60 protein-coding genes and 1 riboswitch (2 of these 61 only partly in view) are annotated in these 55,640 nt (G+C 53.0%); of the genes, 44 read left to right on the top strand and 16 right to left on the bottom strand.

What is annotated here, in order from left to right; all coding sequences use genetic code 11:
- Together FRIGORI9N_RS06250 and pdeM are read left to right on the top strand one after the other, a co-directional pair.
- On the top strand, positions 1-171 hold the 3' portion of the coding sequence (locus tag FRIGORI9N_RS06250; protein ID WP_159568970.1) for a ligase-associated DNA damage response DEXH box helicase. Its footprint begins 2,469 nt before the window's first position; only the last 171 of its 2,640 coding nucleotides appear in the window; its start codon lies off the left edge, out of view; its stop codon occupies positions 169-171.
- Between the two features lie 31 nt (positions 172-202).
- Positions 203-853 carry a ligase-associated DNA damage response endonuclease PdeM gene (gene pdeM / locus FRIGORI9N_RS06245; RefSeq protein ID WP_159568969.1) on the top strand — a complete coding sequence of 217 codons (651 nt, stop codon included), beginning with the start codon at positions 203-205 and terminating at the stop codon, positions 851-853.
- A gap of 18 nt (positions 854-871) precedes the next feature.
- Here the strand turns inward: pdeM and FRIGORI9N_RS06240 are convergent, their stop codons facing one another.
- Positions 872-1,324: a DoxX family protein gene (locus FRIGORI9N_RS06240; protein WP_159568968.1), complete on the bottom strand. Its 453-nt coding sequence runs from the start codon at positions 1,322-1,324 to the stop codon at positions 872-874.
- 226 nt (positions 1,325-1,550) lie between these two features.
- On the opposite strand from FRIGORI9N_RS06240, the gene FRIGORI9N_RS06235 reads away from it, so the two are divergent.
- The 14 genes from FRIGORI9N_RS06235 (at position 1,551) to FRIGORI9N_RS06170 (ending at position 16,275) form a co-directional block, all read left to right on the top strand.
- Entirely contained in the window at positions 1,551-2,165 is a 615-nt protein-coding gene (locus FRIGORI9N_RS06235; RefSeq protein ID WP_159568967.1) for a TetR/AcrR family transcriptional regulator, read from the top strand.
- A 17-nt stretch (positions 2,166-2,182) separates the two neighbouring features.
- Positions 2,183-3,973 carry an acyl-CoA dehydrogenase C-terminal domain-containing protein gene (locus FRIGORI9N_RS06230; RefSeq protein WP_159568966.1) on the top strand — a complete coding sequence of 597 codons (1,791 nt, stop codon included), beginning with the start codon at positions 2,183-2,185 and terminating at the stop codon, positions 3,971-3,973.
- 77 nt (positions 3,974-4,050) lie between these two features.
- Positions 4,051-6,456, top strand: coding sequence for a 3-hydroxyacyl-CoA dehydrogenase/enoyl-CoA hydratase family protein (locus FRIGORI9N_RS06225; RefSeq protein ID WP_159568965.1), 2,406 nt, complete (start codon positions 4,051-4,053; stop codon positions 6,454-6,456).
- 11 nt (positions 6,457-6,467) lie between these two features.
- Positions 6,468-7,667, top strand: a complete 1,200-nt coding sequence (locus tag FRIGORI9N_RS06220) for an acetyl-CoA C-acyltransferase (protein WP_159568964.1) — start codon at positions 6,468-6,470, stop codon at positions 7,665-7,667.
- A gap of 71 nt (positions 7,668-7,738) precedes the next feature.
- Positions 7,739-8,506, top strand: coding sequence for an enoyl-CoA hydratase (locus tag FRIGORI9N_RS06215; protein WP_159568963.1), 768 nt, complete (start codon positions 7,739-7,741; stop codon positions 8,504-8,506).
- Positions 8,507-8,530: 24 nt separating this feature from the next.
- On the top strand, positions 8,531-9,331 hold the full coding sequence (locus tag FRIGORI9N_RS06210; protein ID WP_159568962.1) for an acyl-CoA thioesterase II: 801 nt from the start codon (positions 8,531-8,533) through the stop codon (positions 9,329-9,331).
- A gap of 17 nt (positions 9,332-9,348) precedes the next feature.
- Complete coding sequence (locus tag FRIGORI9N_RS06205; protein WP_236550811.1) at positions 9,349-10,914, top strand: PQQ-dependent sugar dehydrogenase; 1,566 nt, start codon at positions 9,349-9,351, stop codon at positions 10,912-10,914.
- Positions 10,915-10,998: 84 nt separating this feature from the next.
- Positions 10,999-11,259, top strand: coding sequence for a DUF2007 domain-containing protein (locus FRIGORI9N_RS06200; protein WP_159568961.1), 261 nt, complete (start codon positions 10,999-11,001; stop codon positions 11,257-11,259).
- A gap of 49 nt (positions 11,260-11,308) precedes the next feature.
- Entirely contained in the window at positions 11,309-11,554 is a 246-nt protein-coding gene (locus FRIGORI9N_RS06195; protein ID WP_159568960.1) for a GlsB/YeaQ/YmgE family stress response membrane protein, read from the top strand.
- A gap of 83 nt (positions 11,555-11,637) precedes the next feature.
- Positions 11,638-11,925 (top strand): hypothetical protein, encoded by a 288-nt coding sequence (locus FRIGORI9N_RS06190; RefSeq protein ID WP_159568959.1) that lies wholly within the window; start codon positions 11,638-11,640, stop codon positions 11,923-11,925.
- 423 nt (positions 11,926-12,348) lie between these two features.
- Positions 12,349-13,278, top strand: a complete 930-nt coding sequence (locus FRIGORI9N_RS06185) for a tripartite tricarboxylate transporter substrate binding protein BugD (protein WP_159569686.1) — start codon at positions 12,349-12,351, stop codon at positions 13,276-13,278.
- Between the two features lie 19 nt (positions 13,279-13,297).
- Positions 13,298-13,750: a tripartite tricarboxylate transporter TctB family protein gene (locus FRIGORI9N_RS06180; RefSeq protein ID WP_159568958.1), complete on the top strand. Its 453-nt coding sequence runs from the start codon at positions 13,298-13,300 to the stop codon at positions 13,748-13,750.
- A gap of 2 nt (positions 13,751-13,752) precedes the next feature.
- A complete protein-coding gene (locus tag FRIGORI9N_RS06175; RefSeq protein ID WP_159568957.1) occupies positions 13,753-15,255 on the top strand; it encodes a tripartite tricarboxylate transporter permease in 1,503 nt (500 codons plus the stop codon).
- 144 nt (positions 15,256-15,399) lie between these two features.
- The gene (locus FRIGORI9N_RS06170) at positions 15,400-16,275 is read left to right on the top strand and encodes a GntR family transcriptional regulator (protein ID WP_159568956.1); all 876 of its coding nucleotides are present in this window, start codon (positions 15,400-15,402) and stop codon (positions 16,273-16,275) included.
- A 10-nt stretch (positions 16,276-16,285) separates the two neighbouring features.
- Here the strand turns inward: FRIGORI9N_RS06170 and FRIGORI9N_RS06165 are convergent, their stop codons facing one another.
- Positions 16,286-16,690 carry an acyl-CoA thioesterase gene (locus FRIGORI9N_RS06165; protein ID WP_159568955.1) on the bottom strand — a complete coding sequence of 135 codons (405 nt, stop codon included), beginning with the start codon at positions 16,688-16,690 and terminating at the stop codon, positions 16,286-16,288.
- Positions 16,691-16,835: 145 nt separating this feature from the next.
- On the opposite strand from FRIGORI9N_RS06165, the gene FRIGORI9N_RS06160 reads away from it, so the two are divergent.
- Positions 16,836-17,237 (top strand): hypothetical protein, encoded by a 402-nt coding sequence (locus FRIGORI9N_RS06160; protein WP_159568954.1) that lies wholly within the window; start codon positions 16,836-16,838, stop codon positions 17,235-17,237.
- A 16-nt stretch (positions 17,238-17,253) separates the two neighbouring features.
- On the opposite strand, the gene FRIGORI9N_RS06155 is transcribed toward FRIGORI9N_RS06160, so the two are convergent.
- Entirely contained in the window at positions 17,254-18,072 is an 819-nt protein-coding gene (locus tag FRIGORI9N_RS06155) for an SDR family oxidoreductase (protein ID WP_159568953.1), read from the bottom strand.
- A 95-nt stretch (positions 18,073-18,167) separates the two neighbouring features.
- Between FRIGORI9N_RS06155 and FRIGORI9N_RS06150 the strand changes: the two genes are divergently transcribed.
- From FRIGORI9N_RS06150 to FRIGORI9N_RS06120, 7 genes are all read left to right on the top strand, one after another.
- Positions 18,168-20,006 carry an ABC transporter ATP-binding protein/permease gene (locus FRIGORI9N_RS06150; protein ID WP_236550810.1) on the top strand — a complete coding sequence of 613 codons (1,839 nt, stop codon included), beginning with the start codon at positions 18,168-18,170 and terminating at the stop codon, positions 20,004-20,006.
- Positions 19,987-20,898, top strand: a complete 912-nt coding sequence (locus tag FRIGORI9N_RS06145) for a LysR family transcriptional regulator (RefSeq protein WP_159568951.1) — start codon at positions 19,987-19,989, stop codon at positions 20,896-20,898. The genes FRIGORI9N_RS06150 and FRIGORI9N_RS06145 overlap by 20 nt, the downstream gene beginning before the upstream one ends.
- Before the next feature lie 138 nt (positions 20,899-21,036).
- A complete protein-coding gene (gene aspA, locus FRIGORI9N_RS06140; RefSeq protein WP_159568950.1) occupies positions 21,037-22,455 on the top strand; it encodes an aspartate ammonia-lyase in 1,419 nt (472 codons plus the stop codon).
- A gap of 78 nt (positions 22,456-22,533) precedes the next feature.
- Positions 22,534-23,433, top strand: coding sequence for a transporter substrate-binding domain-containing protein (locus FRIGORI9N_RS06135; RefSeq protein WP_159568949.1), 900 nt, complete (start codon positions 22,534-22,536; stop codon positions 23,431-23,433).
- Between the two features lie 95 nt (positions 23,434-23,528).
- The gene (locus tag FRIGORI9N_RS06130) at positions 23,529-24,269 is read left to right on the top strand and encodes an amino acid ABC transporter permease (protein ID WP_159568948.1); all 741 of its coding nucleotides are present in this window, start codon (positions 23,529-23,531) and stop codon (positions 24,267-24,269) included.
- A complete protein-coding gene (locus tag FRIGORI9N_RS06125; protein ID WP_159568947.1) occupies positions 24,269-24,955 on the top strand; it encodes an amino acid ABC transporter permease in 687 nt (228 codons plus the stop codon). Before FRIGORI9N_RS06130 ends, FRIGORI9N_RS06125 begins: the two co-directional genes overlap by 1 nt.
- A 12-nt stretch (positions 24,956-24,967) precedes the next feature.
- Entirely contained in the window at positions 24,968-25,696 is a 729-nt protein-coding gene (locus FRIGORI9N_RS06120) for an amino acid ABC transporter ATP-binding protein (protein ID WP_159568946.1), read from the top strand.
- Between the two features lie 57 nt (positions 25,697-25,753).
- Here FRIGORI9N_RS06120 and FRIGORI9N_RS06115 read toward each other — a convergent pair whose 3' ends face one another.
- A complete protein-coding gene (locus FRIGORI9N_RS06115) occupies positions 25,754-26,560 on the bottom strand; it encodes a glycosyltransferase family 2 protein (RefSeq protein ID WP_159568945.1) in 807 nt (268 codons plus the stop codon).
- A gap of 86 nt (positions 26,561-26,646) precedes the next feature.
- Between FRIGORI9N_RS06115 and waaC the strand changes: the two genes are divergently transcribed.
- Complete coding sequence (gene waaC / locus FRIGORI9N_RS06110; RefSeq protein WP_159568944.1) at positions 26,647-27,612, top strand: lipopolysaccharide heptosyltransferase I; 966 nt, start codon at positions 26,647-26,649, stop codon at positions 27,610-27,612.
- A gap of 2 nt (positions 27,613-27,614) precedes the next feature.
- A complete protein-coding gene (locus FRIGORI9N_RS06105) occupies positions 27,615-28,940 on the top strand; it encodes a 3-deoxy-D-manno-octulosonic acid transferase (protein ID WP_159568943.1) in 1,326 nt (441 codons plus the stop codon).
- Here FRIGORI9N_RS06105 and FRIGORI9N_RS06100 read toward each other — a convergent pair.
- From FRIGORI9N_RS06100 to FRIGORI9N_RS06090, 3 genes are read right to left on the bottom strand one after another with little or no spacing between them, the layout of a single operon-like run.
- Positions 28,934-30,322 (bottom strand): TolC family outer membrane protein, encoded by a 1,389-nt coding sequence (locus tag FRIGORI9N_RS06100; protein ID WP_159568942.1) that lies wholly within the window; start codon positions 30,320-30,322, stop codon positions 28,934-28,936. The genes FRIGORI9N_RS06105 and FRIGORI9N_RS06100 overlap by 7 nt on opposite strands.
- A gap of 13 nt (positions 30,323-30,335) precedes the next feature.
- Positions 30,336-31,004, bottom strand: a complete 669-nt coding sequence (locus FRIGORI9N_RS06095; RefSeq protein WP_159568941.1) for a protein-L-isoaspartate O-methyltransferase — start codon at positions 31,002-31,004, stop codon at positions 30,336-30,338.
- Positions 31,005-31,052: 48 nt separating this feature from the next.
- Complete coding sequence (locus FRIGORI9N_RS06090; RefSeq protein ID WP_159568940.1) at positions 31,053-31,706, bottom strand: TetR/AcrR family transcriptional regulator; 654 nt, start codon at positions 31,704-31,706, stop codon at positions 31,053-31,055.
- 142 nt (positions 31,707-31,848) lie between these two features.
- Here FRIGORI9N_RS06090 and FRIGORI9N_RS06085 point away from each other — a divergent pair, with 142 nt between their 5' ends.
- The 9 genes from FRIGORI9N_RS06085 to FRIGORI9N_RS06045 are packed head-to-tail and all read left to right on the top strand — an operon-like array spanning position 31,849 to position 38,953.
- Positions 31,849-32,769, top strand: a complete 921-nt coding sequence (locus FRIGORI9N_RS06085) for a branched-chain amino acid transaminase (RefSeq protein ID WP_159568939.1) — start codon at positions 31,849-31,851, stop codon at positions 32,767-32,769.
- 6 nt (positions 32,770-32,775) lie between these two features.
- Positions 32,776-32,979 (top strand): zinc-finger domain-containing protein, encoded by a 204-nt coding sequence (locus tag FRIGORI9N_RS06080; RefSeq protein ID WP_008249601.1) that lies wholly within the window; start codon positions 32,776-32,778, stop codon positions 32,977-32,979.
- The gene (gene waaF, locus FRIGORI9N_RS06075; RefSeq protein WP_236550809.1) at positions 32,976-34,013 is read left to right on the top strand and encodes a lipopolysaccharide heptosyltransferase II; all 1,038 of its coding nucleotides are present in this window, start codon (positions 32,976-32,978) and stop codon (positions 34,011-34,013) included. The genes FRIGORI9N_RS06080 and waaF overlap by 4 nt, the downstream gene beginning before the upstream one ends.
- Before the next feature lie 37 nt (positions 34,014-34,050).
- Positions 34,051-34,905: a formyltetrahydrofolate deformylase gene (gene purU / locus FRIGORI9N_RS06070; RefSeq protein ID WP_159568937.1), complete on the top strand. Its 855-nt coding sequence runs from the start codon at positions 34,051-34,053 to the stop codon at positions 34,903-34,905.
- Positions 34,906-34,946: 41 nt separating this feature from the next.
- Positions 34,947-35,402 (top strand): nuclear transport factor 2 family protein, encoded by a 456-nt coding sequence (locus tag FRIGORI9N_RS06065; protein ID WP_105028166.1) that lies wholly within the window; start codon positions 34,947-34,949, stop codon positions 35,400-35,402.
- Between the two features lie 15 nt (positions 35,403-35,417).
- Complete coding sequence (locus FRIGORI9N_RS06060) at positions 35,418-36,416, top strand: hydrolase (RefSeq protein WP_159568936.1); 999 nt, start codon at positions 35,418-35,420, stop codon at positions 36,414-36,416.
- Positions 36,409-37,050 carry a DUF2946 family protein gene (locus FRIGORI9N_RS06055; protein ID WP_159568935.1) on the top strand — a complete coding sequence of 214 codons (642 nt, stop codon included), beginning with the start codon at positions 36,409-36,411 and terminating at the stop codon, positions 37,048-37,050. Before FRIGORI9N_RS06060 ends, FRIGORI9N_RS06055 begins: the two co-directional genes overlap by 8 nt.
- Positions 37,047-38,168, top strand: a complete 1,122-nt coding sequence (locus tag FRIGORI9N_RS06050; protein WP_159568934.1) for a S1C family serine protease — start codon at positions 37,047-37,049, stop codon at positions 38,166-38,168. Before FRIGORI9N_RS06055 ends, FRIGORI9N_RS06050 begins: the two co-directional genes overlap by 4 nt.
- Complete coding sequence (locus FRIGORI9N_RS06045; protein ID WP_159568933.1) at positions 38,168-38,953, top strand: ThiF family adenylyltransferase; 786 nt, start codon at positions 38,168-38,170, stop codon at positions 38,951-38,953. The genes FRIGORI9N_RS06050 and FRIGORI9N_RS06045 overlap by 1 nt, the downstream gene beginning before the upstream one ends.
- Here the strand turns inward: FRIGORI9N_RS06045 and msrA are convergent.
- The gene (gene msrA / locus FRIGORI9N_RS06040; RefSeq protein ID WP_159568932.1) at positions 38,950-39,492 is read right to left on the bottom strand and encodes a peptide-methionine (S)-S-oxide reductase MsrA; all 543 of its coding nucleotides are present in this window, start codon (positions 39,490-39,492) and stop codon (positions 38,950-38,952) included. The genes FRIGORI9N_RS06045 and msrA overlap by 4 nt on opposite strands.
- A 135-nt stretch (positions 39,493-39,627) precedes the next feature.
- Here msrA and yajC point away from each other — a divergent pair, with 135 nt between their 5' ends.
- The 4 genes from yajC to FRIGORI9N_RS06020 are packed head-to-tail and all read left to right on the top strand — an operon-like array spanning position 39,628 to position 43,807.
- Positions 39,628-39,969, top strand: coding sequence for a preprotein translocase subunit YajC (gene yajC, locus FRIGORI9N_RS06035; RefSeq protein WP_159568931.1), 342 nt, complete (start codon positions 39,628-39,630; stop codon positions 39,967-39,969).
- Between the two features lie 9 nt (positions 39,970-39,978).
- Positions 39,979-41,871, top strand: coding sequence for a protein translocase subunit SecD (secD, locus tag FRIGORI9N_RS06030; RefSeq protein WP_159568930.1), 1,893 nt, complete (start codon positions 39,979-39,981; stop codon positions 41,869-41,871).
- Between the two features lie 25 nt (positions 41,872-41,896).
- On the top strand, positions 41,897-42,850 hold the full coding sequence (secF, locus tag FRIGORI9N_RS06025; protein WP_159568929.1) for a protein translocase subunit SecF: 954 nt from the start codon (positions 41,897-41,899) through the stop codon (positions 42,848-42,850).
- A 24-nt stretch (positions 42,851-42,874) separates the two neighbouring features.
- Positions 42,875-43,807: a flagellar brake protein gene (locus FRIGORI9N_RS06020; RefSeq protein ID WP_159568928.1), complete on the top strand. Its 933-nt coding sequence runs from the start codon at positions 42,875-42,877 to the stop codon at positions 43,805-43,807.
- A 2-nt stretch (positions 43,808-43,809) separates the two neighbouring features.
- Here FRIGORI9N_RS06020 and FRIGORI9N_RS06015 read toward each other — a convergent pair whose 3' ends face one another.
- The 6 genes from FRIGORI9N_RS06015 to purB form a co-directional block, all read right to left on the bottom strand.
- The gene (locus tag FRIGORI9N_RS06015) at positions 43,810-44,355 is read right to left on the bottom strand and encodes a hypothetical protein (protein ID WP_236550808.1); all 546 of its coding nucleotides are present in this window, start codon (positions 44,353-44,355) and stop codon (positions 43,810-43,812) included.
- On the bottom strand, positions 44,339-45,001 hold the full coding sequence (locus FRIGORI9N_RS06010) for a hypothetical protein (RefSeq protein ID WP_159568926.1): 663 nt from the start codon (positions 44,999-45,001) through the stop codon (positions 44,339-44,341). The genes FRIGORI9N_RS06015 and FRIGORI9N_RS06010 overlap by 17 nt, the downstream gene beginning before the upstream one ends.
- On the bottom strand, positions 44,998-45,717 hold the full coding sequence (locus FRIGORI9N_RS06005) for a hypothetical protein (protein ID WP_159568925.1): 720 nt from the start codon (positions 45,715-45,717) through the stop codon (positions 44,998-45,000). Before FRIGORI9N_RS06005 ends, FRIGORI9N_RS06010 begins: the two co-directional genes overlap by 4 nt.
- Positions 45,710-46,198, bottom strand: a complete 489-nt coding sequence (locus FRIGORI9N_RS06000) for a Tfp pilus assembly protein FimT/FimU (protein WP_159568924.1) — start codon at positions 46,196-46,198, stop codon at positions 45,710-45,712. Before FRIGORI9N_RS06000 ends, FRIGORI9N_RS06005 begins: the two co-directional genes overlap by 8 nt.
- The gene (locus FRIGORI9N_RS05995) at positions 46,191-46,637 is read right to left on the bottom strand and encodes a type IV pilin protein (protein WP_159568923.1); all 447 of its coding nucleotides are present in this window, start codon (positions 46,635-46,637) and stop codon (positions 46,191-46,193) included. Before FRIGORI9N_RS05995 ends, FRIGORI9N_RS06000 begins: the two co-directional genes overlap by 8 nt.
- A 112-nt stretch (positions 46,638-46,749) precedes the next feature.
- Positions 46,750-48,126 carry an adenylosuccinate lyase gene (purB, locus tag FRIGORI9N_RS05990; RefSeq protein ID WP_159568922.1) on the bottom strand — a complete coding sequence of 459 codons (1,377 nt, stop codon included), beginning with the start codon at positions 48,124-48,126 and terminating at the stop codon, positions 46,750-46,752.
- Positions 48,127-48,317: 191 nt separating this feature from the next.
- Here purB and FRIGORI9N_RS05985 point away from each other — a divergent pair, with 191 nt between their 5' ends.
- A complete protein-coding gene (locus FRIGORI9N_RS05985; protein ID WP_159568921.1) occupies positions 48,318-48,929 on the top strand; it encodes a glutathione S-transferase C-terminal domain-containing protein in 612 nt (203 codons plus the stop codon).
- A gap of 62 nt (positions 48,930-48,991) precedes the next feature.
- On the opposite strand, the gene mnmA is transcribed toward FRIGORI9N_RS05985, so the two are convergent.
- Positions 48,992-50,059, bottom strand: a complete 1,068-nt coding sequence (gene mnmA / locus FRIGORI9N_RS05980) for a tRNA 2-thiouridine(34) synthase MnmA (protein WP_371717150.1) — start codon at positions 50,057-50,059, stop codon at positions 48,992-48,994.
- 5 nt (positions 50,060-50,064) lie between these two features.
- The gene (locus FRIGORI9N_RS05975; protein ID WP_159568920.1) at positions 50,065-50,580 is read right to left on the bottom strand and encodes an NUDIX hydrolase; all 516 of its coding nucleotides are present in this window, start codon (positions 50,578-50,580) and stop codon (positions 50,065-50,067) included.
- A gap of 61 nt (positions 50,581-50,641) precedes the next feature.
- Positions 50,642-50,851, top strand: a riboswitch (cobalamin riboswitch).
- 191 nt (positions 50,852-51,042) lie between these two features.
- Between FRIGORI9N_RS05975 and FRIGORI9N_RS05970 the strand changes: the two genes are divergently transcribed.
- From FRIGORI9N_RS05970 to FRIGORI9N_RS05955, 4 genes are all read left to right on the top strand, one after another.
- The gene (locus FRIGORI9N_RS05970; RefSeq protein ID WP_159568919.1) at positions 51,043-52,971 is read left to right on the top strand and encodes a TonB-dependent receptor; all 1,929 of its coding nucleotides are present in this window, start codon (positions 51,043-51,045) and stop codon (positions 52,969-52,971) included.
- Positions 52,972-53,196: 225 nt separating this feature from the next.
- A complete protein-coding gene (locus tag FRIGORI9N_RS05965; RefSeq protein WP_159568918.1) occupies positions 53,197-54,324 on the top strand; it encodes a Re/Si-specific NAD(P)(+) transhydrogenase subunit alpha in 1,128 nt (375 codons plus the stop codon).
- Between the two features lie 13 nt (positions 54,325-54,337).
- The gene (locus tag FRIGORI9N_RS05960; protein ID WP_008249635.1) at positions 54,338-54,631 is read left to right on the top strand and encodes an NAD(P) transhydrogenase subunit alpha; all 294 of its coding nucleotides are present in this window, start codon (positions 54,338-54,340) and stop codon (positions 54,629-54,631) included.
- Positions 54,632-54,655: 24 nt separating this feature from the next.
- A protein-coding gene (locus tag FRIGORI9N_RS05955) for an NAD(P)(+) transhydrogenase (Re/Si-specific) subunit beta (RefSeq protein ID WP_159568917.1) crosses the window boundary here: on the top strand, positions 54,656-55,640 show its 5' portion. Its footprint extends 461 nt past the window's final position; 985 of the gene's 1,446 nt are visible here — the first part of the coding sequence; its start codon is at positions 54,656-54,658; the stop codon falls past the right edge of the window.

Below are 55,640 nucleotides of genomic sequence, written 5' to 3'. Positions count from 1 at the left end.
GCACTGAACTCCATTCAATCCAAAACACTGGTTTATCAATCAATCGATAAACCCTCGCCATTCGCGTTTCCCTTGTTGATTGAACGGTTGCGCGAGACAGTGAGCACAGAAAAACTCAGTGATCGCGTGGCTCGCATGGTGGCTGAACTTGAAAAAGCTGCTCAGGTTTGACGAATTCAAATTTTTTTAGGTGATTTTTCACGTGAGATTGTTGTCGGCTACCCATCCGGTAAGTACTGTCGAAACGCCATTCGGCGTATTAATCCTGTCGCACCAGAAAGTGGTGTTCTCGCCCACACAGAAAGCCTTGTTCGTGGCCGACATACACTTGGGCAAAGCCGCCACCTTTCGAAGCCTTGGCGTACCCGTGCCGGCCGGGACCACGCAGGAAAATCTCGATCGCTTGTCCTTGGCCATTGCCGACCACCAGCCACATGCCATTTATTTCCTCGGTGACCTGTTGCATGCCAAGGCAGCGCACAACAAAGACCTGCTTGAAAAACTACACACCTGGCGTTTGCAGCACACCGATATCGACATGACATTGATTCGCGGCAATCACGACAGCAAGGCGGGCGACCCTCCAGCAACCCTGAATATCACGGTGGTGGAAGAGCCTTTTGTGTTGGGTGGTTTTGCTTTGTGTCATCACCCGCATACCGTGCCGGGTGCCTTGGTGCTGGCCGGGCACGAACACCCAGTGGTGGTGCTCAACGGAAAAGGCAGAAGCAGGGCGCGTTTGCCTTGCTTCTACCTTAAGTCAGATCAATTGATACTGCCTTCATTTGGTGCGTTCACCGGTGGTTATCAAGTCAATCCCCAGGCCGGTGAGGCCGTATTTCCAGTGGTTTAATCACTGACCAGGCGCGCCTTACTTGCCTTTGCTCAGGCCCAGCTTTCCACCACCCAAGGCCACAATCATCAACAAACCGCCAGCCACGCTGATGTTTTTCATGAACATCAGCTGCTGCACATAGGCTTGATCGGCTGGCATGGTCCAGTAGTTGTGAAACAGCACCGATGCCGCCAAAGTGAAACCTGCCAGCAGCAAGGCTGCAATACGCACCTGGAAGCCAACAATCAAAGCCAGGCCTGCGCCAATTTCAACCGCAATTGTGAGCACGGTCAGCAGCTCTGGAAAGGGCAAGCCCACGGAACCGATGTAGCCCGCTGTGCCTTCGAATCCACCAATTTTGCTGAAACCAGCCAGTACGAACATGGTCGCAAGCAAAACCCGGCCAAGCAGGGCGATTGTGGACGCTGAGTTGTTCAAGGCACTGTCTACTGCATTGGTACCAGTGTGTGTTGCGTTTGCTGTAGTCATTTCAATTCTCCGTATTGGGTTTGCGATTCACTGAATCGATGGTTGAATCATGCGCGTTCGATTGTTAAAAATCGAGTGGCGTTTTTTGCAGTGTTTATTCAAATATTTTGAATAAATGAATTGCACCCATGGGGTTGTAGAGGAATTTCTCTAACCTGGGCCATTCCCTTTTTCCCAAAGAAATAGCGTACACTCATAAAAAAACGAACGTTCGGTCTATTTTTATATGCGCAAAGGTGAACAAACCCGAGCCGCCATTGTAGAGGCGGCGCTAGAAATCGCGTCCACGCAAGGACTCGAGGGGTTAACCATTGGCTCCATCGCAGAAAAAATGGCCATGAGTAAAAGTGGAGTGTTCGCCCATTTCGGCTCACGTGAAGAACTTCAAATCGCAGTACTGCAAGAGTACGAAACACAATTCATCGATGCCGTATTGTTTCCCTGCCTGAAAGAGCCCCGTGGACTGCCGCGTTTGCGTGCAATCTTCATGCGCTGGCTTGATCGAATTGGCAAAGAAATCGACAGTGGTTGCATCTATATTTCAGGCGCGACAGAATACGATGACAGGCCAGGGGCGGTTCGCGATGTCCTGGTGAAAATGCATCGCGACTGGCAAAAAGAAATGCACCGTGCCACGGCACAGGCCATCGAAGAAAATCATTTACCAGCCAATCAGGCGCATGCGGACCAGCTCGTTTTCGAGATGGTTGGCCTGATTCTGGCAGCCCACCAGCAAGGTCGCCTCATGGGCGACACCTTGTCTGTGAAACGGGCCAGCCAAGGCTTTGAACGCATGATTCAGCATTACCAGCAAACCCAGTCAGAAATTCTGAGCCAGTAGTACCAGGAGACACTTCAATGAGCCAATACACGCCCCCAGTCCGCGACATGCAATTTGTACTGCACGAAATGTTCAATGCGGAAGCCACTTTCAAAAGCATTCCCGCTTTTGCGGAAATTGACGCTGACACCATGAATCAGATCATGGAAGAAGGCGGCAAGTTCTGCGCGGAAGTATTGCAACCGCTGAACGCCGTGGGCGATTCCGAAGGTTGTACCTTGAACAAGGCCGATCATTCCCTGAAAACGCCAACAGGCTTCAAAGAAGCCTATCAACAGTTCGTTGAGGCTGGTTGGGCTTCGCTCAGCTGCGACCCCAACTACGGTGGTCAAGGCCTGCCGGTTACTGTGAACCAGACTTTCTATGAAATGATGAACAGCGCCAATCAGGCCTGGACCATGTACCCCGGCCTGACCCACGGTGCCTACGATTGCCTGCACGAGCACGGTAGTCAGGAACAGAAAGACTTGTACCTGCCCAAGCTGACCAGCGGTGAATGGACTGGCACCATGTGCCTGACCGAGCCCCATTGCGGTACCGACCTGGGTATGTTGCGCAGCAAGGCCGAGCCACAAGCCGATGGCAGCTACAAAATTACCGGTGCGAAAATTTTCATCAGCAGTGGTGAACACGACATGGCCGAGAACATCATTCACCTGGTGTTGGCACGCCTGCCCGACGCACCTGTGGGCACCAAGGGCATTTCGCTGTTCCTTGTTCCCAAGTTTGTTCCCAATGCAGATGGAACCCTGGGCGAACGCAATCCGATTTTCTGCGGCGCCATTGAACACAAAATGGGCATTCACGGCAATGCAACATGCCAAATGAACCTGGACGGCGCAAGCGGTTGGTTGATCGGCCAGCCTCACCGCGGTTTGGCTGCCATGTTCGTGATGATGAACGCAGCCCGCCTGGGCGTGGGCATGCAGTCACTGGGCCTGACCGAAGTGGCTTATCAAAACGCCGTGGTGTACGCCAAAGACCGTATTCAAGGCCGTTCATTGACCGGCCCCAAATCAGCAGACAAACCTGCAGATGCCATTATTGTTCACCCTGATGTTCGCAAAATGCTGTTGACCACCCGCGCCTATGCTGAAGGTGGCCGGGCATTGTGCCTGTGGACTGCGCTTGAGCTGGACAAAGAGCTGAACCACCCAGACGAAGCCGTTCGCAAGGAGGCTTCCGACATGGTTGCCCTGGCCACCCCCATTGTGAAAGCCTTTATTACCGACAATGCATGGGAAGCCACTTCACACTGCATGCAGGTGTATGGCGGCCATGGTTACATCGCCGAATGGGGCATGGAACAGTATGTGCGCGACAGCCGCATCAACATGATTTACGAAGGCACCAACACCATTCAATCACTCGACCTGCTGGGTCGCAAAGTGTTGGGCGATGGCGGCGCCAAGTTGATGAAGTTTGGCAAAATGGTTCGTGCTTTGTGCGAAGCTGAGGCCAACAACCCAGCCATGAAAGAGTTTGTAGAACCCTTGGCCGACTTGGGCGACAAGGTCAGCAAGCTGACCATGGAAATTGGTGGCAAGGCCATGCAAAACCCTGATGAAGTGGGTGCCGCTGCTGTGGATTACCTGCGCGTAGTAGGCCACTTGTTCTATGGCTACTTCTTCGCACAAGCTGCAAAAATCGCGCTTGAAAAACAAGCCAGTGGTGACAAGTTCTACACCGCCAAGCTGCACACAGCCCGTTTCTACTTCCAGAAAATGCTGCCCGAAACCGCCATGCTGATACGCAAGGCGCGCGCAGGCTCCAGCAGCCTGATGGAAATGGAAGCAGACCTGTTCTAAGAAATCCTGTCCCGTAGTACCCCGCAGCCCACATGTGGCTGCGGGCGTTGAATCCAATTAACTCGAAGGAGACACGCGTGTCCAATTTCATCGTTCGCAAAGTCGCCGTGCTCGGCGCTGGCGTGATGGGTGCTCAAATTGCTGCCCACTGTGCCAATGCCAAAGTGCCAGTGGTGCTGTTTGATTTGCCCGCCAAGGAAGGCCCCAAGAATGGCATCGTTGACAAAGCCATCTTGAACCTGACCAAGCTGAAGCCTGCCCCGTTTGGCGCGAAAGACGTTGCGCAATATGTGCAAGCTGCCAACTACGAAGAGCATCTGGAGCTGTTGCAAGGTTGCGACCTGGTGATCGAAGCGATTGCTGAACGCATGGATTGGAAACACGATCTGTACAAAAAAGTTGCGCCGCACATCAATGCCACCGCAATTTTTGCAACCAACACCTCGGGCTTGAGCATTTCCAAGCTTAGCGAAGGTTTTGATGCTGAACTGAAAAGCCGCTTTTGTGGCGTTCACTTCTTCAATCCGCCCCGCTACATGCACCTGTGCGAACTCATTCCATTGAGCACCACGCGCCAGGACATTCTCGACAATCTCGAAACCTTCCTGACCACCACTTTGGGCAAGGGCATTATTACAGCCAAAGACACGCCCAACTTCGTGGCCAACCGCGTGGGCGTGGCCGGCATGCTGGCCACCATGGCCGAAGCACAGAAGTACGGTATTCCATTCGACATCGTTGATCAGCTGACCGGCTCTAAATTGGGTCGTGCAAAGTCCGCCACATTCCGCACTGCCGACGTGGTGGGTCTGGACACCATGGGCCACGTGATTGCAACCATGCAAAACACACTGCCCAACGATCCGTTTGCACCCAGCTACGCCACACCCGCCGTATTGAAGGCCTTGGTTGAAAAAGGTGCCTTGGGCCAGAAAACCAAAGGTGGCTTCTTCAAGAAAGAAGGCAAGCAGATCATGGTGTTTGATGCAAGCACCAGCGGCTACGTACCTTCTGAAGGCAAGGCCGACGAAGCCGTGTTGAAGATCTTGAAAAACCGCAACGTGGCCGAGCGCATGGCTGCACTGCGTGCTTCCGAGCACCCGCAAGCCAAATTCCTGTGGGCCATTTTCCGCGATGCATTCCACTACATCGCCTTCCACTTGAACGAAATTGCCGACACTGCACGCGAAGTGGACTTCTCGCTGCGCTGGGGTTATGGCTGGACAGAAGGTCCATTCGAAACCTGGCAAGCTGCAGGCTGGAAACAGGTTGCTGAATGGGTAAAAGCGGACATTGATGCCGGCGAAGCACTGTGCAATGCACCGTTGCCAGCTTGGGTTTTCGAAGGCCCCGTGGCTGAAAACGGCGGCGTGTACAGCACGGCCGGCGCATTCAGCCCAGCCTCGAATTCCTTCGTGCCCCGCAAAGATTTGCCTGTGTACCAGCGCCAAGTTTTCCGCGCCAAAGTATTGGGCGAAACAACAGTCACTGGTCACAACGGCGGCACCACAATCAAAGAAAACGATGCGGTTCGCATTTGGACAGCACCGGGTCATGACGACGTATTGATTTTGTCGATCAAAACAAAAATGCACGCCATTGGCCCCGACGTCATCACCGGCACCCACGAAGCCATTGCCTTGGCTGAGAAAAGCTACAAAGGTTTGGTGTTGTGGAGCCCGGATGAACCCTTCTCCGCAGGTGCCGATTTGCAGGCCATGTTGCCTGCATTCATGCAAGGCGGTGGCAAGGCCATCGAACCCATGGTTGCAGAATTCCAGAAGGGCACAGCCGCACTGAAATACGCACAAGTTCCAACCGTGGCCGCCGTAACTGGCTTGGCTTTGGGTGGTGGGTGTGAATTCGCAATTCACTGTGCTGCACGTGTTGCAAACCTGGAAAGCTACATGGGTCTGGTGGAAGTGGGCGTTGGCCTGATTCCAGGCGGTGGTGGTTTGAAAGAGATCGCTGTAAACGCTGGCCTGGCTGCTCAAAAAGCGGGTTCTGCCGACGTATTGGCTTTCCTGAAAGACGGCTTCATGACCGCTGCCACTGCCAAGGTGGGCACATCGGCCATGGAATGTCGCGACCTGGGCTTCATCAAGGAATCCGACACCATCGTATTCAACAGCCATGAACTGCTGTACGTCGCAATTTCACGTGCACGCGCCATGTTCGATGGCGGCTATCGCCCACCCCACAAAATCAAGGGTGTGCCCGCCGCAGGCAAATCAGGCTACGCCACAATCAAGGCGCAACTGGTCAACATGCGCGACGGTGGTTTCATCTCCGCCTACGACTTCCACTTGGGCTGTGTCATCGCCGAAGTGGTGTGTGGTGGCGAAATTGAAACTGGCTCCTTGGTGGATGAAGAGTGGTTCCTGAATCTGGAACGCAAGCACTTCGTGAAGTTGCTCGACAACCCCAAGACACAAGAACGAATCATGGGCATGCTGCAAACCGGCAAACCCGTACGTAACTAAGGAGAGCAAACATGGCTCAAACTTGTAAAGATGTTTACATTGTCGCCGCAACGCGCACCCCGATCGGCAAAGCCCCACGTGGCATGTTCAAAGACACCCGCCCCGATGACCTGCTGGTGCACGCCATTGCCAGCGCCATGGCCCAGGTGCCCACGCTCGACCCCGCTTCAATCAACGATGCAATCGTAGGTTGTGCATTCCCCGAAGGCGAGCAGGGCATGAACATGGCCCGCATCGCTGTGTTGCTGGCAGGCCTGCCCAACACCGTGGGTGGCGTTACCATCAACCGCTTCTGCGCATCTGGTATCACGGCTGTTTCCATGGCCGCCAATGCAATCGCCATGGGCGAAGCTGAAGTCATGATCGCTGCGGGTGCAGAAAGCATGAGCATGGTGCCCATGAGCGGCAACAAGCCCAGCTTCAACAATGCGATTTTCCAGAAAGACGAAAACTTAGGGATCGCCTATGGCATGGGCATGACCGCTGAAAAGGTTGCCCAGCAGTGGGGCATCAGCCGCGACGCGCAAGACGAGTTCGCACTGAATAGCCACAAAAAGGCAATCGCAGCCCAACAGGCTGGCGAGTTCAACGACGAAATTACACCCTTCACCGTGGTCAAAGCCACGCCCGATTTGGCCACTGGTGAAATCAAAACTTCCAGCAAAGAAGTGAAGCTGGACGAAGGCCCCCGTGCCGACTCGTCCATCGAAGGCCTCACCAAACTGCGCCCCGTGTTTGCTGCCAAAGGCTCTGTAACAGCCGGTAACAGCTCGCAGATGAGCGACGGCGCAGGCGCACTGATTCTGGCTTCTGAAGAAGCTGTGAAGCGCTACAACCTGACTCCGCTGGCCAAGTGGCGTGGTTTTGCGGTGCGCGGTGTACCCCCGGAAATCATGGGCATTGGCCCCAAGGAAGCAATTCCTGCCGTGTTGAAAACTGCTGGCCTGAAAACCAGCGACATCGACTGGTTTGAATTGAACGAAGCGTTTGCCGCACAATCGCTGGCCGTGATGAAAGACCTGGAACTGGACCCAAGCAAGGTGAACCCCATGGGCGGTGCGATCGCCTTGGGCCACCCGCTGGGCGCAACAGGTGCAATTCGTGCAGCCACTGTGGTGCATGCACTGCGCAGACACAACCTGAAATACGGTATGGTCACCATGTGTATCGGCACCGGCATGGGTGCAGCAGGCATCTTCGAACGCGTGTAATTTCAGCGCGAACAAAAGCGGGTGTGGGTGCAAACCTTCACCCGCTTTTTTAACTGACAGGGAATACGGCAGTGGACATTCAAACAGAAATCAGCAACGGGCTGATGACCATCACCATCAATCGGCCCGAGCGTAAAAACTCATTCACCAACGCCATGTACACCGCGCTGGCCGATGCGTTTCGTGATGCCACCCACAGCAGTGGCGTAAAAGTGGTGTTGCTCAAAGGGCATGAAGGCTGCTTTTCCGCAGGCAACGATCTTGGCGATTTCTTGAACAACCCACCGACCGATCTTGATGCACCCGTGTTCCGTTTCCTGCGCATGATCTCCATGTTCCCTAAGCCCGTGGTGGCGCAGGTTCAAGGTTTGGCCATTGGCATTGGCACCACCGTATTGTTGCACTGCGACTTGGTCTACGCTGCAAGCACAGCAAAATTTTCCATGCCTTTCGTAAAATTGGGCTTGTGCCCTGAAGCGGCATCGAGCCTGTTGCTGCCAATTTCCGCGGGGTATCAGAAAGCCGCTGAATTGCTGCTGCTCGGCGATCTATTCACTGCATTGAAAGCCTACGACACCGGCATTGTTTCCGACGTACTTGAACCGGAAACACTGGATGCACACGTGCAGGCGCAAGTGAAAAAACTGCTCGACTTGCCACTGACCAGTTTGTTGACCACCAAGCGCCTGATGAAGTCGGTGACCAAGGCTGCCATTTCAGAAAAAATGGCCGAAGAAGGGCACTTGTTCATGAGCATGATTCCGCAAGCGCCAGCGCAAGAGGCATTCAAAGCGTTTGGCGAAAAACGCGCTCCCAATTTCAAGCAATTCGAACATTAATTCAATAAGCACCAAGGGCCCAGCATGACCGTCGCACTCTCCGAAATTTTATCCAGCCGCCGCTTGAGTGGTGACACCGTCACCTTCCAGGCCACGGAAGACTGGATGCAGGGCCGTACCATGTTTGGTGGCTTTTTGTCCGCATTGGCTGTGGTGGCCATGCGTGACACCCTGGGCATTGACATGCCATTGCGTGCCTTGCAAACCAACTTTGTGGGCCCCGTGCCCGCCGGTGATGTGGTGTACCGCACGCGACTGCTTCGGCAAGGCAAAAGTGTCAGTCAGGTGCAATGTGAAATTTACAGCGACGAAACACTGGCTGGCCTCGTGGTCGGCGTGTTCGGTGCACCGCGTGAAACAGCACTGCCAGTGTTGACACCCGAGCACAAGCCGCTTCCCAAGGCGGTTGAAAACATCCCGGCCTTGCCCTTCATCCCCAAAATTACGCCCAACTTTTTGCAGCATGTTGAAATGCGCTGGGCAGTGGGCAGCATTCCTTACATGGGCACACCCTTTTGGGAAAGTGGCATTTACATTCGCGCCACCGACAAAAATCTCAGCCCTGAAGTACTGATTGTGATGCTCAGTGATGGCCCACCCACGCCATGCTTAAGTCACTTCAAAGGGCCTGTCATGGCCAGCTCTGTGAGCTGGTCGCTTGAATTGCCGCCCATGCCCGCCAACATCGACAGCGAAGGCTGGTTCCAAATCGACATGGAAACCAAAGCAGGTGCAGACGGTTACGTGAATCAAAGTGCCAAGCTGTGGACTCCGAATGGTGAATTGGCCTCTCTGGGCTATCAGGTGGTGGCGGTTTACGGTTGATTGCAGGAAGCGCATTCGTGAGTCACACAAACAAACGGTTCTCCATTGTCCTGGTTTGGCTTTTGGTCTGGTTGGTGGGTTCTGTACTGGGCACACTGGTTCAGTCTCAAATCAATTTGAATGCCTTGCAAAACTTGGGTGTTGGCATTCCGTTGGATACCCGCCTTCACACCACAATTCACGATCTCGGGAACTTCTCGCCGGTTTATGCGGTCATTTTCGGGTGTAGTTTTGCGGTGTCTCAGGTCGTCGCATTGCTGTTTACGCGCTTCACCGGCACCGCATGGCGTACTTTTTGGTGTGTGTTCGGTGCTGCCTTGGGCCTGTGGGTAACTTTTAAAGTGGTCGACATGATTGCACCAATGCCAATACTGATTTCATCCACCCGCACCGCTGGCGGCATGTTCTCCATGCTTGCCGCCGCTGCAGTGTCGGGTGCCTTGTTCTCGAAATTATCGACTCGCAAGTTGTCGGCAGGCCCGGCTTTGGCTGTCTTGTTGGTTGCAGGTTTTGCATTGCCGCCCGGCGAGGTGCTTGCTCAAGCAGGTAAGTCTTACAAGATCGAAACCTTTGTTGATGGCTTGGATAGTCCCTGGTCCATGGCGTTTTTGCCGGATGGTCGTGCATTGATCACGGAAAAGCCAGGCCAGTTGCGCTTGGTCGGGGCAGACGGCAAAGCAATGAGCAAACCATTGGGTGGCGTACCACAGGTGTTTTACAGCGGGCAGGCAGGTTTGTTCGACGTGTTGCCTGCCAGTGATTTCGTGCAAAACCAGCAAATTTTCTTGAGCTATGCCTGTGGCACCCGCAGTGCAAACCATCTTTGTGTCTCCAGTGCAAAGCTCGGCACCAATAGTCTCGAGAACGTGAAAGAAATTTTCCGCTCCCAAATGGCCAAGTCCGGCAGTGCGCATTACGGTGGTCGCATGGCCTGGCTACCCGATAACACATTGATTGTGACGCTGGGTGACGGCTACAGCTACCGCGAAGAAGCGCAGAACCTGTCGAACCACCTTGGAAAAATTGTTCGTATCAATGCCGATGGTTCGGTGCCCAAGGACAATCCTTTCGTGGGCAAGCAAGGCGCACGGCCCGAAATTTACAGCTATGGTCACCGCAATGTGCAGGGGCTGGCCTACGACACAGCCAACAAGCGCTTGATTGCGCATGAGCATGGCCCACGTGGTGGCGACGAGGTGAATGTGATCACCCCCGGCACCAATTACGGTTGGCCCAAAGCAACCTATGGCATTGATTACACCGGCGCACAAATTTCACCCTTCAAAGAATACGAAGGAACCCAACAACCTGCAATTTATTGGGTGCCGTCCATTGCACCTTCTGGCATGACTGTCTACAACGGCGACATGTTTCCCCAGTGGAAAGGCAACTTGCTGGTGGGCGCATTGAAGGCACAACAGGTCAGCCGTGTGGTCTTGAAAGGCAACAAGGCTTCGGAGGAAGAAGTGTTGTTCAAAGAGGTCGGTGCCCGTTTTCGTGACATTCGCACCGGTCCGGACGGCGCCATCTATCTGCTGACCGACAGCTCGGACGGCAAGGTGCTTCGCGTGAGTGCCCGGTAAGCCCAATTCCCACAACGATGCGGTCAACGTCTTATCACCCAGTAACGCTTTTTTAGGCTAGTCTGGGAGGTAAGGGGAAACGCCATGAAGATTGTATTCAAAGCCGGCAACATCATTGAGGCGCACATCGTCGCAGGCATGTTAAACGCATGCGATATCCAGACTTACGTCGGGGGACATTTTTTGCAAGGCGCTGTGGGTGATCTTTGCCCCAGCGGGTTCGCCAATGTGTTTGTCGCGCCTGAGGATTTCGATTTGGCCTGCACATTGATTGCCGAATATGACGCGTCAGCCCAGATTCTAACCAATTCCGATTTCGTTTCAACTCAGGCCAAGTTGGCCTGACTCAGTTCACTCGAACGGGGATGGCCCTGTTCATCCAAGGAGAAATCGTATGAGTTTATTGGTATTTCTAATCGTGGGTCTGATCGCCGGCTGGCTTGCTGGACAACTCGTCCGAGGCGGTGGATTCGGACTGGTCGGTGACCTGGTGGTGGGTGTAGTTGGCGCTTTCCTCGGCGGCTTCCTGTTCAATTTTTTCGGAGTGTCTGGCGGAAGTGGCCTGATCGGCAGCATTGTTGTGGCCACAATTGGTGCAATTGTCCTTCTCATGTTGATTCGCCTCGTAAAAAGGGCGTAAGCGAGTCCGAAGTTGATCAACTGGGCAGTCTGGTTTGGCGCTATACTGCGAGCCCGACCTGCCCAGCCTAAAGAAGGATCCTCATGGCGCTCAAATCCACCGACATGGCCAAAAACATGGCCAAAAAACTTGATGGCTCACTTAAATCAGAGAGTCTGCCAGATCGCTTTGGTCAAGCCGCCAAGGCCTCATCCAACAAGCGCGAACGCGCAGCGGACATTCCTGCAAGCAAGCTGGTGCCGGTCAATTACAGGCTGCCTGCGGAACTGGTGAGTCGCCTGCGCGAATACGCAGTCAGCCAAGAAGAAGGGGTTAATCAGGTGGTGGCCACAGCCTTGAATGAATGGTTGGCGGGTCAGGCCAAAAAATAAATTCTGCTGAGCTTCATGCTTCCCCGCTCGTTCGGTCTCATTCTGGCCGAACCGTCAATTTATTTTTTCCAATCGAAGTCGTATCGATTGGCTAAAGACCTTCCCGCAAAAAACTCAAAAATATTCGTTTAAGTTTCTTTATTGATTCACTTAGTAAATCTTAATCGATTGGTGATGTTTGTCGCCTTACATTATTTGATTGAAACTTCCCCCAGATTGGCTAATGCTGCGGTTTCTGCGTATATGGAAAACCACAATTGCTGCGCATCACGGGCATGCTGATACTCCATCCACCTGCGCAAATATGTGTGGAAATTCAATAAGAAAAACAGCTTTCGCAGTTGACATTCTGATACCAATCACAAGGAGAGTTCCGTGAAGAAATCGATTAAATCCGTATTGGCAGTGGCCCTGTTGGGCTTGATGGGTTCTGTTCAGGCACAAGATGCTTACCCATCCAAAGTCATCACCATGCTGATTCCGTTTGCAGCGGGTGGCCCAACTGACACGGTTGGTCGTCTGATCGCACAGTCCATGTCCAAAGACCTTGGTCAGCAAGTGATTGTTGAAAACCTGGGTGGTGCTGGCGGTACGCTGGCAGCTGGCAAAGCAGCACGCTCTGCACCCGATGGTTACAATGTTTTCCTGCATCACATTGGTCAATCCACAGCACCTTCGCTGTACCGCAAATTGTCTTACAACGCTTCTTCTGATTTCGAAACCATTGGCTTGGTCACCGATGTGCCCATGACCATTGTGGCTCGCGGCAACATGCCTGCCAAAAACATGCAAGAGCTCTTGGCTTACATCAAAGCAAACAAAGACAAAGTGACTTACGCCAACGCAGGTATCGGTTCAGCTTCGCACCTGTGCGGCATGTTGTTCCAGACTGCTGTGGGTGTAGACCTTACAACAGTACCTTACAAGGGCACAGGCCCAGCCATGAATGATTTGTTGGGCGGTCAGGTTGACTTTATGTGTGACCAAACCACCAACACGACCAGCCAAATCAAGGGCGGAAAAATCAAGGGTTATGCAGTCACCACCAAAACTCCAGTGGCTTCATTGTCCGACTTGCCAACGCTGGACAAAGCCGGTTTGCCAGGCTTTGAAGTGGCCGTTTGGCACGGTTTGTATGCGCCCAAAGGCACACCCAAGCCCATCATTGACCGTTTGAACAAAGCACTGAATGTTGCGCTGAAAGACCCCAACGTGATTTCCCGTTTTGCCGAATTGGGAACTGAGCCAGTGAGCGCCGAGCGAGCCACGCCTGCAGCACACCGCAAGCATCTGGATGCAGAAATTGCCCGCTGGAAGCCAATTATCGACAAAGCTGGTCAGTACGCTGACTGATCAATAACTGAGACTCAAAATGCCAAAAGATTTACGTGACTTTTGGGCCGGGCTGCTGTACCTGATTATCGGTGCAGCAGCTTTGTACATGGCTGCTGACTATGAAATGGGCGCAGCCATCAGCATGGGCCCCGGTTATTTCCCCAAAGTGCTCAGTGGTTTGCTCATATTGATCGGAACCGCTTCACTCGTTCGTTCTTTCTTTGTTCAAGGTGAACCTCTTGAAGGTTTTCCTTTTGCAAAAATTATTTATGTGACTGTCTCCATCATTGCATTTGCCTTGCTGGTGGAAGGCGCAGGTTTGGCAATTGCGGTGATGACGCTATTTGGTATTTCTGCAATGGCCAGCAAATTCTTCAATTGGAAGTTCACCCTGGGTATCGCTTTTGGCGCAGCTATTTTTTGTAGCCTTGTGTTTGTCAAAGGCTTGGGTATTCCGCTGCCCATTTTTGGGTCTTGGTTTGGAATGTAATCATGGAACTTCTCGCTAATCTTTCACTGGGTCTTGAAACAGCCTTCACGATCCATAACCTGTTGTTCTGCCTGATCGGTGTTTTTCTGGGCACTGCAATTGGCGTGCTACCCGGCTTGGGCCCCACGGCAACCATTGCCATGTTGTTGCCAATCACCTTTGGCCTGCCGCCAGTGTCATCACTCATCATGCTGTCTGGTATTTACTATGGCGCGCAGTATGGTGGCTCCACAACAGCCATTCTTGTTAACCTGCCAGGCGAATCCTCGTCGGTGGTTACCGCGCTTGATGGTTATCAAATGGCTCGTCAGGGCAAGGCGGGCAAAGCCCTGGCTACGGCTGCAATCGGCTCTTTCGTTGCCGGTACTTTCGCAACCGTTTTGCTGGCATTGTTTGCGCCACCTTTGGCTGACATTGCCTTGCAATTTGGTGCGGCTGAATATTTTTCACTGATGGTGGTTGGTCTGGTGGCCTCAGTGGTGCTGGCCAGCGGTTCCCTGTTGCAAGCATTCGGCATGATCGTGCTGGGTTTATTGCTGGGCATGGCGGGTACTGACGTGAACTCCGGCATGGAGCGTTACACCTTCGACACACCCTACATGGCTGAAGGCATCAACTTCGTGATTTTGGCCATGGGCATGTTCGGTCTTGGTGAAATCATCAAGAACCTCGAAGAAGAGCACCTGCGCTCTGCAATGGTCAGCAAGGTCGAGGGTTTGATGCCCAACAAAGACGATCTCAAGCGCATGGCGTGGCCAATCGTCCGTGGCACCGGGCTCGGTTCATTGCTGGGAATTTTGCCTGGTGGTGGTGCCATGTTGGCTTCGTTTGCTTCTTACTCCATTGAAAAGAAAATCTCGAAAACGCCAGAGCGTTTCGGCAAAGGGGCGATCGAAGGTGTTGCGGGTCCAGAGTCTGCCAACAATGCGGGTGCGCAAACTTCGTTTATCCCATTGCTCACGCTGGGCATTCCGTCCAATCCAGTCATGGCCTTGATGATCGGCGCCATGATCATTCAGGGCATTACTCCGGGGCCGGCGGTCATGACCGAGCAACCCGGCTTGTTCTGGGGCATTATTGTGTCCATGTGGATCGGCAACCTGTTCCTCGTGATTTTGAACCTGCCTTTAATCGGCATCTGGGTCAAAATGATTTCCGTGCCTTACCACTTCTTGTACCCGATGATTCTCGTGTTCTGCTGCATCGGCGTGTTCAGTTTGGGCAACAAGTTGTTTGATGTGTATCTACTGGCCGGTTTCGGGGTGTTGGGTTATATCTTCTCCAAGCTAAAGTGTGAGCCCGCGCCCTTGTTGCTCGGCTTCATTCTTGGCCCAATGATGGAAGAGTACCTGCGCAGGGCCTTGTTGCTCTCGCGTGGTGATTTCTCGGTGCTTGTGACACGACCAATCAGTGCAACCATGCTGGCCATTGCAGCAATTGCCCTGATCGTGGTGTTCCTGCCTTCCATTCGCAAGAAGCGCGAAGAGGCATTCCACGAGGAATAAGTTCTTGCAAATATGTTGTTGCCCAAGGGCCATTGAAGCGTTGTTTCAGTGGCCCTTGTGTCTTTCAGGCGTGCATACAGTATGAATTGTGTTGCATTGTGTTGTATTATCCAATCGTAGCTCTGAAGCATTTGGACAGTACGAATGGATAGTCAGTTTCCCTCCGCCTCTCAAGAAGAATCCAATTTCGGTGACAGCAAACTAGACCCGAATCAAGTTGTTCCTCTATACCACCAAATTTACCTGATCTTGCGCGAGCGGATTATCGAAGGCCACTACGACACCAAGCCTTTGCCTGGTGAGTTGGTTTTGGCTGAGCAATTCAACGTGTCCAGGGTTACCATGCGTCGCGCACTGCAAGACCTGGTCAAAGAGGGCTTGGTCGCGCGGGGGCGTGGCAAGGGCACCTTTGTAAAGCCGCGCACCGAGTCTCGCAATTCTTCGGTGGGGCAAAGCCAGTTGCTGAGTGCTTCGGCCATGCGTTTGCAAGCCAGTGGTGACTCTTCCGATTTGCAGCTCATCACATCAAAACGAATTCTGCCTCCCCCCGACATTGCAACACTGCTGCACCTGCCAAGCGACGCGATTGTTGAAAAGCTTATCCGCATTCGTCAGCTTGATGGCCAGCCCGTGGCGCACCTCACCAGTTTCATCCCTCAGGATCTGTCAGGTCGAATTTGTCGCCGACGGCTGCGCGAGTTTCCCATTCTGGTCCTGCTGGAAGAAGCGGGCGTTAAGGTCGCCAAAGCCCGGCAAACCATTTCTGCGCGTCTGGCCGATGCGTCTGTGGCCTATGCTTTGGGTGTGCCAGTGGGCGCTCCGTTGCTGGCCATTTCAAGGGTGGCCTACGATGAAAACGGCAGGCCCGTGCAAGTACTCAAAGGCCTGTATCGCCCGGATCGCTACGATTACCGCATTGAGTTGTCGCGCAAACAGGCCAAGGGCCAAAGCTCATGGCAGCACGTGAACGAGGTCGAGTTCGCATTCGAGATGCATCAACAGGACCTCACTCACTTCTAAAGCGAACGCCTTATTTCAGCGGATCCACAGGCCGAGAATTTCGATTCTCGTCCACTGCAACATAAGTCACATAGGCCTCTGTCACCTTGGCCACATCATCGGGTTTCAAGCGGCGTTGGGCAAAAACTTCCACGTAAATCTGCATGGAAGTTCTGCCAACCTTGACCACCTCGGCGTAAAAGCTGCACAAATCGCCCACAAACACGGGTTCTTTGAAAATGAATTCGTTCACCGCCACGGTGACTATCCTGCCTTTGGCATGTGCTGTAGCGGGCACTGAACCCGCCAAGTCCACCTGCGCCATAATCCAGCCGCCAAATACGTCACCCGACGCATTGGAGTCTTTGGGCATTGGAATCACCCGAATCACGGGTTCACGGTCAACTGGCAGCAAAATTGGCTTGGGTGTGGTCATGTGCAGGTGCTTTGTTGTTGGTTCGGGTCACAATTGTAACGCCGAGCGCCTAGAGTCCGCATTTCATTCTAGGTGCACGCTACCAACCCGAATTCGTGAAACCGACGATAATGGTGCTTTAGTGAGTCCATGAATTGAGGGAACAATGCCGGCAGGTTGGGTAACAGTGTTGCAAATGGTGCCTTGGGGCGAAGTGATCAAAAATGCGCCGAAAGTGGCAGACGGTGCAGTCAAGCTGTGGAACAGCGTGTCCAAGAAAAAGGTCTACGATGAAACAGGCAGCGAAGTAAGCGATGTTATTTTGGCCAGCGACCCCGAGGCGGTCGAGAAACTGGAGCACCGCTTGCATGCCGCTGAGCAAACAATTTCAGATTTGCAGACCCAAGTGGTTCAGTCCGCTGAAGTGATCAAGGAATTGGCGAGCCAGAACACCCAACTGGTCGCACAAATTGAAGCCAACAGAAAAGCTGTGACTGTGTTGGGTGTTGCCTTGGCGCTGGCTTTGGTGGCGGGCGTGGTTCAGGCTGTTATTTTATTTGGTGCCTGACGCCACGCGAATTCAATCAAGCAGATTGTTTTCCGCCGTGTTCATCGTCCAGCGCGTCTTTGGCCATTTTGTCGATCACAGCCGGTACGAAAGGCTTTAGCTTCAAGCCCAAGCGGCCCTTGGCTGTCATCACCCATTCGCGTTTGCGCTCGGCCATGGCGTCCACTATTTCATTGACGCACTGTTCAACGGTCATGGCGCCTTTCTCGCGCAGGCCAGACACCCCGGCACGTTGGCCATTGGGGTTCAGTCCGTTGCGACGAATTTCAGTGTCAACCACGCCGGGGAAAATGGCACACACGTCCACACCCGTGCCCATCAGTTCAATGCGCAGTGCTTCCATAAAACCGCTCATGGCGAACTTGCTGGTGCAATAGGTGGTGCGGGCTGGCACACCTGTTTTGCCTGCCAGGCTTGAAACGCCGACAATCAACCCTTTGGATTTCTTGATGTGGGGCAAGGCCTTGTGGGTAATCCACACCATGCTCATGACATTCACGCGGAACAAGCGCTCGAAAGTGCCCAAATCGGTAATGTCTTCAAACCAGGCGTGCATTGAAACCCCGGCATTGTTCACAATCATGTCAATGCCACCAAAGGCTTTCACCGATTCTTCCACCAGGTTTTCGCACTGATCCTGTTCCATCACGTCGCAGGCCACGCAATGGACCTGTCCTCCAGCGGCTTCAACCTGTTTGCCCACTTCTTGCAATTTTTCAAGGCGGCGTGCGGCCAAAACCAGCTTGTTGCCGGGGGCCAACTGAATTGCCAAGGCGGCACCAATGCCCTCGGATGCACCGGTAATTACAATCACTTTGTTTTGAATATTAGCCATTTGAATTTGTCTCCTGCGTGGTGTGTAACCTGTTCGGCAAGGCGGGTGGTAGCATTGCCCACATCGCCTATTATTTTTGTACCGAGAAGTATCGCATGCGCAGAACCGCACCGGTGGAGTCCGCCCCGCCAAGACCCCGAAAACGAAGCGACTGGGGCACCATTGCCCAGCTTTTGCCCTACCTTTGGGAATACAAATGGCGGGTTATTTTTGCCATTGCCTGTTTGGTGCTGGCCAAAGTGGCCAATATGGGCGTGCCCTTGGTGCTCAAGGAAATCATTGACGCACTAACCCCGTTGTTACAAAGCAATGCCCTGCTGGCGGCTGCTTCCATGCCAATTGTGCTGTTGGTGGCCTATGGTTTGTTGCGGCTATCCACCACCGTATTCACTGAGCTGCGCGAGTTTTTATTTGCACGGGTCACCCAAAATGCGGTTCGTGCCATTGCCATACAGGTGTTTGACTATTTGCATGCGCTGTCCCTGCGTTTTCACCTGAACAGGCAAACCGGTGGTGTGACCCGTGATATCGAGCGGGGGTCCCGGGCCATTTCCAGCCTGGTCAGCTACACCCTGTACAGCATCTTGCCCACGCTGATTGAAATTGTTTTGGTGGTGGGCTATTTGTTTATTAACTACGACATCTGGTTCTCCGCCATTACTGCGGTGGCATTGTCACTGTACATATTCTTCACGGTCAAAATTACCGAGTGGCGGCTTCATTTTCGCCGCACCATGAATGATCTCGACTCCAAAGCCAATGTGCGGGCGGTCGATTCTCTGATCAATTATGAAACAGTGAAGTACTTTGGCAACGAACGTTTTGAGTCCAAGAGATACAACAAAAGCATGGCGGCATGGCAAGAGGCTGCCATTCGATCCCAGAAGTCGCTGACCCTGTTGAACACCGGACAAAGTGCAATTATCGCCGTGGCTGTTACCTTGGTGTTGTGGCGTGCCACTGCCGGTGTGCTGGATGGTTCCATGACTCTGGGCGACCTGGTGTTGGTCAATGCTTTCATGATCCAGTTGTACATACCGCTGAATTTTCTCGGCGTGATTTACCGTGAAATCAAACAAGCCCTGGCTGACATTGAACGCATGTTTGGTTTGATGGATGAAAACCTGGAAGTGAAGGACAAACCCGATGCGCCCGACTTGCATGTGAAAGGTGGGGCAATCCAGTTTCGCAATGTAAATTTTGCGTACGATGAACGCCGCATGGTGCTTAAAAACATGTCATTCACCGTGCCAGCAGGTCACACGGTGGCGGTGGTTGGGCACAGTGGTGCCGGTAAATCCACATTGTCGCGTTTGCTGTACCGTTTTTATGAAGTCACCGACGGTGCAATTCTGATCGATGGGCAAGACATTCGGGATATTGCACAAATTTCGCTGCGCAAAAACATTGGCATTGTTCCTCAAGACACCGTGCTGTTCAACGACACCATCGCTTACAACATTGCCTATGGTCGGCCCGATGCAACCCAGGCAGAAATTGAAGCTGCCGCCAAAGCAGCCCATATTCACGAGTTCATTGTGAATCAGCCCGATGGGTATAACACCCAAGTGGGTGAGCGCGGCTTGAAGCTTTCCGGTGGTGAAAAGCAGCGAGTGGCCATTGCTCGAACGATTCTGAAAAATCCGGCGATTCTCATTTTTGACGAGGCAACCTCTGCGCTTGATTCCAAGTCCGAACGCGCCATTCAGCAAGAGCTGCAAATGTTGTCGCGCAACCGCACCACCTTGATCATCGCGCATCGCTTGAGCACAGTGGTTCATGCCAATCAGATCCTCGTGATTAGTCAGGGTGAGGTGATTGAAAGTGGCAGCCATGAATCATTACTTGACAAGAACGGTGAATACGCCCGAATGTGGCTGATTCAACAGCACAGTCAACCCAACGCGTCTGCCCATGGAAACCAAATGGCTTGAAGATTTCATCACGCTGGCCCAAACCAAGAATTTCTCAAAAGCGGCCAACTTGAGATGTGTTACACAACCTGCTTTTTCGCGGCGCATACAGGCGCTAGAAGGGTGGTTGGGCTGCGAACTGATCGACCGGGGCTCATACCCCACACGCCTGAGCCCTCAAGGCGAGGTGTTTTACGAGCAGGCGCTCACCATGCTCGAGCAAATCCGCCAGGCCCGCACCATTGTTCGGGGCGGTAGTTTACAAAGCCGCCAACCCATTCGGCTTGTGGTACCGCACACCTTGGCCTGCAGCAAAGCGCCACACTGGGTCAGCAGTTTGAAAGCCAAGCTTGCCGACCGACTGCCCGACCTCAGCTTTCAGCTGACCGCAAGCAATGTGCACGATGCTGTGCTTTATTTCACCGACGGTGCAAGCGATTTTTTGGTGTGTTACCACCATAGCCGTGAACCGATTGAGCTTGATCCCAGCAAATTTGAGGTGCGAATATTGGGTGTTGAGCGGTTTGAGCCCTACAGCGCTGTCAACGCTGAAGGCGGCCCCAGGTATTCGCTGGACCCCCTGGCGCCCTTGCCAGTGCCTTATTTGTCGTATTCCAAGCATGCTTACCTGTCAAAGATGACAGACATCGCCATGGAGGGGGGACCGCTTTTCCTGAAAAAATCGCTGTTCGAAACCGACATGTCTGAAAGCCTGAAGTCGATGTGCGAGGCTGGTTTGGGGGTGGCCTGGCTGCCCGAAAGTGCCGTGGCCGAGGGTTCTGGTCTGTGCAAAATTCCTGGTCCTTATTTCACTGACATGGAAGTTCGGCTGTACCGTCGAATCCATCGGCACACCGAGAACTCGGTTGCCCATGAGCAGGTCGAATTGATTTGGCATTACTGGCCAGATTAATACCCCTCAGTGTGGATAACCCTTATTAGGGTTTCTTTGGATATGCGGGAAATGCATGGTTTAATGCTGATTAAGTATTGGAGTGCGGGGCACTAAAGATTTAGCATGGCCCACATTCAAAATTAGTTAGGGGATGGCATGGTCAAGCAGCACTCAGAGCATCGCGTGGAAAAAGATCTTCTCGGAGAGAAGAAAATTCCCGCTGAAGCCTACTGGGGTGTGCACACCAGTCGTGCCCTCGACAATTATCAAATCACCGGTTTTCCCCTCTACAACGCGCCTGAACTCATTAATGCACTGGCTGCAGTGAAATGGGCTGCCACCAAGGCCAATGCCGACCTGGACACCATACCCCTTGATTTGGCCAAAGCCATTACCCAAGCCTGCAAGGAAATTCGTACCGGCAAGTTGCACGACCAGTTTGTGGTGGATGTTATTCAGGGCGGTGCGGGCACTTCCACCAACATGAATGCCAACGAAGTGATCGCCAACCGCGCCATTGAAATACTGGGCGGAGTAAAGGGCGATTACAAGGTGGTGCACCCCATCGAGCACGTGAATGCCTCGCAAAGTACCAACGACGTGTACCCCACTGCCGTAAAAATTGGCTTGATCAATGCCATCTCTGGCTTGCTGGTGGCCATGGAAGAACTGAAAGAGGCATTTGGCGAAAAGGCCTTTGAATTCCGGAAAATCCTGAAAATTGGCCGCACGCAGTTGCAAGACGCTGTGCCCATGACCCTGGGTCAGGAGTTCGCAACGTTCTCGGTCATGTTGGGTGAAGACATGGCTCGCCTTCGCGAAGCCACCAGCCTGATTTCCGAGATCAATCTGGGTGCTACGGCCATTGGCACTGGCATCAACACCGACCCGGAATACGCGGCACGTGCACGCCACTACCTCGAGGAAATTACCCAGCTGGGCCTGGTTACCGCCGCAGATCTGGTCGAGGCCACTCAGGACACAGGCTCATTTGTCCAGCTTTCTGGTGTGCTCAAGCGCGTGGCGGTGAAGTTGTCCAAGATGTGTAACGATTTGCGCCTGCTGTCTTCAGGCCCCCAGGCGGGTCTGAACGAAATTAACCTGCCGCCGCGTGCTGCGGGTTCGTCCATCATGCCGGGCAAGGTTAATCCGGTTATCCCGGAAGTGGTGAACCAAGTGGCATTTGAGGTGATCGGAAACGACGTTACCGTGACCATGGCGGCCGAGGCAGGGCAGCTGCAACTCAACGCATTTGAGCCCATCATTGCATGGAGTCTGTTCAAGAGTATTTATCACTTAACCGCCGCCTGTAAAACGCTCACGAAAAATTGCGTATTAGGGATTACCGCAAATGAGTCACTTTTGCGTCAAAGGGTCGAGGAATCAGCCAGTTTGGCCACCTCATTGAACCCTTACATAGGCTATGATCAAGCATCTGAGATTGCAAAAACTGCATTGAAAACCGGCCGGAAGGTTTCCGAGCTTGTTCTTGAAAAAGGCTTGCTGTCAGAGCAGCAGTTGAATGAAATACTCAGGCCCGAGGTTCTCACCCGTCCTCGGAGAATAAAACTTTAGTACCGTCACGAACCTGGTTCGTATGGCGCAGGGTGTGTGCACAGTTCGTGCTTAATTTTTTTCATTCAAGGAGCAAAAATGAAAAGGAATCTCCTCGCAGCAGCGTTGGCCGTGGCCAGTGTAGCCGCTGTTCAGCCCGCAGTTGCCCAAGATCTCACGGGTACTTTGAAAAAGATTTCCGAAACCAAAACGATTGTTGTTGGTTACCGTGAGTCCTCTGTTCCGTTTTCATACCTGGACAACAATCAGAAGCCCATCGGCTACCACATGGACATGTGTAACAACGTGGTCGAGGCAGTCAAAGCCAAGATGAAAATGCCGAACTTGAATGTGCAATTGCAGCCCGTAACTTCTGCAAACCGCATTCCTTTGCTGCAAAACGGCACGATCGACATGGAATGTGGTTCCACCACCAACTCCGTGGCCCGTCAGGAACAGGTTTCATTTGCAAACAGCACCTTCATCACCAGCGTGAAAGTGGTCGTGAAGAAAAACAGTGGTATTAAATCCCTGGCCGATCTCGATGGTCAGCCCATTGCGACAACTTCCGGTACCACTTCCGTTCAGCTGATCAAGCAAAACGAGAAGGGTGCAAACATCAACTTCAAAGAAATTTACGGCAAAGATCATGCTGAAAGCTTCTTGTTGGTGGCCAACGATCGCGCCAAAGCGTTCGTGATGGACGACATTCTGATTGCCGGTCTGGTTGCTCAAAGCAAGAATCCTGACGACTTCATGTTCCTGCCGGAAATTCTGCGTACAGAGCCTTACGGCATCATGCTGCGCAAGGATGATCCACAGTTCAAGGCTTTGCTCGATGAGTCCGTGAACGGCATGATCAAGTCTGGTGAGGCTGAAAAGCTGTATACCAAGTGGTTCATGAATCCCATTCCTCCGAAAAACGTGAACCTGAATTTCCCGATGTCTTCCTTGTTGAAGGAAGCATTCGCGAATCCAAACGACAAAGGCGTTAAATAATCTGCCCTAGTTAGTCACGGGCCGGCTGAGCGTTTCAAACGTGAGCCGGCCTTTTACTTATATTGGCCGAGAATATTGACTCGGGAGTATCCAAAATGAATAGCGACCTGAATTGGCTGTTGTTTTTTCAGCCGATCGTGGAAGGTGAAACCCTGGTTTGGTGGGAAATGCTGTTTTCCGGCCTGCTGTGGACCCTTGCCACATCCGCAGTTGCGGGCGTCATTGCCTTCACTGTGGGTTCTTTGATGGGTGTGTTGCGCACTGCCTCCAGTAAGCCATTGGCTTTTCTGGGCAACACATACGTGGAGATTTTCCGCAACATCCCACTGATTGTTCAATTTTTTCTCTGGTATTTCGTGGTGCCAGAATTCATCCCGGCCCTGAAAGAATGGTCGATTGAGCAAGACCCCACTTTCGTACAATTCTTGGCATCCGTGGTTTGTCTCGGTTTGTTTACCGCTTCGCGGGTGGCTGAGCAGGTCAAGTCGGGTATTTTGTCGCTGTCGCGCGGGCAACGGGCTGCAGGTTATGCCCTGGGTTTGACCGAAGGCCAAACATATCGTTTTGTGTTGTTGCCCATGGCGTATCGAATCATTGTGCCGCCAATGACATCCGAGGCGATGAACCTGATCAAGAACTCCTCGGTGGCACTGACAATCGGTTTGACCGAACTCACCTTCAGAACCCGGGAAATGGGCGAAGTCACCTTTGCATTCTTCGAGGCCTACATTGCCGCTACGGTGTTGTATGTGATCGTAGCAATGTCCGTGAACAGGGTGATGGCAATGGTCGAGCGCCGAACTGCGGTGCCCGGTTACATCACGGGGGGTAAATAATGAACGACTTCGACTTCAGTGCAATCAGCACGTCGCTACCCTATCTGATGCAAGGCCTTGGCTACACGGTGCAGCTTACCGTGGTGGCCTGTTTGGGTGGCATCTTTTTTGGCACGCTTTTGGCTTTGGCGCGTTTGTCTGGCATCAAACCATTGGCGATGATCGCAGCGGGTTACGTGAACCTGATGCGTTCCATTCCATTGATTCTGGTCATTTTCTGGTTCTACTTTCTGGTACCCATTGTTTTGCAATCGATCATGGGGTACGAGCGTCCGCCACAAGTTGGTCCGGACCGGTCGGCCTACATCACTTTCATCATGTTTGAAGCAGCTTTTTTCTGCGAGATTATGCGGGCGGGTATTCAAAGTATTCCGAAAGGGCAAGTTGCAGCAGCACAGGCGCTGGGCCTGAATTACCGTTTGACCATGGCGAAAATTGTATTGCCGCAGGCTTTCCGCAACATGCTTCCCGTGTTGTTGACTCAAACCATTATTTTGTTCCAAGACACTTCATTGGTGTATGTGCTGTCTGTAACTGACTTCCTGGGGGCCGCGTCGAAAATTGCACAGCGCGACAGCGCCTTGGTTGAAATGTACACATTCGTGGCCTTGGTCTATCTGGCGATCTGTTTCAGCATGTCCATGCTGGTGAAGGCGCTTCAGAAAAAAACTCAAATCATTCGATAGCAGGAGAGCACTGTGATTGAAATTAATAAAGTAAGTAAGTGGTACGGCAGTTTCAAGGTGCTCACCAATTGCACAACCTCAGTAAAAAAAGGGGAAGTGGTGGTGGTGTGTGGCCCATCGGGTTCTGGCAAATCAACCTTGATTAAAACCGTGAACATGCTGGAGCCTTTTCAAGAAGGCACTATCACCGTAGACGGAATTTCCGTGGGGGCCAAAGGCACAGATCTGCCCAAGTTGCGTTCACGTGTGGGTATGGTGTTCCAGAACTTTGAGTTGTTTCCGCACCTGACCATTACCGAGAACCTGACCCTCGCGCAAATCAAGGTGCTGGGTCGCTCCAAGGAAGAAGCCACAGCCAAAGGCCTGGGTTTGTTGGATCGCGTGGGCTTGAAGGCCCAGGCAGAGAAGTTTCCCGGTCAACTGTCTGGGGGTCAGCAGCAACGTGTAGCGATTGCACGTGCCCTGTCCATGGACCCAATTTGCATGTTGTTCGATGAGCCCACCTCGGCGCTGGATCCAGAAATGGTGAATGAAGTGCTGGATGTGATGGTGGAGTTGGCCCATGAAGGCATGACCATGATGTGCGTAACCCATGAAATGGGCTTTGCACGCAAGGTGGCAGACCGGGTTATTTTCATGGATCAAGGCAATATCGTGGAAGACTGCACCAAGGAAGATTTCTTTGGTACTCCGCGCTCTGAACGCGCGCAGTTGTTCCTCTCAAAAATTCTGGGTCACTGATCCAGCGTCTTATGCTGCCGGGGCTGGTGCTCTGGCAGCAGTGCGGAACTGTGCTGGTCAGCGCTCGCGTTTCTGCTGCATCAACTCGCGTGTTTTCGCGTATTTCATAAAGCTGTTAAAGCACCCAATCGCGATGTGTACCAAGCCAGGCCAACCATCCAGAAAGCCTTTGCGGACCAGGTAAAACTTGATAAAGCGCACCACGGGTGACAACACCAGCTTGCCAAGGCCTGGCCACTTGCCCCTTGTCGCCAAGGCGTGTGCCTGAATGCTCGTGTAGCGGTTTTGTTTAGTCAAATAGCTTTCAAGGCTTTCCGCTGATTCATGCAACAAATCACCTTCCAGTTTTTCAAAGCGAACGTTGGTCAAGGCACTTTCTACCTTTTCATGCACTGCGTCATCGCTCCAGTTCGCATCACGTCGATTGAACAGTCTGCGTGAGTAGTCGGGATAACCTTCACCATGGCGCAGGTATCGGCCCAGAAAAAAGTTGCAACGTGGCATGTCAAAACCGGCAACATCTGCTGGCAACAGACCATGTTCAGCTTGCTGAATCAACGCACGAATGCTGCGCTCCAGTTCGGGCGTCACGCGTTCGTCTGCGTCCAGGCAGAGCACCCAGTCGTGGGTGGCTTGGGCTACCGCGAATTGTTTTTGTGGACCAAAGCCGAGCCAGTCTTGCTGCACAACCCGGGCGCCGAATTTCTGGGCGATTTCAACTGTGTCGTCGCTGCTGTTGGAGTCAACCACCACAAGGTCGGCGCAAAATTGCAGGCTCTCCAGGGCAGCGGCAATCTGTTTGCCCGCATTCAATGTGATCAGCACGGCGGACAATGCAATGCGGTTGTTGGCTGCTGTGTTCAAATTTATCGTTCCTTGGCTGAGCGGATTCGGAATGGTTGCTCGCTTGCCGCTTACAATGATGCGGTTGCGATCAACCTAAGCGCTAGATGAAGCGTATCTTAATTGTTAAGACCACTTCCATGGGAGATGTCATTCATGCCTTGCCGGTTTTGAATGACATTCACGCCCACGACCCTGCTGTCCAGATCGACTGGATGGTCGAAGAGCCATTTGCTGACCTGGTGCGCGGCAGTCGCCATGTTCACGAGGTAGTTCCGGTTAATTTGCGCAAGTGGCGCAAACAGGGAATTCGTTACACCTGGCAGCAATGGAAGTTACTAAGGGGCCGTTTGGCAGACAGGCAATACGACGCGATCATTGACCTACAGGGTTTGATCAAAAGCGCAGTCTTGGCCCGGGCCGCGAAGGGCACCCTGATGGGTCCTGGTTTTTCCTATGCCAAGGAAAGTCTGGCTTGCCTCTTCTACGCGAAGCGGGCAGGGTGGGATCCGCAAGCGCATGCAGTCGAGCGTCTGCGGGAGTTGGCGGCCGGGCTGTTGGGTTATCGTTTGCTTGGCAAACCAGTTTTCTATGACATTGCTCCGCAAAAAGTGCTTCCTGCCGTTCCCCGCGGTGCTGAAATCTGGTTTTTACATGCCACCGCTCGCGACGAAAAAAAATGGCCAATCGTCAAATGGCGTGAGTTGGCACATCGTTTCTCTGATCTTGGTTATGCGGTCAAACTGCCTTGGGGCAGCGATACCGAGCACCAGCAGGCGGAAAAAATAGCCGCTGGCATTTTCCGGGTCGAGGTCATGCCCCGCTTGGCTTTGGGCGAGTTACGCGTGCGCCTTGAAAAGGCTGGCCTGGTTATTGGTGTGGATACCGGTATAACGCATTTGGCTGCCGCGCATTATTTACCCATGGTCGCTTTGTTTTTTGCCACGCCGGCCTGGCGATTCGCGCCACGGTTTAACCCGCATGCCATCAGTTTGGGCGATGTGGGGCGAGAACCAGCGGTAGGCGAAGTGTTTGAAGCGGCAACGCGTTTGCTACGGGGAAATAAACTTTGAGTGTGTCTGCTCGCATCTTTTTGTGGTTTTACAGCCTGATTCTTTTTTTGCTTCAGCCAGTTTTGGCTTTGTATTTGCTCAAACGCGGCATTCGGCAGCCCGAATACAGGCAAGCGTGGGGCCAGCGTTTTTTGGCGCGCCTGCCTGAATTCAAGCCTGTGCCCGCTGGGCAAAAGCGGATTTGGGTGCATGCCGTGTCGGTGGGCGAAGCCCATGCCGTGTCCCCCTTGGTCCAGCATTGGGCCAAGGTTTATCCGCAGCACGAATGGGCTGTTTCTTGCACCACACCCACCGGTTTGGCCACTTGTCAGCAGCTGTATTCCGCATTGAACAATGTTCGGTTTTTTTACTTGCCCTACGATTTACCCTACTTGGTTACCCGCACATTAAAGCAGGTGCAGGCGCATGCACTTTGGGTGGTTGAAACCGAGCTTTGGCCCAATTTACTCTTGGGCGCTGCCAAGGAGAGGGTTCACACCGCCTTGCTCAATGCACGTGTTTCGCCCACCACCGGCAAGCGATTGGCTCAATTTGGCGCGATCAGTAAACCCGTGTTGCAAAGCCTTGGCACCTTGATTGCCCAAACCCAGGCTGACGCCAATGTTTTTCAGAACCTTGGTCGACCTGTGAACGCGGTGTGTGGCAACCTGAAGTTTGATGTGGCCCTAAAACCCGAGCTGGTCACAATGGGGCGTGTTTGGCGAGAGGCAACCCAGGCCGAGCAAGTGGTGTTGTTTGCCAGTAGCCGGGAAGGTGAAGAGGCCTTGCTCCTGGACGCCTTAAACCGATGTCAGTTTTTCAAGCGCATGCCCAAAGCCAGTGTGTGGATTGTGCCGCGCCACCCCCAGCGCTTTGATGAAGTGTTTGCTTTAATGGCCGAGGCCGCGACACGAATGGGTGTTGCGCGCCCAGTGCGCAGAAGTGCCTCGTTCAATGCGGGCAGCAATATTGCACTGGCGGGGTTTGGCCAGGCGCGGCTGGTGTTGGGCGATTCCATGGGTGAAATGCCTGCGTATTACAGCGTGGCTGATCTGGCTTTGCTGGGCGGCTCCTGGTTGCCTTTTGGTGGGCAAAACCTGATTGAAGCCTGCGCCTACGGTTGCCCCGTGTGGATGGGGCCCAATACATTCAATTTTGCCAAGGCTGCAGACGATGCATTGGCCGCGAGTGCGGCTCGCCGATTTGAGCATTTGCTGGCGGCATGTGAGTTTTACCTGAGTGGTTTTCGGGGCAATGACGAGGCCAAGAAAGCCGCCTTTGCCTATGCTCGGGGGCATCGTGGCGCAACCCAGCGCAGCTTCGATGTACTGAACCAGGGCCGCTATTGAATCAAAAGCTGATTGATCTGCTGAACCGATTCCGCGTTTAATTGCCCGGCCACGGCCTGAAGTTCCAACATATTGATCAAGCTGGCGTACTTGGCTTTGGACAGGTCACGTTGAGTGGCATTGAATTGTTGCTGGGCATTTAATACATCGACATTGATCCGGACTCCCACCTCATAGGCGGTTTTATTCGATTTCAGGGCCAGTTCACTCGAGGCCAGCGCTGTTTCCAATGCCTTGACCTGGGCCAAGCTGGTTTGTACCCCCAGAAAAGCCGATTTCGCAGCCTGTGTGGCATTCCGGCTCGCCAGTTCTACATTGTTCATTGCTTTTTCCAGCAGGGCTGCCTGCTGGCGCACCTGGCTTTGGGTGCCGCCCCCACTAAAAATCGGTATGTTCATGACCAAGCCAATGGTGGTGCTGTCAACGCCCAAGTCAAAAGGTCGCCCCGTGTTGCCGTCAAAAATTTGCTGCTCGGTTTCAACCATTTGCGCCGTCAGGTCCAAGGTGGGCAAGTGGCCATATTTGGCTTTGTTGCTTTCGCCTTTGGCGATCAGTTTGGCAAGTCGCGCCTGCTGCGCGATCAGGTTGTTGTTTCGGGACTGTTCAGCCCAGGCCTCGGTTGTGTTCGGAGATGGGGCGCTTAGTTGGGTTGATGGGGCAAGTGTGGCCAGCTTGTCTACCGGCATGCCCACAATTGTTTCCAGTTGCAGTTTGCGCTGCGCCAATTGGTTTTCTGCGGCCAGTTCTTGGGCCACAGCCAGATCGAACCGGGCTTGGGCTTCTTGCTGGTCGGTGACAGTGGCGCTGCCCACTTCAAAATTGGCTTTGGCCAGTGCCAGTTGCTCGGCAATGGCTGCTTTCTGATCGCGAATACTGGACAGGTCGTTTTGCGCTGTCAGTAAATCAAAGTAGGCGCGTGTCAGTCGCAAAACCAGTTCTTGCTCGGCTTGTTGAAACTGCAGTTTGGCGACTTCTCCGCTCAACTGGCTTTGTTTGTAAGTTTCCCAGGCTTGGGGGCGAAACAGGGCTTGATTCAGTACCAGGCTGTAAGTGCCGGGATTGCGGCTTGCTTCGATCGACATGCCGAATGCATCGTAGGTGTTGTCCTGTTTTTCAATGCGTGCCCCAAAATTAATGTTGGGCAGCAAGGCTGAAAAAGCCTGGTTTTCAGTTTCAAGGTCGGCCCGCAATTGCGAGGCCGCTGCCTGAAAGGTGGGGTCATTTTGCTTGGCCAGGTTGTATAACTTGAGCAGATTTTGGGGGGCTGCTGTTTGCCCCCACGCCGCGTGGCCCGCAAACACCAAACCCAGCAAGGCCATTAATAAACACTGTTTGAAGCCCGATACGTGTCGCAGGGGTACGGTTTGATCGGGCTGGGTCATGAGTCCCGTGTCCTTAGAATACGAATTCGCTGGCCTTGGGTGCGTTGATCAACACCTTGGTCATGGTTTCAAACAACGGGGTGGTAATCAATTGGCCATCGCGGGACTTCCGGGCCAACACCAGCTGCATGGCGGGTGCCCGGCCAACAACGGCCATCAGACGCCCCAGTGGGTTGACTGCCTCCAGCAGGCCTGCCGGCATGATCGGCGTGGCGCCCGACAGCACAATGGCGTCAAACTGGCCAAGTGTAGGGGCCAATTGAAAGCCACAACCATCAAGCACTTTCACGCGGGTAATGCCATTTTTTTTCAGGTTGCTACGGGCCAGTTCAGCAATGGCCGGGTTCAATTCAATGGTGGTAACGTGGGCACATTGCTGTGCCATCAGCGCAGCCATGTAACCTGTGCCGGTGCCAATTTCAAGCACTTTTTCATGGGTACCCAACTCGATTTCCTGAAGAATGCGCGCCTCCATTTTGGGGCTGAACATGGCCTCGCCGGTGTCTGCGCCGCTCACACGGATTGGAAGGTCGCAGTCGGTGAATGCCAGTTTTTCCAGACCCGAGCACACAAAATTCTCGCGTTTGATGAGTTCAAGCAAATCAAGCACCTTCTGGTTCAACACGTTCCAGGGGCGGATTTGTTGTTCAATCATGTTGAAGCGGGCTTTCTCGAAGTCCATGGCGGGTTCTCGCGTGGGGAAATGGGTAACTCGCTATTTTAGCAAATTTTATGCGACACGCGATGTTTGCGGGCAGGTCAAACCATTCAGCACCATTTGAATGTGCGCTTCTATGTAACGCATGGGGTTGGTTTCCACGCCACAGCAACCATCCATGGTCCGTTTCCACAAACCAAGGGTAACCAGCGGTGCGCACAACACCTGGGCGGCATACTCGGTGTCGATGTCGGCGAATTCTCCGCGGGAAATGCCACGTTTGAGCACAGATTCGAGATAGTCCCACCAGGGCCGAACCACTTCGTCATAGAAGAAGCGGCCTAGTTCGGGAAAGGCATTGGCTTCGGAAAGCACAATTTTTGTGATGCTGCTCAGCTTGGTCGAACCGTACTTCAGCCACCACAGGTGGATTGCTTCGCGAATCAGGTTGGCTGAGCTTTTGTCGGGCTCCAGCAGGCTTTTGGCTTCTTCAACAATGGGTGAAACATGTTCTTTCACCACTGCTTTCAACAGCTCTTCCTTGTTGGAGTAATACAGGTAAACGGTGCCTTTGCTCACGCCTGCGCTTTTGGCTACATCTTCAAGGCGGGCACCGGCAAATCCTTTTTCGCTGAAAATGGTCAGTGCGGCATCGAGTAGTTCTTGTGGGCGCTCTTGTTTTCTACGCGTCCAACGGGGTTGAGCATTCGCCAGACATTGCTTCATAGGTGTACTTCTTTTTTTATGGTGGTTGATTGCACTATAGTGGTTCATTCTTCACCGAGTCAACGTAGTGCGCTCAATTCGGTGCTTGTTGGGTTGTAGAATATGTCGGTTTGGTAAATCTTGGAATTTCGGAGAATTCAGCATGTCAATGGCCGATCGCGATGGCTTTATCTGGTTTGACGGCAAGCTTGTGCCGTGGCGTGAAGCGCAAATTCACGTGCTCACACACAGTTTGCACTACGGTTTGTCGGTGTTCGAAGGCGAGCGTGCCTACAAAACTGACAAGGGCCCAGCCATTTTCAGGTTGAAAGAGCACACAGACCGCCTGTTCAACTCTGCCCACATTTACCGCATGAACATGCCGTACACGCGTGAGCAGATCATGGACGCCTGTTGCGAAGTGGTGCGTGCCAACAATCTTGATTCCTGCTATATCCGCCCGATCGCCTTTTATGGCTCGGAAAAAATGGGTGTGTCACCCAAGGGGGCAGCAACCCACGTGGCCATCGCCGCTTGGCCTTGGGGTGCCTATTTGGGCGAAGAAGGGTTGCAAAAGGGAATTCGGGTAAAAACCTCCTCCTATGCTCGCCACCATGTGAATGTAACCATGGCCCGCGCCAAATTTGCTGCCACCTACGCCAATTCCATTTTGGCCAATACCGAAGCCATTCAAGATGGTTACGATGAAGCCCTGTTGCTCGACGTGGACGGTTTCGTGGCTGAGGGTGCAGGCGAGAACGTGTTCGTGATCAAAGACGGTTGCATCTATGAGCCTGAAATTGCATCGGCCTTGGTAGGTATTACCCGCTCCACCATCATCTCCCTGGCCCGTGAAATGGGCATGGAAGTGAAAAGCAAGCGCTTGACGCGTGATGACATTTACATTGCCGATGAGTGTTTTTTCACGGGTACTGCGGCCGAAGTGACGCCTGTTCGTGAGCTGGACAACCGAACCATTGGCGCGGGCACTCGCGGCCCGATTACCGAAGAGCTTCAAAAGCGTTATTTCGACGTGGTGTATGGTCGAAATGAAAAGTATGAACACTGGCTGACACGGGCGTAATTCATCATGATCAGTGACAAAAAAGCAAAACATGAAACAGTGCAGCTTGATGGTGATCAACTGCCTGCATTTTGTCCCAACCCGGCCATGCCGGTGTGGAACACGCATCCGAAGGTTTATCTGGATGTCACCAAAACAGGCAAGGCCACCTGCCCTTACTGCGGCACGGTGTACACCTTGAAACCTGGTGCAAAAGTACACGCACATTGAAGGTTTTGATTGTTGCCCCCAACTGGATTGGCGATGCGGTCATGAGCCTGTCGCTGATCCAGGCTTTGCACCAAGACAACACATTGCGGTCTGCAGACGGCAGGCCTTGCGAAATTCACGTATTGGCTCCCCCGGTCACAGCGCCGGTATACCAGTTCAGTCACGCAGTGCGTGCAGTACAGGTCGAACCTTTTTCTCACGGTAAGTTGCAATGGGGCTTGCGCAGGCAGGTTGGTGCATCGCTTGCTGGCCGTGGTTTTGACATGGCCGTGGTGTTGCCCAATTCACTGAAGTCGGCGCTGGTTCCCTGGTTTGCAGGCATTCCAAAGCGGGTGGGTTACAGCGGCGAGCTTCGTACTGCTGTGCTGACGCACGCTTTGCCAAAGCCATCCAAGAAAGCCAAACCACCCATGATCGAGTGGTACGGCCAGCTTGGTGCTTATTCAGGCGAGTTGCTTGAGTTCCCGGTGTTGAATGTTGAGGCGGGCATGGGCACTGCTGCCTGCACCGAGTTCGGCTTGCAGCCAGGGTTCCTGGCCTTGGCGCCTGGTGCCGAGTTCGGTCCGGCCAAGCGCTGGCCCGCTGAGCACTTTGCGGCGGTGGCCATTGAGTTTTTGCTGCGCAATCCTTTGCAGCAGGTCGTGTTGTTCGGCGGTCCGAAAGACACCGCTTTTTGTGCTGAAATTCTCAGCCTGTTGCCGGTAGACTTACTGTCGCGTGCTGAAAGCCTTGCAGGCAAAACAAGTTTGGCCCAAGCAATGGCACTGATGTCAGCAGCCAGCCAGTTGCTGACCAACGATTCTGGATTAATGCATGTGGCTGCAGCATTGAATGTGCAGGTGCATGCGGTGTTCGGTTCCAGCAGCCCGCACCACACCCCACCCTTGAGCAACAAGGCCAAGGTGTATTACCTGCAGCTGGAGTGCAGCCCCTGTTTCCAGCGAGAATGCCCGCTGGGCCACACCGATTGCCTGAAAAAGCTCGACCCGAAAATGGTGTCGGATCAGTTGGTGCCTGCTTCACAGGGAGTATGATCTTACAAGCCCATTTTCAATGCACCCTGGCCTTACCATGCGTGATTACATCCTGACTATTTCTTGCCCAGACACCACGGGTATTGTGTACAACGTCAGCAAATTTTTGTTTGACCAACAGTGCAACATTCTGGATTCCGCCCAGTTTGGCGACGAATCAACCAACCTTTTTTTCTTGCGCGTGCATTTTTCATTGCCCCTTGAAAGCAAGCTGACTGAAGTCGAGTTACAGGCCAATTTTGCGAAGGTTGCAGAGCCGTTCGCCATGAGATATCAGTTTTTTGATGCGCGGGTAAAGCCACGCGTGTTGCTGATGGTGTCCAAATTTGGTCATTGCCTGAACGACCTGTTGTTTCGCTGGAAAAGCGGGCAACTGCCCTGTGAAATTCCTGCCATCGTATCGAATCATCAGGACTTTGCTTTGCTGGCTGCGTCGTACGGGGTTCCGTTTTATCACCTGCCCGTGAAGACCGAGGCGAAAGAACTGCAGGAAATACAAATTCGCCAAATTATTGAGCGCGAAAAAATTGACCTGGTGGTGCTTGCCCGCTACATGCAAATTTTGTCGCCTGAATTGTGTCGCGACATGTTGGGCAGGGTGATCAATATTCACCACAGCTTTTTGCCTAGCTTCAAAGGTGCCAAGCCTTATCAACAAGCTTTCGATCGAGGGGTCAAGCTGATCGGCGCCACTGCGCATTATGTGACTTCCGATCTGGATGAAGGTCCGATTATTGAGCAGGATGTGGCCCGCGTAGACCATTCCTTAACACCTGAAGAACTAACTGCCCGTGGCCGTGATACCGAATGTATGGTGTTGGCTCGCGCTGTGAAATGGCACTGTGAGCACCGTGTAGTTCTGAACGGATCAAAAACCGTGGTGTTTCAGTGAGTCCCATTCAAAACACATTAATACCGATTGGAGTGCGTTGAATGTCCCGAGCCAAAGTTATTCATTCCTCCCCGCAAGACATCGAGCAAGCCTTTTACGAGGCACTGGAAGCAGCCGATCTGGAAGCCCTGATGGACCTGTGGGCAGATGATGAGCATGTGGTGTGTATTCACCCGGGTGGTCCCCGCGTGGAGGGTTATCACGACGTGCGCGACTCCTGGAAAGAAATTCTTTCGGCAGGCGCGCTTCAAATTCGCGTGGTGCCGGTGCACCGTGTGGAAGGTGTCATGGTCTCGGTGCACAACATTGTTGAACAGGTGATGATGAGCAGCTCACGCGGTGAGCCCCATGTGGTGCAGGTGAATGCGACCAATGTGTATCACAAGGGGCCGAACGGCTGGAAAATCGTGATGCATCACGCAAGCCCGGCCATGGACGCTGAAGAAATGGTTGAGGATGATTTGTCCGACTTCGACCCGCAGCCCACGCTGCACTAAGGGCACTGAGGCAGTATGGTGTACCGTCCGCCCTGGTGGCTTCCTGAGGGCCATTCCCAAACCATTCTGGCAGCCCGCTGGGCCAACAAACCCAGCGTGCATTATCACCGTGTGCGCTGGAACACGCCCGATGGCGACTTCATCGACCTCGATTTCACCGAGCCCCCTGCACAAGCTGTAAAACACCACACGCTGTGGGTGTTGTTTCATGGTCTCGAGGGTTGCTCGCGCAGCCACTACAGCCTTGCGGTGATGAACCAGGCCCGCATGGTAGGGGCTGTGGGTGTGGTTGTACATTTTCGGGGATGTTCCGGCGAAAATAATCGAATGCCACGTGCCTATCATTCAGGTGATTCTGCGGAAATGGACTGGATATTGCGCCGACTGCGCAGCGAATTTCCTGCTGTTGACCGCATGCATGTCACCGGTGTTTCGTTGGGTGGCAATGTGCTGCTGAAGTGGCTGGGCGAGCAAGAAAAGCAAGCTGGAGAAGTGATCAGTTCAGCGGTGTCCGTAAGCGCACCCGTGGATTTACTCGCAGGTGCAAACTCCTTGGCCAAAGGATTTAATCGGGTCTACACCCGCATGTTTTTAAATACCTTGATTCCAAAATCAATTGAGAAAATCAAACGATTTCCTGAATTGGGAAAGATTGAAGACATTGCTGCTTGCAAAGACTTTTTCGATTTTGACAACCGTGTAACCGCCCCTTGGCATGGGTTTCGGGATGCCGAGCATTACTATGCAGTGTCATCAGCGAAGCCCTTGCTGAAACACATTGCGGTACCCACTTTGATGATTCACGCCAAAAATGATCCTTTCATGAGCGGGCAGCATTTGCCCGGGCCGCATGAGGTGTCGCCGCTGGTGAACTGCCTGTTCACCGATCATGGCGGTCATGTGGGCTTTGCCGATGGTCGCAATTTGCGTTTGGGGCTGGACTGGTTACCCAAGCAGTGCGATGCTTTCTTTGCGCAACACACTGGACCACACACGGGAGTGAGCGGTGGATGATCTTGTAGAAAAGGCACTGGCGCGCTGGCCCAATGTGCCAGCTATCGCAGGTTGGCTCAAACTGAACTTGCAGGGCGACTGGCTGCTTACCGGGCCGGCACCGGAAGGGTTAACAATTAGCCATCCGCGTATTTTGAATTTCATGGCCCGCAATTACGGCTGCGAACCTGACGGTCGTTTTTATTTTCAAAATGGTCCTCAAAAGGCTTACGTGCATTTGGCCTACACGCCTTGGGTGTATCGAATCCACCCCTTGGCACAAGGCGACTTAATGTTGAGCACGCACACCGGCCTGGTGGGGTGGCCTTTGGCCATGTATCAGGATGAACAGGGCAGGGTATTGATTGAAGGCGAGCAAGGCATTGGCCTGTTGCACAGCAATGACATGGACTTGCTCGCTGCCGGGCTTCAAGAAAGCGGTGGTGAACTTGTTCACCAGGCCTGCTGGGCTGTTCCCGACTGCGACCCCGACTCCTTGATCGCCGCACGCACCAAATTGCGGCGTGACAAAAAGACCTCCACCGGTCAGCGCACTTGCACCTTCAAATTAATACAAATTGATTCGAATGCAGTGGCCCTGCGTTTTCAATTCAACCCGAATCCCGAAGTTAACCAGCAGGATCCAAATTCGTGAAACCGAACCAGAATCAACGCGGTGCTTCAGCCACGGCATTGCTAGCCTTTGTGTTGTTCGTGGCTTTGCTCTATGTGCTGTACAACCAGTCAAGTATCGAAAACCTGTTCACAAGTCGCCCGGAAAATGTCACACCGCGTGTGGTCGAGGCGCGGGGTGATCTCGCCGCGGGTGAAAAAAGCGTGGTGGAACTGTTTGAGGTATCCAAGGCTTCTGTGGCCTACATTTTTACCGAGAGTGTGCAAGGTCAACTGTTTTTCAGGCGTGTCGCTGAAGGCACTGGTTCCGGTTTTATTTGGGACGATGCCGGGCACATTGTGACCAATGCCCATGTGGTGGAGGGAGCCAGCCGCATTCGCGTGCAGCTTGATGATTCTGAGCCCCTGCCTGCTCGCTTGGTGGGTATTGCACCTTCCTATGACCTTGCCGTGATTCGCCTGGTTAACAAGCCTGCCACTCTTCGCCCCATTCCTGTGGGTACGTCTGGCGACTTGCTGGTGGGCCAGTCGGTGTTTGCAATCGGCAATCCCTTTGGTTTGTCTAAAACCCTGACCGCAGGCATTGTCAGTGCCTTGGGGCGAACCTTGCCTGTCAGCAATGGGCGTGAAATTCCAGATGTCATTCAAACCGATGCCGCAATTAATCCGGGTAATTCGGGTGGGCCTTTGCTCGATTCCGCTGGGCGTTTGATTGGTGTGAACACGGCGATACTCTCGCAAAGTGGTTCCTCCGCGGGGGTCGGGTTTGCCATTCCGGTGGATTTGGTCAATCAAATTGTGCCTCAGCTAATCGAGCGGGGCACTTTGCCGCGCCCCGGCATTGGTATTGCTGTAGCCGACGAGTCGCTGGCCCGCCGCCTGGGCATTCGCGGTGTTGCCGTGATGGGCATTGAGCCGGCCTCGCCGGCTGCAAAGGCTGGTTTGAAACCGTTTGATTTGCAAGCGGGTGTGGTCGGCGACATCATTATTGCCGTGGACCGCAAACCTGTGGCCAATGTGTTGCAGCTTTCCAAGGCGCTGGAAGCAATTGGTGTGGGCGGCACCGCAAATTTGTTGGTGATGCGTGGCGACGACACCCGTGAAGTGGCGGTGAGTATCGTTGATCTGGAAGCGCGTTGATGAACGACGATCCGGATTTGAGCCGTCGCTTTGGTGGATTGAATCGCCTGTATGGCGATGGCGCCCATGCCTTTCTCAATCAAGATGTTCACGCCATGGTGGTTGGCGTGGGTGGTGTGGGTTCGTGGGCTGCCGAGGCTTTGGCTCGTAGCGGTATTGGGCGGATTACGCTGGTCGACATGGATCATGTGGCTGAAAGCAATATCAACCGGCAAATTCAGGCCTGCGACACAACACTGGGCCAAGAGAAAATCAAAGCGCTGGCCGATCACATTCACAGCTATTTCCCGCAGTGCCAAATCACCTTGGTGGACGCATTTCTGGAACCGGACAATGCCCAAACATTGTTGACGGAATTTTCGGCCACGCCCGGTAAGTACAAGGTGTTGCTGGATTGTTGCGACAATGTGCGTGCCAAAGTCGCCATGGCGCTAGTGGCCGCGCGTTTGAATATTTCTGTGGTGTTGTCGGGCAGTGCTGGCGGAAAAACAAAGCCTTGGCTGGTGCAACCAGCCGATTTGCGCGACACCACCAACGACCCCCTGCTGGCCAAAGTGCGTTACACACTGCGCCGTGAACATGGTTATGCCAAAGACCCCAAGAAAAAACTGGGTGTGTCTGTGTTTTATTCAGCAGAGCAGGTCAAGCGCAGTGAGGCCTGCGAGCCGTCTGCTGGCTTGAACTGTGCAGGTTATGGCTCAGTGGTTACCGTGACCGCCACCATGGGCATGCAAATGGCCGCTTGGGCCATTTCGCACTGCATGGGCAAATACAAGGCAAGTTAACGCTTGAACATGTCGCCGAACAGGTCTTCTGCCTTTTCAACCTTGGGAGCCACCACATAAGCACAATAAGGCTGCATGGGGTTGTTCTCGAAATATTCCTGGTGGTACTTCTCCGCGGGGAAGTAATTCAGCAAGGGTGATATTTCGGTGACGACCTTGTCGCGAAAAATTTTTCGCTTCTCCAGGTCTTCCACAAACGCCACGGCAGTGTCATGTTGCTCCGGGCTGTGGAAAAAGATCACAGACCGGTACTGTGTGCCCACGTCGTTGCCTTGTCGGTTCAAGGTGGTGGGGTCGTGAATGGCAAAAAATACCGCCAGAATTTTACGGAATGAAATCAATTCCGGGTCAAAGTGCAGCCGAATAACTTCGGCGTGGCCGGTACGTCCACCGCACACCTTGTCGTAATTGGGGTTGGGGTCGCTACCGCCGCTGTAACCCGATTCGCAAAGCTCAATTCCCTTGAGTTGCCGGAAAACAGCTTCCGTACACCAGAAACAACCCCCGCCCAGGGTTGCCTGTTCTATCTTGCTCGACATAGATCAAAGCCTGTTTTTATTGTTCCCACAATCACCAAGTGAATCTTTAAGTGGAACCCAAGTCAAGCCTTTTGGTCTGAATTTTAAGTGTCAAGCGTTGTATACTCGGCGCGAACCCATCACAACTTTAAGGAGATGACTGTGATTTCATCCGCGTTTGCGCAATCCGCAGCCGCTGGCCCGGAAAGTGGCCTTTTAAGCTTCCTGCCCCTCATTTTGATGTTTGGCGTACTTTATTTTTTGGCCATTCGTCCCCAAATGAAGCGTCAGAAAGAACACAAAGCCATGGTTGAAACCCTGCAGAAGGGCGATGAAGTGATCGCCTCGGGTGGTTTGCTGGGAAAAATCAGCAAAATCAACGAATCGTACATCACGCTGGAAGTGGCTGAAATGGGTGACAAACCTGTTGAAGTTGTGCTGCAACGCGCTGCTGTACAAAGCCTGCTGCCTCGCGGCACCCTGAAAGAAACTCGTTAATTTGCTGTCATGAATCGATACCCTGTCTGGAAGTACCTGATGATCGCCATTGTGTTGGTGTTGGGTGTGTTATACACCCTGCCCAATTTTTATGGCGAAGCGCCTGCCGTGCAGGTTTCAAGTGGAAAATCCACTTTGAAAGTGTCACCCGATCTGGCTGAACGATTGTCCAGTCAGCTTGAGGCGCAAGGTATCAAGCCCGACGGGGTGTTTTTCGAAGAAACGCTGGGTGGTGGAACACTGAAATTCAGGTTCAAATCGTCTGAAGCGCAATTGAAGGCGCGTGATTTTCTTCAAAACCAGCTTAATCCTGACCCGAACGACCCGGGGTATATTGTTGCCCTTAATTTGTTGTCCCGCTCACCTGACTGGCTGACCAACATCAATGCGCTACCCATGTATTTGGGTCTGGATTTGCGCGGTGGCGTGCACTTCTTGTTGCAGGTGGACATGGATGCGGCGCTTGAGAAGCGCAAAGACGCCTTGCTGGGCAGTGCCAAGCAAACCCTGCGCGAAGAAGACCTGCGCTACGCCAGTGCCACGCGCACCCCTGCCGGCTTTAGTCTGACCTTCCGCGACGCCGAGACCCGCAGCAAGGCCCAGGCGGCTTTGGCGAAAGACTCGCCCGATCTGCAATTGCTTGCACCTGAGAACAGTACTGAATTCACCTTGAACGTAAGCTTGGCACCGCAGGTGGAGCAGCAGGCTCGCGAATATGCGTTGCGCCAGAACATGACAACGCTGCACAATCGAATCAACGAATTGGGCGTGGCCGAGCCCGTCATTCAACGCCAGGGTGCGGATCGCATTGTGGTCCAATTGCCGGGTGTTCAGGATACTGCCAAGGCCAAAGACATTCTGGGTCGTACAGCCACGCTGCAAGTGCGAATGGTGGATGACAGCCCCGAGGCCCAATCCGCTTTGGCCAGCGGTATCGTGCCCTTTGGGCTGGAGCGCTACACCGAGCGTGGTGGGCGCGAACTGTTGTTGAAATCAGAAGTGATTTTGACCGGGGACAACCTGACCGATGCGCAAGCTGGCTTTGACAATCAAACCCAGGAACCCGCGGTGCACCTGACTTTGGACAGCCAGGGTTCCCGTATTTTCAGGACGGTAACCGCTGAAAGCATTGGCAAGCGCATGGCGATCGTGTTGATCGAGAAAGGCAAGGGCGAGGTCGTGACTGCGCCTGTCATTCGCGGGGAAATTGGCGGCGGTCGCGTTCAAATTTCCGGCAGCATGAATACTGTGGAGTCGGCTGACCTGGCTTTGCTGCTGCGTGCCGGTTCACTTGCTGCGCCCATGGATATTATCGAAGAGCGCACCATTGGCCCAAGCCTGGGTGCTGACAACATTGACAAGGGTATCAATTCCACCTTGTACGGGTTCGTTGTCTTGGGCATCTTCATGATGGCCTACTACCTGTTGTTTGGTGTCTTCTCGGTCTTTGCCCTGGCGGTGAACGTGTTGCTGCTGTTTGCGCTGTTGTCGGTGCTGCAGGCCACCTTGACCCTGCCCGGTTTGGCCGCTGTCGCACTGACTTTGGGTATGGCGATTGATGCCAACGTGTTGATTAACGAGCGTATCCGCGAAGAACTCCGCGAGGGCGCTGCGCCCCAGCAGGCCATTGCAGCGGGTTACGAGCGCGCATGGGCCACCATTCTGGATTCGAACATTACCACCCTGATTGCTGGTTTGGCTTTGTTGATTTTTGGCTCGGGCCCTGTGCGTGGTTTTGCCGTGGTGCACTGCCTGGGTATCCTGACTTCAATATTCAGCGCGGTCGTGGTATCGCGTGGCGTGGTTAACCTGTGGTATGGCCGAAAGAAAAAACTGGACTCTGTGAGCATTGGGCAAATTTGGCGCCCTGATAGCAACACAGCCGTGGCCAAAAAAGCCTGACCACCAACGAACAGAGTAAGAAGAAATGGAATTATTCAGAATTAAAAACGACATCCCGTTCATGCGGCATGCCAAGATTTTCAACATCATCTCGTTCCTGACTTTTGCGGCAGCGGTTTTCTTCCTGTCCACCAAAGGCTTGAATCTGAGTGTGGAATTTACCGGCGGTGTGTTGGTTGAGGCCCGTTATTCTCAACCTGCGGAACTTGAGAAAATTCGGGAAGGGCTACGTGCCACCGGCATTGGCGAACCGCAGGTACAAAACTTTGGTACGGCCCGAGATGTGTTGGTGCGGTTGGCTGTGAAAGACCTGCAGTCCGGAGTTTTGGGCGTAGATGGCAAGTTGAACCAACAGGCCATGACGGAGCAGGTGCTGAATCTGGGAGGCCCCGACGTTCAGTTGATGCGGGTTGAGTTCGTGGGGCCGCAGGTGGGTCGTGAGCTGGCTGAAAACGGTGTGATCGCGCTCATGGTGGTGATCATCGGCATCATGATTTACCTGGCACTGCGTTTTGAATGGAAATTTGCGGTGTCTGCCATTGTTGCCAACCTGCACGATGTGGTGATTATTCTCGGCTTCTTCGCCTTCTTCAGTTGGGAGTTTTCCCTTTCTGTATTGGCTGCCGTGCTCGCGGTGCTGGGTTATTCCGTGAACGAATCGGTGGTGGTGTTCGATCGAATTCGTGAGACGTTCAAGAAAGTCCGCAAAATGTCAGTGCCTGAGACGATCGACAGTGCGATTACCCGCACAATTTCTCGCACCATCATTACCCACGGCTCTACCCAGATCATGGTGTGTTCGATGTTGTTCTTTGGCGGCCCAACCTTGCACGGCTTTGCTTTGGCGCTGACCATCGGTATTCTGTTCGGTATTTACTCCTCGGTGTTGGTTGCAAGTCCCATGTTGATGTGGATGGGGTTGACTCGAGAAGATTTGGTTAAGCCTGTAAAGAAAGACAAAGAATTTGAGACTCCGTAAAGCGGGGTTAGCAAGCGAGGCAGCGTGGACAATCCCAAAGACCTGTCGCCATTGGCCAAGGGCGACGTTGAAATAGGCAAGGCGCTGCCATTCGCCATTTTTGATCGAGGCGGGGTGTTGCTGCTCGCAGAAGGGCAAGCGGTGACCAGCCAGAAACAGCTGGATGAACTGGCTGCCAAGGGTCTTTACCACAACCCCAGGTGGGCGACCAAGTTTGTCATTCAACCCGGCAAGCAACAAATCGACTCCAGCACTTTGCCTAGAATGCTTCCTGCAAAGCAGGCCTTCGAAGACCCCTTTGAAACCGGTAGTCAGCTGAAAATGTTTGCGCCCGCTCAGGCGAAAGATCCGTTTCATGTGCGTTTGATTGGCAGTATTCCGCAGGCCGCCATTTTGATTACGCACCCCATGCGAGACGGCAAGTGTGTGTTCACCAAAGAAGGGCAGGTCTGGGAGTTTCAAGCCACTTATGGTTTGTCGATTTACCGTTTTAGCTCAATGATCGAGAAGGTGTTGCTGTCACCGCACCCACTGATCGTGATGTCGTGGCCGCACGAAACTCACTTGGAGTCACAGGCCATTCGTCGGGCACGACGTGTCAATTGTGATCTTCCGGCAAGCATACGTTTGGCGGGACCTAAAAGTGGTGATGCCGAGCCCACCGCGGCCGTGATCGACAACATCTCCACGGGCGGCGTTGAACTGTTGTTTGCCAAGGCTGTTTCACTGAAAATTGGGCAAACGATTTCAATTGCTTTTCAAATCATTCTCGATGACAGAAAGTATGTGATTGAATGTGATGCAGACGTGGTTTCCAAGCCGCGCGACTCCGGCCCCGCTTCCTCAAGCTACGGTTTTGCATTGAGGTCATTGAGTGACGAACAATTTGCGGTCATTCACGCGTTTGTGAGTGATCGGTTAATTCATCGCCTGGGTCCCCAGTTGTATTCAAAGTAATATCAAAGCGGGCTGACCAAAGTATAAACACTCACGTTTTCCCTCTGGTTGTCTCGCGTGTGTGCGTCAATCCAGCTGGCCTCAATGTGCACCCACACTCCGTTTGTTTGAGTGTTCAGGTTGGGCAATGGTTGAATGCTGACACATGAAGCCGCACCTTGCGCCCATGCCCGGGGCAGTGTGGCGTCGTTCAAATTAATTGAATTGTTGGTTGATCCCAAGGCCCGGGGGCCATTGCTCGTGCATTCGTAGCCTCTTGCGCCGGCGTAGCCGTTCAAGTGGTTCTCAAGCTGCCCCGAGAACTGTTGCATACGAGAAATAATTTGCCCACGTGGCGTGTCCCGATCCAGGTCCGAAATATTGGCCAGCAACACATTGCCGATCTCGGCGACCTGTGTTGCCGCGATCGATCGCACATGGGTCGAGTTTTTGGCACCGAAGTTGGCTGTCCAGTTCTTGGCATACAGCACCAATCCAACGGACAGCACCAGGATGGCGATCAATGCATCGACCATTGAAAATCCGTTTTTTCTAGAATCCCACTTCATGTTTACCCTGTGATCTCGGTGGTGGTGGCCTGGGTTCTTCCCTGGGCGGCGGCTCTGACGGACGCGGGGATTGAACGGGTGGCGGCGGTGTTTGAATGGGATTGTACGGACGCCCATTGCTGTCTTCGCGATTGAATACAAATGACCGTTTCACACAGCCCGATTGCACGCCCTGGCTGCCCACGCAGTTCACACTGGCCACTATTTCAAAAGTGGCTCGGTAGTTTTCATCTGAAATGGCATGGTCGCAGTTATAGGGCACGATCATGCCGCGAATTACAATGTCTTGTCGGTTGTTGTCTGGCGTGTTCGGACTGGCCACTTGTATTTGTGGGTCCAGTGTTTCTGGCAGCGCAACAGTCAAAGAGCACTCCCCGATAATGGCGGTGTTGCCTTTGTAATCATCGATTAGTTTCTGAATGGCAGCATCATTTCCAAAATTGTGGGTGTAATGGCGCAGACCCGCGTAGGCCAGTTGGCGTGCTTCCTCAATGTGTTGCTTGGAATTTGACAAATACAGATCCAGGCTGGTGGTTGTTACGTTTTGCACGCTGATCAACCCAAACACAATCACCAGCACCACACATACAAATACACCAAGGGCACCCGACTGGAATTTTTTTCGCATGCGCAGCCACTTGTTCATGATCCCATCCTTACCCGTGTGGTGTTGAGAAGGTGGATAATCCTGGCTTCTTCGTACTGCCCCTCGGTTACGTTATCGCCAATCCGTGCTTTGAACATGGCGATCCAGAACATATTGGATTCGGGATTGTTCTCGATGACCGAGTTGCAATTCTGCTCATAATTCTGGGTAACCTGCCCGGGCGTGTTGGCCTGAAACCTGCAGAACCGGATGTTGGTAAACTCAAAGTCACGCACATTGTTCAAATCAAGCCAGGCTGGGTTGTTGCCGCAAAATGCCCCATGGTCAAATTGCGCCATGTTTGCACCTGCCAATTCGCGTTGGGCGAGTACTCCATTGAACAATCGAAAGCCAGTCAGGTTGATGACATCATTGCCGCTGCGACTAACGCGTGTTGGAATGCTCAGGCAGAAGTTTCGGTTTGTGGACTGGTAGCCATTGCATTGCATGGATTGGTTTTGCAGGCTGCACAACTGTATGCCCTTGGCTTCAACATCGGGGTTTTGGTAGCTACCGCCCCTGTTCAGGTGAACTGTAATAATTTCACCAATTCGATTGACCTGATCGACCAGATTCTCGGTATTCAGGTCATTTTGTGCGCGTATGCTGACCCCCATCAACTTGAGTGCACCGGTAATGCTAATGGTCAGCAAGGCCATGCCAATCAGCAGGCTGACCGAGGACGCGCCGTAATAAGGCCTGGTTTTGTTATTCATAGCTCACCACCCCGTTGCCAATACCCAGGTAAGTGATTTCTGCGCGCTTGTCTCTGTAATTGAGGGTTAGTTGTGTTTGGTTTTGTGTATCCAGCAGGCCCGACACTGCCTTGAAATGAAGGTTGGTGGCGTTGGTCAGCGTGACATCCCGAAGCGTTGCGGAGAAACCCCGACTATTCTGATTGTTGGTTTGGGAGTACCAGGCGCTACAGCCTTTCATGAAACGGTCATGTTGAACGGCCACATTCACGTTCACTGCACTGTTGCCGGGCTGCAGGTTCATCTCGACAGGGCATTCTGTAATCGCTGCCAGGTTGCGCGCTTGATCGACATAGGTGTCCAGGCGCGAAACTTTGACCTTCAAGGTCTGTTTGTTCAGCACCGAGTTCATGCTGGGAATGACTGCAATGGCCAGTACACCGACCACTGCCATGCCAATCAATATCTCGATTAAGGTGAAACCTGCAATGCGCTTAGCCATGAGGAACGCACCTGTCAGAGGTGTTTTGATTGGCGGCAGACCGGGCGCCAAAGCGTTGAATGCCCATGTCGCTTTCAACAATCAGTGTTCTGCAGGATTCGGGTAGCCTAAGCGGCGCGTTGACGCTCGGTTTGACTTCAGCCCGGTAACCACGGAAGTCGGAATTTGAGACAACCACGTTGTAGTTGCCCGACGAGGGCAGAACCAAGCGATTTGCATTTGGCGTGCCACTGCTTGAGACATTTTGTGCGTAGCGGCCATAGCGTTGCCTGTGCAGTTGCTGGCTTAGCGCCAGCTCCACGCCGAATTCCCGCATGGAGCGGAAGTTCGATTTTTCCCACGATGCTTCATAGCCTGCGTAGCTCAGGGTGGCGAGCACACCAACAATTGCGATTGCAAATGTCAGTTCAATCAAGGTAAATCCGAGGCCCGCACGCATGGTCAAACACCAAAAATGACTCTATGTGCTTGAGTATGCGTGGGTATTTTGAGCTGATCATCCCCGAGGCAGGGTACTTACAAACGGTGACAGTTTGCCTCGGGGAAGATTATTAAATGCGCTTGGCCAGTTCAGCGGCCTTGCCGATGTAGCTGGCTGGGGTCATTGCCAGAAGGCGATCTTTTTCAGATTGGGGCAAATCCAGTTGGGCGATGAACTGTTGCAGGCCCGCTTGAGTAATGCCTCTGCCGCGGGTTAGCTCCTTGAGTTGCTCGTATGGGTTGGGCAGGCCGTAGCGGCGCATCACCGTTTGTACTGGCTCAGCCAGTAATTCCCAAGCGTTGTCGATGTCTGCTGCAATTGCAGCTTCGTTCACTTCCAGCTTGCCCAAGCCACGCAGGCAGCTTTCGTAGGCCAGGATCGCGTAACCAATGCCCACGCCCAAATTGCGCAGCACTGTGGAGTCAGTCAAATCGCGCTGCCAGCGAGACACGGGCAATTTCTCAGACAAGTGCTTTAGCACCGCGTTGGCCATGCCCAAATTGCCCTCGGCATTTTCGAAATCAATTGGATTGACCTTGTGTGGCATGGTGGACGAACCCACTTCACCGGCTTTCAGCTTCTGTTTAAAGTAGCCCAAAGAAATATAACCCCAAATATCGCGGCTTAGGTCGATCAAAATGGTGTTGGTGCGTGCAATGGCGTCCATCAGGGCGGCAATGCCATCGTGTGGTTCGATTTGAATGGTGTAGGGGTTGAAGGTAAGTCCCAGGCTTTCAATCAAATCGCGGCTCAACTTTTCCCAGTCGAATTCAGGGTAGGCTGACAAATGGGCATTGAAGTTGCCCACCGCACCGTTCATTTTGGCGGGTAATTCCACAGCCTTGATGGCAACAATGGCGCGCTCCAGGCGGTGCACTACGTTGGCAAATTCTTTGCCCATGGTGCTGGGGCTGGCGGGCTGGCCATGGGTGCGGCACATCATGGGCAAGTCGGCAAACTGGTGGGCGTAATTGCGCAGGGTGGTGACCATGCGATCCAGCGTCGGCAAAATCACCTGTTCACGCGTTGCTTTCAACATGAGGGCATGGCTCATGTTGTTGATGTCCTCGGAAGTACAGGCAAAGTGAACGAATTCAGCCGATTTTTTCAGTTCTTCATCGGTCTGAAACTTTTCTTTAATAAAATATTCAACAGCCTTCACATCGTGGTTGGTGGTGGCTTCGAATTCTTTGATGCGTTGTGCATCGGCCTCTGAAAATTCAGTTTTGATGGCGTCGAGTTTGGCCAGTGCTTGTGCTGAGAAGGCGGGCAATTCAGAAAAGCTTGCGTTGGCCAACGCCTTGAGCCATTCAATTTCAACGATAACGCGGTGATGCATGAACCCGGCTTCAGAGAGCAGGGGGCGCAAATTGGCCACTTTGGACTGATAACGGCCGTCAAGCGGGCTGATTGCGGTTAATGTGCTTAAGGAGTCTGAAGAGATCATGCGAATGGTAAAAATTGAGGTTTTTCAAGGCCTTGTATTGTAACCTGTCTCGCTGGAAACTATTCGAGAGGAGTGGTGTCCTCGGCGGTATTTTGGAATTCTGCTTGTTCAATTTGTAAAACTGTTAGACACTTTCAGGTCGTAAAAAACAAGACGCAATCTCATCCAGGATTGTATTTAGGAGAACTGTGATGAAACTAGTGGGATCCCTGACTAGCCCCTTCGTGCGCAAAATTCGCGTTCAGCTTCAAGAAAAAGAAATTCCGTACGAGTTTGTACTTGAAAATGTGTGGGACGAAAACACCCGCATCAGCGATCACAATCCTCTGGGCAAGGTGCCTTGCCTGATTTTGGATGGTGGTCAAACCGTATTTGATTCACTGGTTATCTCAGGCATGCTGGAATACATGATGCCAACGGTGCCCCTGTTGCCAACCAACCCCAATAACCGTGCCTTGGTTCGCACGATGGAATCGTTGGGGCAGGGTTTGAGTCAGGCGGCCGTGGATATCATTCTGGAAAAGAAATTCCACGAGGGCGACAAGGTCAGCCAACCCTGGATTGACCGTCAAACCCAGAAAATTCACAATGGCCTGGCCTGGGTTTCCCATCGCATTAAAACCACCCCAGGTTTTTACCTGACTGAGCAATTCAGCCTGGCCGATATCACTGTAGGTTGTGCCTTGTTTTATCTTGATTTCCGCATGCCCGATTTGAAGTGGCGTGAACTGTATCCGGAACTGAATGAATATTCCGAGCGCCTGGCTTGTCGCCCCAGTTTTGAAGACACCAAGCCTGAGTAACTCAGCTGAATGCACCAAAGAAAAAAGCCCCGAATTGGTCGGGGCTTTTTTTATGCCGTGTTTCAGGCAATAACGCCGCCGCCCAAGCAAACCTCGCCTTGATAGAGCACGGCGCTTTGCCCCGGGGTGACCGCAAACTGGCTTTCTTCAAAGTTCAATTCGAACCCTTGTTCTGTCTGTTTGAAATCACAGGATGAATCTTCTTGGCGGTAACGGGCTTTGCAAGCCATGTGCGCATCGCTTGGGGTATGGCCTGAAATGTAATGTACCTGTTCGGCAGTCAGTACTTTCTGGTGCAGCCAGGGGTGGTCGTGCCCTTGCACCACATACAGCGTGTTGTTTTTCAAATCTTTGCGGGCAACAAACCAGGGTTCGCCATTGCCTTCTTTTTGGCCGCCAATGCCAATCCCTTTGCGCTGACCCAGCGTGTAAAAGCTCAGGCCCACGTGTTCACCAATTTGTTGACCTTCGTCATTCAGAATGGGGCCGGGCGCGGTGGGCAGGTAGCGATTCAGGAATTCCCGAAACGGGCGTTCGCCAATGAAGCAAATGCCAGTGCTGTCTTTTTTGGTGGCGTTGGAAAGCCCCAGTTCGAGTGCAATTTTGCGAACTTCGGTTTTTTGTATTTCGCCCAGTGGGAACAGGGTTTTGCTGAGTTGCGCCTGGTTCAGCCGGTGCAGAAAATACGATTGATCTTTGCTGTGGTCGATTGCTTTTAGCAGCTGGAATTCACCATTCACTTCCCGCACGCGGGCATAGTGGCCTGTGGCAATGTAGTCAGCTCCCAGGCTGTAGGCATGGTCCAGAAAGGCTTTGAACTTGATTTCGCTGTTGCAAAGAATGTCCGGGTTGGGGGTGCGGCCTGCTGAGTACTCACTCAGGAACACAGAGAACACCCGGTCTTTGTATTCACTGGCGAAGTTCACCGCCTCAATGTCTACACCCACCAGGTCGGCCACGCTGGCCGCGTCCAGCCAGTCTTGTCGGCTCGAGCAATACTCCGAGTCGTCATCGTCTTCCCAGTTTTTCATGAAAAGACCAATGACGTTGTAACCCTGTTGTTTGAGCAGCCATGCCGACACCGAGGAATCTACCCCGCCCGACATGCCAATAACCACTGTTTTAGCCATGATATTTAAGATACGCCGGGAGGCATTGGCCCAGCAAGCACGCTGGGGTGCGTGTACACGTGCTCAAGCGGCATGATGGGCTGTTTGCCAGCCTTCCAGTTCAGGAAGTCTTCAACGCAACGCATCACCAAGGGGCTGCGGTGCTGGTCTTGGCTGGCGCGCAACTCCTCAACGGTCATCCACAGTGTGCGGATAATGCCTTCGTCCAATGCGCGATCAATGTGGTGTTTCACCACCTCGGCTGCAAAGGCAAAGCGCAGATAAGTAACATCTTCCTGCGTGCGTGAGCTTGTGTAGCGACTCATGTAGATGCCCAGCAAACCCACCGGGCTCACCTCCCAGGCTGATTCTTCCAGTGCTTCGCGGGCAGCACCAAACTGTGGCGTTTCACCTGGATCCAGGTGGCCTGCGGGTTGGTTCAGTTTGATGCCATCGGTGGTGTGTTCTTCCACGATCAGGAATTTGCCCTGATGCTCGACAATGGCGGCTACTGTGACGCTGGGTTTCCAGACTTCTGACATGGCTTTTCAATCGCACTACCTAAACGGCATGCGCCCGGTGTTTGGGTGTTAAAAAAACACGTTAGAATAGCAGGGTTAAGGTGCTTGTGCTCATTTTTTGAGCGCAGTTAAACGGGAAGCAGGTTCAAGCCTGCGCTGCCCCCGCAACGGTACGTAAGTGCGGGTGTGTCATTTTGCCACTGGTAGTAAAGCTGCTCTAAACGCAGCAACTGGGAAGGCGACACATCAAAACTTACAAGCCCGGATACCGGCCTTGACCGTTCAGCCTGTCCCATTCAGGCGAGCGACTGGTGCTGCGGGGAGGCAGCACGCAGGCGGCCAATTGTTTTTTACCGAACTTTTCTCCGTGACTTCCAGGGCTGTTGTGTCCTTGGCTTGCTTGCGCGCGTGGTTCGTTCGCCTGTGTTGTCTTCTCCAGTTAATTGATTGCCGCACGGTGGGTGCAGTTTACTGGAGTTCAAGGTGTTCATTCATTTCAAAAAATTACCAATCGTTTGTTTGTTGGCGGCTTTGCCCGCACAGGCTCAAGAGGAACTCGCGTTTTATGCGCTTCCCCCAGTGTTTGTGTCCTCTACTCAAACTGCGGTCCTTGAGAAGGACCAGCCTTTTTCGACCACGGTCATTACGGCTGAGCAAATTCGTCAGTCTGGCTATACCACCGTGCGCGATGTGTTGTCTAAACTGGCTTTGGTCAATGTCCGTACCCCGCTAGACGGAAGCCGAAGCGCATCCGTTGACTTGCGTGGTTTTGGTGAAACCGCGTCTGCCAATGTGGTGTTTGTGGTGGATGGCGTGAAGTTGAATGACAACGAAGGCGTCACTCCCCGCTATGGCAGTATTCCGGTCAGCAGCATTGAAACAATCGAGGTTATTCGCGGCGGCAGTTCTGTTGCTTACGGTAGCGGAGCCAGTGGTGGTGTTATTCGGATCACGACCAAAAAAGGCCGTGGTCGCGACGGTGTGGGTGGTGATGTATTTGCGTCTTATGGCTCTTACGACACCAAGGAATTGGGCGCCACCCTGTTTGGCGGCGCTAACGGTTTTTCGTTGGTGTTCAATGGTTCCAAGGAATTCACCAACGGATACCGAGACAACAGCGAAGCCAGCCGCGATTTGGGTAGTTTGGCGCTGGATTGGCAAGGCGATGTGTTCAGCGCGGGTGCGTCATTTTCCGCCGAGGGTTCAAAATCCAGATTTCCTGGTTCACTGAATCGTGCGCAGTTTGAGCAAAACCCAAAGCAAACAAATAGTCCAAACGATTTTGGATCGTTCGAACGAAATACCTTCCGTTTCTATGGCTCGGCTGATTACGGCAATTGGGGAACGGGTGTCCGTGTAAGTCGTCGTACTCATGAAGCATTGGGATCTTTCGACTTTGGGGGTGGTTTTGTGTTTAACGCCCGGTCAGAGTATGAACAAGACCAGATTAGTCCCTACCTCACCTTTACATTGCCGCATGGCGCAGGTGCGCATGTCATTCGTGTCGGTTACGACATTGAAAAAGCCGCTTTGCGTGGGTTTGACGCAGGCACGCTTGAATCCAATGCGATCTTCATTGAAGACGACTGGACCGTGAACGATGTGTTGCGTGTGAATGCAGGCAGCCGTTACGAACGGTCCGAACAACAGAAAGCCAGCGGCGAAACACGGGATTACTCACTGGTCGCACATCAGTTGGGCGCATCCTGGAAGGCAGCCGAGAACCTCACTGTCTTTTCGAAAGTCGCCCGCAGCTTCCGCATTCCGAATGCCAATGAAAATGGCTTTGCAGGCGTGGGGACAACCCGTGTGCCGTTTTTGAACCCTCAAATTGCAGATGAAGTGGAGGTGGGTTTGAAAACTGCGATGTGGACAGGTGAGTTCAGCAGCACGCTGTTCGTGATGGACGTTGAGAATGAATTGTTTTTTGATCCTACGATCGTAGACCCTGCATTGTTCATCAATGGTTTGAACAGCAACCTGGACGAGTTGCGCAGAAAAGGCCTTGAATTGAAATGGAATGGAAGCTTGCGCAAAGACTTGAGAATGGTCGCGGCTTATCAGTATCTGGATGCTGAGTTTCGGTCAGGTTCGCTCAGCGGCAGTCGCGTACCACTGGTTGCAGCCCACAACTTGAAGGTTGCCGCTGAATATGACTGGACATCACGCGTATCAACGGAAGCGATTGTGAACATGCAATCCGATCAACGGTCTGCTGCAAATACGGATCTACAGATCCCCGGTTTTGGTGTGCTCGACCTGAATTGGCGCTACAGGCAAGACAGTTACAGCGTGGTGTTCCAGGTTCAGAATGTATTCGACAAGCAATACTACAGAACGCAGTTCGGTCCGAACGGGATTTACCCGGAAATTGGTCGGGCGTTTTTCATTAATCTGAATGCTGATTTTTAAAGCAGAAGCAGCCCTTTGCTTATCAATTTTCTGATTTGATGTTTAGATCTCGGACTCAACATAATTTGAGGCGGTTTAATTATAATTTGACAAGAATTATTGTCAGATACCGGGTTGTGGTTATCCCTTAGATTGGGCGATACTACCGTGCTATAGTCCGCACCAGCAGTGTATTTGCAGTTCTTAAACATCAAATAAAAGCGCTTTCCCACAAGGAGAAGTTCCATGAAAATCGGAATCCCGGCCGAGACAAGGTCCGGAGAAACGCGTGTAGCCGCCACACCTGAAACGGTGAAGAAGCTCATTTCTCAAAAACACGAAGTGTTTGTTCAAGCAGGTGCAGGTATTGCCAGCTCGATCACCGATCAGGCCTACATTGATGTGGGTGCAACAATCGTTGATCGTGCAATGGATGTAATCGGCGGCTGTGACATGATCCTCAAGGTGCGGGCTCCCGCTGAAAACGAACTGTCTGCCTATCGTGCGGGTCAGGTTGTTGTCGGCATGTTGAACCCTTTTGACAATGCAGCACTTGAAGGCATGAACAAGGCTGGCCTGACGGCATTTGCACTGGAAGCTGCGCCACGCACTACACGTGCTCAAAGCATGGACGTGCTTTCTTCACAGGCCAACATTGCCGGTTACAAGGCCGTGATGATTGCGGCCAACGTATACCAGCGCTTCATGCCCATGCTGATGACCGCTGCGGGTACTGTAAAAGCTGCACGCGTGTTGATTCTGGGTGTGGGTGTTGCAGGCTTGCAGGCCATTGCAACGGCCAAGCGTTTGGGCGCTGTCATTGAAGCATCCGATGTGCGCCCTGCCACCAAAGAACAAGTTGAATCGCTGGGTGCGAAGTTTGTGGACGTGCCGTTCGAATCCGACGAAGAGCGCGAAATTGCTCAAGGTGTGGGTGGTTATGCCCGCCCAATGCCTGAAAGCTGGATGAAGCGCCAAGCCGCCGCAGTGCACGAGAAAGCAATCAAAAGCGACATCGTGATCACCACAGCATTGATCCCAGGCCGCAAGGCACCGACCCTGTTGCACGAAGAAACCGTGCGCGCCATGAAACCCGGTTCGGTGGTGATCGACCTGGCCGTGGAGCAGGGCGGCAATTGCCCCTTGTCCAAACTGAACGAGATTGTCGACGTCAACGGTGTGAAAATTGTGGGTTATGCAAACCTGCCGGCCATGGTGGCTGCAGATTCATCCGCACTGTATGCCCGCAACGTGATTGATTTTTTGAAGCTGGTTTTCGACACGGAAGGCGCCTTCAAAATCGACATGGAAGACGACATTGTTGCTGCGTGCCTGATGTGCACCGGTGGCGAACTCAAACGCAAAAACGCTTAAGGAAGGAGCCAACATGGACGCAATTAGCCCCACCGTGGTCAACCTGATTATTTTTGTACTGGCCATTTACGTGGGTTACCACGTGGTTTGGAACGTAACCCCCGCGCTGCACACCCCATTGATGGCGGTGACCAACGCAATTTCCGCAATCGTGATTGTGGGTGCCATGTTGGCAGCTGCACTGACCGTAACACCGTTGGGCAAATTCATGGGGGTGCTGGCCGTAGCGCTGGCTGCCGTGAATGTGTTCGGTGGCTTTTTGGTCACCCGTCGCATGCTTGAAATGTTCAAGAAAAAGAACAAATAAACCAACAGCGATCTGGAGAAATTTATGGAATTGAGTTTCAACGCAGTGACGCTGTTGTACCTGGTGGCGTCAATCTGTTTTATTCAGGCCTTGAAGGGCCTTTCACACCCTACAACCTCGCGTTTGGGGAACACCTTCGGCATGGTGGGTATGGCAATTGCCATCGCCACCACAATTGGTCTGATCTTCAAACTGGCGGAAATCGCAGGTCAGTCTGCGGCGACCGGGCTTGGCTGGGTGCTGGCCGGTTTGGTGGTGGGCGGTGGTTTGGGTACGGTGATGGCCAAGCGCGTCGAGATGACGAAAATGCCCGAACTGGTCGCGTTCATGCACAGCATGATCGGTTTGGCTGCGGTGGCGATCGCGATTGCAGCGGTGGCCGAGCCTGATGCGTTCGGTATCACGGCAAAAGGCATGTTCGACATTCCGCTGGGCAACAAAATTGAGTTGTTCATTGGTACCTTCGTGGGTGCCATTACCTTCTCGGGTTCTGTCATCGCTTTCGGCAAGCTGAGCGGCAAGTACAAGTTCCGCCTGTTCCAGGGTGCACCTGTGCGCTTTACGGGCCAGCATCAGCTGAACGCCATCTTGGGTATCGTGATGATTGGCTGCGGTATCTGGTTTGCGATTACGCAAGACTGGACACCCTTCATCATCATGACCATAGCCGCCTTTATTCTGGGCGTCACGCTGATTATTCCAATCGGTGGTGCCGACATGCCGGTAGTTGTGTCCATGTTGAACAGCTACTCTGGTTGGGCGGCGGCAGGCATTGGTTTCTCGCTGAACAACAGCATGTTGATCGTGGCAGGTTCGCTGGTGGGTTCGTCAGGCGCAATTCTTAGTTACATCATGTGCAAGGCCATGAATCGCAGTTTCTTTAACGTGATTCTGGGTGGCTTCGGTGGAGAGGCGGATGCGGCAGCAGCAGGTGATGGCCAGCAGCGCACCGTGAAAAGCGGTTCATCTGATGACGTAGCCTTCTTGCTGACCAACGCTGAAACCGTGG

It is taken from the genome of Limnobacter sp. 130 (assembly GCF_902506325.1).
Taxonomy (GTDB): domain Bacteria; phylum Pseudomonadota; class Gammaproteobacteria; order Burkholderiales; family Burkholderiaceae_B; genus Limnobacter.
The sequence above is the reverse complement of the archived record's forward strand: the minus strand, read 5'-3'. Positions and strand labels throughout refer to the sequence as shown.

Excerpts from the sequence above, each read along its gene's own strand:
- FRIGORI9N_RS06230 (WP_159568966.1), top strand. The coding sequence starts at position 2,183 with ATGAGCCAATACACGCCCCCAGTCCGCGACATGCAATTTGTACTGCAC.
- FRIGORI9N_RS06155 (WP_159568953.1), bottom strand. The coding sequence starts at position 18,072 with ATGGCTAATATTCAAAACAAAGTGATTGTAATTACCGGTGCATCCGAG.
- FRIGORI9N_RS05965 (WP_159568918.1), top strand. The coding sequence starts at position 53,197 with ATGAAAATCGGAATCCCGGCCGAGACAAGGTCCGGAGAAACGCGTGTA.
- FRIGORI9N_RS06210 (WP_159568962.1), top strand. The coding sequence starts at position 8,531 with ATGACCGTCGCACTCTCCGAAATTTTATCCAGCCGCCGCTTGAGTGGT.
- FRIGORI9N_RS06100 (WP_159568942.1), bottom strand. The coding sequence starts at position 30,322 with ATGACCCAGCCCGATCAAACCGTACCCCTGCGACACGTATCGGGCTTC.
- FRIGORI9N_RS06130 (WP_159568948.1), top strand. The coding sequence starts at position 23,529 with ATGAATAGCGACCTGAATTGGCTGTTGTTTTTTCAGCCGATCGTGGAA.
- FRIGORI9N_RS06200 (WP_159568961.1), top strand. The coding sequence starts at position 10,999 with ATGAAGATTGTATTCAAAGCCGGCAACATCATTGAGGCGCACATCGTC.
- secF (WP_159568929.1), top strand. The coding sequence starts at position 41,897 with ATGGAATTATTCAGAATTAAAAACGACATCCCGTTCATGCGGCATGCC.
- FRIGORI9N_RS06010 (WP_159568926.1), bottom strand. The coding sequence starts at position 45,001 with ATGAACAAGTGGCTGCGCATGCGAAAAAAATTCCAGTCGGGTGCCCTT.
- FRIGORI9N_RS05975 (WP_159568920.1), bottom strand. The coding sequence starts at position 50,580 with ATGTCAGAAGTCTGGAAACCCAGCGTCACAGTAGCCGCCATTGTCGAG.
- FRIGORI9N_RS06150 (WP_236550810.1), top strand. The coding sequence starts at position 18,168 with ATGCGCAGAACCGCACCGGTGGAGTCCGCCCCGCCAAGACCCCGAAAA.
- FRIGORI9N_RS06015 (WP_236550808.1), bottom strand. The coding sequence starts at position 44,355 with ATGAAGTGGGATTCTAGAAAAAACGGATTTTCAATGGTCGATGCATTG.
- FRIGORI9N_RS06195 (WP_159568960.1), top strand. The coding sequence starts at position 11,309 with ATGAGTTTATTGGTATTTCTAATCGTGGGTCTGATCGCCGGCTGGCTT.
- FRIGORI9N_RS06185 (WP_159569686.1), top strand. The coding sequence starts at position 12,349 with ATGGGTTCTGTTCAGGCACAAGATGCTTACCCATCCAAAGTCATCACC.
- FRIGORI9N_RS06160 (WP_159568954.1), top strand. The coding sequence starts at position 16,836 with ATGCCGGCAGGTTGGGTAACAGTGTTGCAAATGGTGCCTTGGGGCGAA.
- FRIGORI9N_RS06180 (WP_159568958.1), top strand. The coding sequence starts at position 13,298 with ATGCCAAAAGATTTACGTGACTTTTGGGCCGGGCTGCTGTACCTGATT.
- FRIGORI9N_RS05995 (WP_159568923.1), bottom strand. The coding sequence starts at position 46,637 with ATGCGTGCGGGCCTCGGATTTACCTTGATTGAACTGACATTTGCAATC.
- FRIGORI9N_RS06135 (WP_159568949.1), top strand. The coding sequence starts at position 22,534 with ATGAAAAGGAATCTCCTCGCAGCAGCGTTGGCCGTGGCCAGTGTAGCC.
- yajC (WP_159568931.1), top strand. The coding sequence starts at position 39,628 with ATGACTGTGATTTCATCCGCGTTTGCGCAATCCGCAGCCGCTGGCCCG.
- FRIGORI9N_RS05985 (WP_159568921.1), top strand. The coding sequence starts at position 48,318 with ATGAAACTAGTGGGATCCCTGACTAGCCCCTTCGTGCGCAAAATTCGC.
- FRIGORI9N_RS06175 (WP_159568957.1), top strand. The coding sequence starts at position 13,753 with ATGGAACTTCTCGCTAATCTTTCACTGGGTCTTGAAACAGCCTTCACG.
- FRIGORI9N_RS06190 (WP_159568959.1), top strand. The coding sequence starts at position 11,638 with ATGGCGCTCAAATCCACCGACATGGCCAAAAACATGGCCAAAAAACTT.
- FRIGORI9N_RS06240 (WP_159568968.1), bottom strand. The coding sequence starts at position 1,324 with ATGACTACAGCAAACGCAACACACACTGGTACCAATGCAGTAGACAGT.
- FRIGORI9N_RS06125 (WP_159568947.1), top strand. The coding sequence starts at position 24,269 with ATGAACGACTTCGACTTCAGTGCAATCAGCACGTCGCTACCCTATCTG.
- waaC (WP_159568944.1), top strand. The coding sequence starts at position 26,647 with ATGAAGCGTATCTTAATTGTTAAGACCACTTCCATGGGAGATGTCATT.
- msrA (WP_159568932.1), bottom strand. The coding sequence starts at position 39,492 with ATGTCGAGCAAGATAGAACAGGCAACCCTGGGCGGGGGTTGTTTCTGG.
- FRIGORI9N_RS06045 (WP_159568933.1), top strand. The coding sequence starts at position 38,168 with ATGAACGACGATCCGGATTTGAGCCGTCGCTTTGGTGGATTGAATCGC.
- FRIGORI9N_RS06000 (WP_159568924.1), bottom strand. The coding sequence starts at position 46,198 with ATGGCTAAGCGCATTGCAGGTTTCACCTTAATCGAGATATTGATTGGC.
- FRIGORI9N_RS06170 (WP_159568956.1), top strand. The coding sequence starts at position 15,400 with ATGGATAGTCAGTTTCCCTCCGCCTCTCAAGAAGAATCCAATTTCGGT.
- mnmA (WP_371717150.1), bottom strand. The coding sequence starts at position 50,059 with ATGGCTAAAACAGTGGTTATTGGCATGTCGGGCGGGGTAGATTCCTCG.
- FRIGORI9N_RS06005 (WP_159568925.1), bottom strand. The coding sequence starts at position 45,717 with ATGAATAACAAAACCAGGCCTTATTACGGCGCGTCCTCGGTCAGCCTG.
- FRIGORI9N_RS06080 (WP_008249601.1), top strand. The coding sequence starts at position 32,776 with ATGATCAGTGACAAAAAAGCAAAACATGAAACAGTGCAGCTTGATGGT.
- purB (WP_159568922.1), bottom strand. The coding sequence starts at position 48,126 with ATGATCTCTTCAGACTCCTTAAGCACATTAACCGCAATCAGCCCGCTT.
- FRIGORI9N_RS06235 (WP_159568967.1), top strand. The coding sequence starts at position 1,551 with ATGCGCAAAGGTGAACAAACCCGAGCCGCCATTGTAGAGGCGGCGCTA.
- aspA (WP_159568950.1), top strand. The coding sequence starts at position 21,037 with ATGGTCAAGCAGCACTCAGAGCATCGCGTGGAAAAAGATCTTCTCGGA.
- FRIGORI9N_RS06090 (WP_159568940.1), bottom strand. The coding sequence starts at position 31,706 with ATGAAGCAATGTCTGGCGAATGCTCAACCCCGTTGGACGCGTAGAAAA.
- FRIGORI9N_RS06165 (WP_159568955.1), bottom strand. The coding sequence starts at position 16,690 with ATGACCACACCCAAGCCAATTTTGCTGCCAGTTGACCGTGAACCCGTG.
- FRIGORI9N_RS06145 (WP_159568951.1), top strand. The coding sequence starts at position 19,987 with ATGGAAACCAAATGGCTTGAAGATTTCATCACGCTGGCCCAAACCAAG.
- FRIGORI9N_RS05960 (WP_008249635.1), top strand. The coding sequence starts at position 54,338 with ATGGACGCAATTAGCCCCACCGTGGTCAACCTGATTATTTTTGTACTG.
- purU (WP_159568937.1), top strand. The coding sequence starts at position 34,051 with ATGCGTGATTACATCCTGACTATTTCTTGCCCAGACACCACGGGTATT.
- FRIGORI9N_RS06095 (WP_159568941.1), bottom strand. The coding sequence starts at position 31,004 with ATGGACTTCGAGAAAGCCCGCTTCAACATGATTGAACAACAAATCCGC.
- FRIGORI9N_RS06060 (WP_159568936.1), top strand. The coding sequence starts at position 35,418 with ATGGTGTACCGTCCGCCCTGGTGGCTTCCTGAGGGCCATTCCCAAACC.
- FRIGORI9N_RS06220 (WP_159568964.1), top strand. The coding sequence starts at position 6,468 with ATGGCTCAAACTTGTAAAGATGTTTACATTGTCGCCGCAACGCGCACC.
- FRIGORI9N_RS06085 (WP_159568939.1), top strand. The coding sequence starts at position 31,849 with ATGTCAATGGCCGATCGCGATGGCTTTATCTGGTTTGACGGCAAGCTT.
- secD (WP_159568930.1), top strand. The coding sequence starts at position 39,979 with ATGAATCGATACCCTGTCTGGAAGTACCTGATGATCGCCATTGTGTTG.
- FRIGORI9N_RS06065 (WP_105028166.1), top strand. The coding sequence starts at position 34,947 with ATGTCCCGAGCCAAAGTTATTCATTCCTCCCCGCAAGACATCGAGCAA.